50 protein-coding genes and 1 tRNA gene (2 of these 51 running past the window's edge) are annotated in these 57,671 nt (G+C 34.8%); 2 read left to right on the top strand and 49 right to left on the bottom strand.

The features are described from left to right. From B5D25_RS05230 to miaB, 23 genes are all read right to left on the bottom strand, one after another. Positions 1-204, bottom strand: partial view of an ABC transporter permease gene (locus B5D25_RS05230; RefSeq protein WP_078786893.1) — the beginning only. Its footprint begins 2,625 nt before the window's first position; only the first 204 of its 2,829 coding nucleotides appear in the window; its start codon is at positions 202-204; its stop codon lies beyond the left edge, outside the window. Between the two features lie 3 nt (positions 205-207). Beyond that, on the bottom strand, positions 208-2,751 hold the full coding sequence (locus B5D25_RS05235) for an efflux RND transporter periplasmic adaptor subunit (protein ID WP_143004526.1): 2,544 nt from the start codon (positions 2,749-2,751) through the stop codon (positions 208-210). 34 nt (positions 2,752-2,785) lie between these two features. Further along, positions 2,786-3,814 (bottom strand): efflux RND transporter periplasmic adaptor subunit, encoded by a 1,029-nt coding sequence (locus tag B5D25_RS05240; protein ID WP_078786895.1) that lies wholly within the window; start codon positions 3,812-3,814, stop codon positions 2,786-2,788. Between the two features lie 219 nt (positions 3,815-4,033). Further along, positions 4,034-4,465, bottom strand: coding sequence for a hypothetical protein (locus B5D25_RS05245; RefSeq protein WP_078786896.1), 432 nt, complete (start codon positions 4,463-4,465; stop codon positions 4,034-4,036). A gap of 69 nt (positions 4,466-4,534) precedes the next feature. Continuing rightward, positions 4,535-5,449 carry an RluA family pseudouridine synthase gene (locus tag B5D25_RS05250; RefSeq protein ID WP_078786976.1) on the bottom strand — a complete coding sequence of 305 codons (915 nt, stop codon included), beginning with the start codon at positions 5,447-5,449 and terminating at the stop codon, positions 4,535-4,537. 31 nt (positions 5,450-5,480) lie between these two features. Next, positions 5,481-6,206 (bottom strand): signal peptidase II, encoded by a 726-nt coding sequence (gene lspA / locus B5D25_RS05255; RefSeq protein ID WP_078786897.1) that lies wholly within the window; start codon positions 6,204-6,206, stop codon positions 5,481-5,483. Positions 6,207-6,230: 24 nt separating this feature from the next. Then, positions 6,231-7,328, bottom strand: coding sequence for a 3-dehydroquinate synthase (gene aroB / locus B5D25_RS05260; protein WP_078786898.1), 1,098 nt, complete (start codon positions 7,326-7,328; stop codon positions 6,231-6,233). A gap of 30 nt (positions 7,329-7,358) precedes the next feature. Continuing rightward, positions 7,359-8,504 carry a DivIVA domain-containing protein gene (locus B5D25_RS05265; protein WP_078786899.1) on the bottom strand — a complete coding sequence of 382 codons (1,146 nt, stop codon included), beginning with the start codon at positions 8,502-8,504 and terminating at the stop codon, positions 7,359-7,361. Positions 8,505-8,542: 38 nt separating this feature from the next. Then, positions 8,543-9,247 carry a cell division protein SepF gene (locus B5D25_RS05270; RefSeq protein WP_242870171.1) on the bottom strand — a complete coding sequence of 235 codons (705 nt, stop codon included), beginning with the start codon at positions 9,245-9,247 and terminating at the stop codon, positions 8,543-8,545. Positions 9,248-9,276: 29 nt separating this feature from the next. Then, the gene (locus tag B5D25_RS05275; RefSeq protein ID WP_078786900.1) at positions 9,277-9,972 is read right to left on the bottom strand and encodes a YggS family pyridoxal phosphate-dependent enzyme; all 696 of its coding nucleotides are present in this window, start codon (positions 9,970-9,972) and stop codon (positions 9,277-9,279) included. A gap of 19 nt (positions 9,973-9,991) precedes the next feature. Then, positions 9,992-11,392: a biotin/lipoyl attachment domain-containing protein gene (locus B5D25_RS05280; protein WP_078786901.1), complete on the bottom strand. Its 1,401-nt coding sequence runs from the start codon at positions 11,390-11,392 to the stop codon at positions 9,992-9,994. A gap of 4 nt (positions 11,393-11,396) precedes the next feature. Next, the gene (locus tag B5D25_RS05285) at positions 11,397-12,383 is read right to left on the bottom strand and encodes a D-alanyl-D-alanine carboxypeptidase family protein (protein WP_078786902.1); all 987 of its coding nucleotides are present in this window, start codon (positions 12,381-12,383) and stop codon (positions 11,397-11,399) included. Positions 12,384-12,421: 38 nt separating this feature from the next. Further along, the gene (locus tag B5D25_RS05290) at positions 12,422-12,820 is read right to left on the bottom strand and encodes a methylglyoxal synthase (protein WP_078786903.1); all 399 of its coding nucleotides are present in this window, start codon (positions 12,818-12,820) and stop codon (positions 12,422-12,424) included. A 37-nt stretch (positions 12,821-12,857) separates the two neighbouring features. Then, positions 12,858-13,970, bottom strand: a complete 1,113-nt coding sequence (locus B5D25_RS05295; protein WP_078786904.1) for an FtsW/RodA/SpoVE family cell cycle protein — start codon at positions 13,968-13,970, stop codon at positions 12,858-12,860. Positions 13,971-14,006: 36 nt separating this feature from the next. Next, positions 14,007-16,883 carry a penicillin-binding transpeptidase domain-containing protein gene (locus B5D25_RS05300; protein WP_078786905.1) on the bottom strand — a complete coding sequence of 959 codons (2,877 nt, stop codon included), beginning with the start codon at positions 16,881-16,883 and terminating at the stop codon, positions 14,007-14,009. Further along, entirely contained in the window at positions 16,880-17,389 is a 510-nt protein-coding gene (gene mreD, locus B5D25_RS05305) for a rod shape-determining protein MreD (protein ID WP_078786906.1), read from the bottom strand. Before mreD ends, B5D25_RS05300 begins: the two co-directional genes overlap by 4 nt. Continuing rightward, positions 17,389-18,243 carry a rod shape-determining protein MreC gene (gene mreC, locus B5D25_RS05310; protein ID WP_078786907.1) on the bottom strand — a complete coding sequence of 285 codons (855 nt, stop codon included), beginning with the start codon at positions 18,241-18,243 and terminating at the stop codon, positions 17,389-17,391. Before mreC ends, mreD begins: the two co-directional genes overlap by 1 nt. After that, on the bottom strand, positions 18,243-18,947 hold the full coding sequence (gene radC, locus B5D25_RS05315; protein WP_242870170.1) for a RadC family protein: 705 nt from the start codon (positions 18,945-18,947) through the stop codon (positions 18,243-18,245). Before radC ends, mreC begins: the two co-directional genes overlap by 1 nt. 66 nt (positions 18,948-19,013) lie before the next feature. After that, positions 19,014-20,297 (bottom strand): methionine gamma-lyase family protein, encoded by a 1,284-nt coding sequence (locus B5D25_RS05320; protein ID WP_078786908.1) that lies wholly within the window; start codon positions 20,295-20,297, stop codon positions 19,014-19,016. Positions 20,298-20,311: 14 nt separating this feature from the next. Next, complete coding sequence (gene miaA / locus B5D25_RS05325) at positions 20,312-21,283, bottom strand: tRNA (adenosine(37)-N6)-dimethylallyltransferase MiaA (RefSeq protein ID WP_078786909.1); 972 nt, start codon at positions 21,281-21,283, stop codon at positions 20,312-20,314. 154 nt (positions 21,284-21,437) lie between these two features. Further along, positions 21,438-23,462 carry a DNA mismatch repair endonuclease MutL gene (gene mutL, locus B5D25_RS05330; protein ID WP_090168464.1) on the bottom strand — a complete coding sequence of 675 codons (2,025 nt, stop codon included), beginning with the start codon at positions 23,460-23,462 and terminating at the stop codon, positions 21,438-21,440. Between the two features lie 43 nt (positions 23,463-23,505). Further along, positions 23,506-26,154, bottom strand: a complete 2,649-nt coding sequence (gene mutS, locus B5D25_RS05335; protein ID WP_078786911.1) for a DNA mismatch repair protein MutS — start codon at positions 26,152-26,154, stop codon at positions 23,506-23,508. Positions 26,155-26,200: 46 nt separating this feature from the next. Then, complete coding sequence (miaB, locus tag B5D25_RS05340) at positions 26,201-27,679, bottom strand: tRNA (N6-isopentenyl adenosine(37)-C2)-methylthiotransferase MiaB (RefSeq protein WP_078786912.1); 1,479 nt, start codon at positions 27,677-27,679, stop codon at positions 26,201-26,203. A 116-nt stretch (positions 27,680-27,795) separates the two neighbouring features. On the opposite strand from miaB, the gene yneA reads away from it, so the two are divergent. Further along, a complete protein-coding gene (gene yneA / locus B5D25_RS05345; protein ID WP_078786913.1) occupies positions 27,796-28,086 on the top strand; it encodes a cell division suppressor protein YneA in 291 nt (96 codons plus the stop codon). A 3-nt stretch (positions 28,087-28,089) separates the two neighbouring features. Here the strand turns inward: yneA and B5D25_RS05350 are convergent, their stop codons facing one another. The 7 genes from B5D25_RS05350 to galE are packed head-to-tail and all read right to left on the bottom strand — an operon-like array spanning position 28,090 to position 35,996. Further along, positions 28,090-30,042, bottom strand: coding sequence for an NAD(+) synthase (locus B5D25_RS05350; protein WP_078786914.1), 1,953 nt, complete (start codon positions 30,040-30,042; stop codon positions 28,090-28,092). 12 nt (positions 30,043-30,054) lie between these two features. Continuing rightward, positions 30,055-30,585, bottom strand: coding sequence for a Holliday junction resolvase RecU (locus B5D25_RS05355; protein ID WP_078786915.1), 531 nt, complete (start codon positions 30,583-30,585; stop codon positions 30,055-30,057). A 58-nt stretch (positions 30,586-30,643) separates the two neighbouring features. Then, positions 30,644-31,729 carry an RluA family pseudouridine synthase gene (locus B5D25_RS05360; RefSeq protein ID WP_078786916.1) on the bottom strand — a complete coding sequence of 362 codons (1,086 nt, stop codon included), beginning with the start codon at positions 31,727-31,729 and terminating at the stop codon, positions 30,644-30,646. Between the two features lie 4 nt (positions 31,730-31,733). Next, positions 31,734-32,651 carry a hypothetical protein gene (locus B5D25_RS05365; protein ID WP_078786917.1) on the bottom strand — a complete coding sequence of 306 codons (918 nt, stop codon included), beginning with the start codon at positions 32,649-32,651 and terminating at the stop codon, positions 31,734-31,736. Then, on the bottom strand, positions 32,648-34,054 hold the full coding sequence (locus B5D25_RS05370) for an RsmF rRNA methyltransferase first C-terminal domain-containing protein (protein ID WP_078786918.1): 1,407 nt from the start codon (positions 34,052-34,054) through the stop codon (positions 32,648-32,650). Before B5D25_RS05370 ends, B5D25_RS05365 begins: the two co-directional genes overlap by 4 nt. Continuing rightward, a complete protein-coding gene (locus B5D25_RS05375) occupies positions 34,054-34,932 on the bottom strand; it encodes a tetratricopeptide repeat protein (protein ID WP_078786919.1) in 879 nt (292 codons plus the stop codon). The genes B5D25_RS05370 and B5D25_RS05375 overlap by 1 nt, the downstream gene beginning before the upstream one ends. 53 nt (positions 34,933-34,985) lie before the next feature. Further along, a complete protein-coding gene (gene galE / locus B5D25_RS05380; protein WP_078786920.1) occupies positions 34,986-35,996 on the bottom strand; it encodes a UDP-glucose 4-epimerase GalE in 1,011 nt (336 codons plus the stop codon). Between the two features lie 78 nt (positions 35,997-36,074). On the opposite strand from galE, the gene B5D25_RS05385 reads away from it, so the two are divergent. Further along, positions 36,075-36,157: transfer RNA gene (locus B5D25_RS05385), tRNA-Leu, on the top strand. An 85-nt stretch (positions 36,158-36,242) separates the two neighbouring features. Here B5D25_RS05385 and B5D25_RS05390 read toward each other — a convergent pair. The 19 genes from B5D25_RS05390 to rsfS form a co-directional block, all read right to left on the bottom strand. Then, positions 36,243-37,352, bottom strand: a complete 1,110-nt coding sequence (locus B5D25_RS05390; protein WP_078786921.1) for a class B sortase — start codon at positions 37,350-37,352, stop codon at positions 36,243-36,245. Positions 37,353-37,408: 56 nt separating this feature from the next. After that, a complete protein-coding gene (locus B5D25_RS05395; protein WP_078786922.1) occupies positions 37,409-37,861 on the bottom strand; it encodes an NUDIX hydrolase in 453 nt (150 codons plus the stop codon). 116 nt (positions 37,862-37,977) lie between these two features. After that, positions 37,978-39,495 carry a peptidoglycan D,D-transpeptidase FtsI family protein gene (locus B5D25_RS05400; RefSeq protein WP_242870169.1) on the bottom strand — a complete coding sequence of 506 codons (1,518 nt, stop codon included), beginning with the start codon at positions 39,493-39,495 and terminating at the stop codon, positions 37,978-37,980. Next, the gene (locus B5D25_RS05405; protein WP_078786923.1) at positions 39,443-40,825 is read right to left on the bottom strand and encodes an FtsW/RodA/SpoVE family cell cycle protein; all 1,383 of its coding nucleotides are present in this window, start codon (positions 40,823-40,825) and stop codon (positions 39,443-39,445) included. The genes B5D25_RS05400 and B5D25_RS05405 overlap by 53 nt, the downstream gene beginning before the upstream one ends. A gap of 82 nt (positions 40,826-40,907) precedes the next feature. Further along, entirely contained in the window at positions 40,908-43,277 is a 2,370-nt protein-coding gene (locus B5D25_RS05410; protein WP_078786924.1) for a peptidase U32 family protein, read from the bottom strand. Further along, entirely contained in the window at positions 43,270-43,677 is a 408-nt protein-coding gene (locus tag B5D25_RS05415) for a cell division protein ZapA (RefSeq protein WP_078786925.1), read from the bottom strand. Before B5D25_RS05415 ends, B5D25_RS05410 begins: the two co-directional genes overlap by 8 nt. 33 nt (positions 43,678-43,710) lie before the next feature. Continuing rightward, complete coding sequence (ruvB, locus tag B5D25_RS05420) at positions 43,711-44,718, bottom strand: Holliday junction branch migration DNA helicase RuvB (RefSeq protein WP_078786926.1); 1,008 nt, start codon at positions 44,716-44,718, stop codon at positions 43,711-43,713. Between the two features lie 15 nt (positions 44,719-44,733). Beyond that, positions 44,734-45,330 carry a Holliday junction branch migration protein RuvA gene (gene ruvA / locus B5D25_RS05425; RefSeq protein WP_078786927.1) on the bottom strand — a complete coding sequence of 199 codons (597 nt, stop codon included), beginning with the start codon at positions 45,328-45,330 and terminating at the stop codon, positions 44,734-44,736. Between the two features lie 84 nt (positions 45,331-45,414). Beyond that, positions 45,415-45,993, bottom strand: coding sequence for a DivIVA domain-containing protein (locus B5D25_RS05430; RefSeq protein ID WP_159444089.1), 579 nt, complete (start codon positions 45,991-45,993; stop codon positions 45,415-45,417). Between the two features lie 97 nt (positions 45,994-46,090). After that, a complete protein-coding gene (locus tag B5D25_RS05435) occupies positions 46,091-46,939 on the bottom strand; it encodes a chorismate mutase (protein ID WP_078786929.1) in 849 nt (282 codons plus the stop codon). A 41-nt stretch (positions 46,940-46,980) separates the two neighbouring features. Continuing rightward, the gene (locus B5D25_RS05440) at positions 46,981-48,102 is read right to left on the bottom strand and encodes a DHHW family protein (protein WP_078786930.1); all 1,122 of its coding nucleotides are present in this window, start codon (positions 48,100-48,102) and stop codon (positions 46,981-46,983) included. A 14-nt stretch (positions 48,103-48,116) separates the two neighbouring features. Further along, positions 48,117-49,373, bottom strand: a complete 1,257-nt coding sequence (locus B5D25_RS05445; RefSeq protein WP_341443606.1) for an MBOAT family O-acyltransferase — start codon at positions 49,371-49,373, stop codon at positions 48,117-48,119. A 151-nt stretch (positions 49,374-49,524) separates the two neighbouring features. Continuing rightward, positions 49,525-51,378, bottom strand: a complete 1,854-nt coding sequence (locus B5D25_RS05450) for an ATP-dependent helicase (protein WP_078786932.1) — start codon at positions 51,376-51,378, stop codon at positions 49,525-49,527. A 68-nt stretch (positions 51,379-51,446) separates the two neighbouring features. After that, positions 51,447-51,953, bottom strand: a complete 507-nt coding sequence (locus B5D25_RS05455) for an SEC-C metal-binding domain-containing protein (RefSeq protein WP_078786933.1) — start codon at positions 51,951-51,953, stop codon at positions 51,447-51,449. A 111-nt stretch (positions 51,954-52,064) separates the two neighbouring features. After that, positions 52,065-53,366 carry an ABC transporter permease gene (locus B5D25_RS05460; RefSeq protein WP_078786934.1) on the bottom strand — a complete coding sequence of 434 codons (1,302 nt, stop codon included), beginning with the start codon at positions 53,364-53,366 and terminating at the stop codon, positions 52,065-52,067. A gap of 13 nt (positions 53,367-53,379) precedes the next feature. Continuing rightward, on the bottom strand, positions 53,380-54,885 hold the full coding sequence (locus tag B5D25_RS05465) for an HlyD family efflux transporter periplasmic adaptor subunit (protein ID WP_078786935.1): 1,506 nt from the start codon (positions 54,883-54,885) through the stop codon (positions 53,380-53,382). Next, entirely contained in the window at positions 54,885-55,835 is a 951-nt protein-coding gene (locus tag B5D25_RS05470) for an ABC transporter ATP-binding protein (RefSeq protein WP_078786936.1), read from the bottom strand. The genes B5D25_RS05465 and B5D25_RS05470 overlap by 1 nt, the downstream gene beginning before the upstream one ends. A gap of 14 nt (positions 55,836-55,849) precedes the next feature. Continuing rightward, a complete protein-coding gene (locus B5D25_RS05475) occupies positions 55,850-57,316 on the bottom strand; it encodes an efflux RND transporter periplasmic adaptor subunit (RefSeq protein WP_078786937.1) in 1,467 nt (488 codons plus the stop codon). Between the two features lie 218 nt (positions 57,317-57,534). Further along, positions 57,535-57,671, bottom strand: the 3' end of a protein-coding gene (rsfS, locus tag B5D25_RS05480; RefSeq protein WP_078786938.1) for a ribosome silencing factor. The gene runs 199 nt beyond the window's last position; 137 of the gene's 336 nt are visible here — the last part of the coding sequence; its start codon lies off the right edge, out of view — the gene reads right to left on this strand; it ends in the stop codon at positions 57,535-57,537.

Here is a 57,671-nt window from a genome sequence, read left to right on the forward strand (position 1 = left end):
AGTATCCCATCTTGAAATAGTTGATGGGAAATTTGAATTTTCCTCTGAATAATCTTCGAATTTATATTCAATAACATTATCCAAAGCACCGCTTTCAAACATCGGAATAACAGAGAATACAGCAATAAGAATAACTATTCCGAAAAACAAGCAACCATTTAAAAGCTTTTTACTTCTTAATTTTTTACGTATTATCTGAAGCATCGGTTATTCCTCCGTATTTATTTCTGTTTCTGATGTCTGTGTATCTGCTTCCGGATTTGTACCGGAAGAACTATCATCACTTATCTCTCTGATAACAACGTCTCCTACTTCGATTCCGTCAAGTATCATATATTTGGAAAGATTATTGCCTTTCTCATCCTTTATAGGTGCAAGTTTGACATATTCTTTCACAACTTCATCACCTACTTTTTTCCAAACATAAGTAAGTTCCGTTTTGTGAAACATTTCAGTATAGACAACACCGGCATCGATAAGCGGAATGTCATAAAATTCGTTGAAATTAAAATGTATCATGAGGTCCCCGTCTGCTCTGGACTGGAATGCTTCCTCATAATTGAAATCCTCTTTAAATTTTTCAATATGGAACTGGTCATCAAATCCTTCGTTAGGAGTACAACTTACAATAAATACTTTTCCGTCCTGCTCGACAGGATATATAGCACGTCCATAAACACCATTTTGGTTAACAACCCCGCTAAATCCAATTGACTTGGTTTTATAGATCTTTCCGTTAAATTCAACAGATATCTCTCTACCCAGTTCAGCCTGTTTCATTGGATATTCAGGTACTTCACCCACATAACTCGTGTTCTCATTCTTTTTCCTGATCTTTCTCATTTCAACGACAACTTCATTATAACTATCATCTCCTATAGAAACGACATGCTGTTTCTCTGAGTAGAATTTACCTAAATGTATATATGGATTAATGAGTTTTACGATGCCGTCTCTATCCGAATAAACACTGATAATACCATTTCCATCATTATTCTCTTTCATAAGATCAAGATTTTTCTGTAATGATTTAAGCATTGAATCGTAAATGAGATTTTCCAGCGAAATATCATAATCTAAACTCTGTAATGAAAGATCTTTACGTTCTTCAGCATATAAAACTTTGCGTTCGGGAATTACAGGTTTCTGTATTTCATCCTTGTTTTTTTCGTCTTTATTATTTTCAGTTGATTCCTCATTATGTTTTTTAGCATCACTGGATGTTGCATCATTTGGCGTAGCAAGTTTTTTATCATCAGGTACAATATCCGAATCTATCGAAGGTGACGCATTTTGATCATTACTGTTATTTAAAGGATTGCTTTGTGAATCATCAGTATTATAAATACCTGGTACATTTTCTTCCTTGATCGGAGGGTTTTCGATATTCTCTCTTAACTGACTATACATTTCCAAAGCATCTTCATGATTCTGCTGGAGAGAACGTATCCTCTGCTCACATTCTTTTATAGTTGCTGCAGTAATATCAGTTTTATAAGTAAAAAGAAGATCTCCCTTTTTAACTTCCTGACCGAATTCAACATCTATTGATTCAAAAACAACATTATTATGTTTGTTATAGAATCCGTAAATATTAGTATTTTTAGTATTAATGTTTTTGCTCTTTACTTCTGAGATAAAATCTTCAGTTGTAATAGTATAGTCTTTATAAGTTGAAGGCTTTACATTTGAGAGTTCCGTATGAACTTCATCATCCAGATCAAGGCCGTATTTAACTTCAACATACTGTCCGTCATTTTCTCCAAGCTCTATATCTCGTCTCTCAACGCTTTCGTTGTTCTTAACATAAACATATGCAATGGTTCCTTCGTATTTGATACAGTTCATGCATATGGATAATGCATCTTTAGCTAAAGTCTCTTTAAGAATAATGAAGACATTTTGTCCCATTTTGTATTTCTTTATATCTTTTGTAGTGAATTTAAGCGGAAGGCCGGAATTGTTTATACTTGCCAAAGATTTAACATTCTGAGAATACTTTATTTCTTTTGCCTCAACCTTCTTACCGTCTACATATGTATATATTTCATCATAATCATCACAATCAGTATTGATGATATTACTGTCACGGCAGATGATATATGGATCATCATAATCACTTATAACAGCAACAACTTCATTCGGAAGTGCAACACTTGAAGTTGCAAGTTCCTTTACATATGTTACATATCCCGAATGTGTTGCAACTATATATGATTTATCAATCTTATCTTTGAGCTCGTCATAATTCTTTGTCTTTTCATTAATAGTTCTGTCATAAAGCTCATTTTCGTATCTTCTGTCTTCTTCGCAAAGTTCTATTTCCATTTCAGCTTTTTCCATGGCATCATAGTCACCATTTACTTCAGCTTCATCATAATCATATCGTTTACCCTGAATATCGAGGTCAGTCTTATCGTTTGAAATAGATTTCTGACTTCTTTCATTATTAATACTTTCAGCAATATCATTCAGTTTTTCTTCTTCACTTAACATTAATCCCTCGGCGATAATGTCACCTTTTTTAACATAATCACCGACTTTTACTTTCATATTGCTGATTGAAATATTCTCTGTTGTAAAAACAGGATATTCTTTCGGAACTACTGTTCCTACTAAATAATCAATCTTTTTCAGTTCCCTAAGAGCCGGTTTTTCGAAAGTAACCATAGCATTCTTTGGTTCAAGAAGTTCAGGCTCATCATATGACTTTTTGCCGCATCCCGAAATCGAAAAAGTTGATATAGTCATAATGAAAGCCATTAAGAGGCATTTTATGTTGATTTTATTTCGCAATAACTTTTTCACCTTCGCTCAGTCCTTCCTTGATAATTATATTTTCACCGACTACTTCGCCGACCTGTATTTCTTTGGCTACCCTTATCCCTTCATCATTCAAGGTAAATACATAGTATTTATCATCTTTATTCTTAACGCATACAGAAGGTAAATAAATAACATCTTTCTTAATTTCCTTGGCAATATGGGCAGATAAACCTTTAACAATTATTTTCTTCTCAAGATTATTTTTGATCTTTATATATAAAACAGTTCCTGCAGCACTTTTTTCTACTTTAGTTACCGTTGCATCCAGTTTCATATATGCACTGGTTGCCACTATATCCTGTCCCTCTTTAATCTTTACAGGAACCTGTGTTTCAACTTTATATGTATCATCACCGCTTTGGACAACCACATAGTCCGAAACAAAATCTATATTTTTACTGTAAGCTGCATCCGATACTTTCATGACTACGCCATCTTCTTCTGCTTTAAATATAAGTTTATCTTTAAAAGCATTTAATTCTTCAAGATAAGCTTCAGCTATAATGATGGAGTCATTGCAGGAATTAACTTCCTTCTTTATATCTTCATCCGGATTGATACTTTTTCTGTTTTCCAGATGTCTTATTTTTGCTTCTGCTAATTCTTTCTGATCAACATATTGTTTGATCTCATCATCGAGGGATTTTGACTTGAATTTTACAAGCACATCACCTTTTTTAACGCTGTCACCTATATCAACCATAAGTTCATCAAATTCGACATCAGCATATCCGGATGACATAATCTCATCTTCTTTGAGACGGTATCCACGTTCTTTATAATTATCAAGAACCATCTCTTCTTCGATATCATAAATTAGATCACCTTTTTGAACATAGGCCATAGGATATTCCATCCCTTCATATGGCTTCGGCGGTATTTCTACTAAATCATTTTTTCTTTCCATTGAACATCCCGTCAGGCCTGACAGAACTAAGATCATCGCCGAACATGTAAATACTTTTTTTAACCTTTTAAACCGTCTCATAATGTACACTCCAAAAATAAGCTTATTTTCGTTTTACAATACTGATTATTACAGATAAATGTTTCAAACTTGTATCAATTTGTATCAATTTGCATCATTTTTTATAAAAATCATAAATCCGTTCATTTCACTTCATATAAAACCGTATTAATTTGTTTCAGAAATAAAAAAATCTGAATGCCGTCAAATACGACATTCAGATTTAATAGTTTAATCTTATTAATCTTTTTTATTGAGTACCTCTGTTGATTCATTATCACTGTTGTCTTCTTCATCTTCATCAAAATCATCAACATCATCAAGATCTTCAACCACAGGTGCATCAATATGAATCTTATTCTCACTCTTACGATTAAGAGTTTCTTCTTTAAGTTTTTTAAGTGCATCCTTATCGATCTCGCCGCTAGCTACTTTGCTTTCATATTCAGCACGGAGTTCTTTAAGATGCTTTCTATCATAAACCATATCCACAATAAATATTGGGAAATAGAATAATGCACCGACAAAAAGGAATAATCCCATCTTGTCATACATATAATCATTTACATTATATTCATCATGTCCAACACGGAATTTTTTGAAATCCAGTGCAACATAAATATTTATAATAATATATGCTGCGATAGCTACTGCTAAAACAATCCACCACATTATATTATATCCTCCTAAATTCAAGTATTAATCCATAATCAATGATTATTATACAACATAGCCATATTATTATTCAAGTCTTGATAATACCTTATTGAAGTACTCAGGAAGTTCTGAATTAAACTCAATATACTCCTTAGTTGATGGATGAATAAAACCGAGTTTTCCTGCATGAAGCATCTGTCCCGCAAGATTAAAAGGACATTTCTTAGGCCCATATACATCATCTCCCAAAAGAGGATGATTGATACTTGTCATATGTACTCTAATCTGGTGAGTACGTCCTGTTTCAAGTCTTAACTGAACCAAAGAAAAATCATTTTTGAGTTTTCTCAGAACCGTATAATGTGTAACAGCTCTTCTTCCATCAGGAACTATAGCCATCTTCTTTCTGTCATTCTTACTTCTACCTATAGGTTTATCCACTGTTCCTTCAGTTTCCGAAAATGAATTATAAACAATGGCTGTATATTCTCTGGTAATAGAATGAACGCTGAACTGCTCACTTAAACTCTTATGAGCCATATCATTTTTACAGATAACCAAGAGCCCTGATGTGTTCATATCAATTCTATGAACTATGCCGGGACGCATTATTCCGTTGATTCCGGAAAGCTGATTACCAAAATGATACATAAGAGCATTTACCAAAGTTCCGCTATAATGGCCTACTGCCGGATGAACAACCATCCCTTGAGGCTTATTGATTATGACAATATCATTATCATCATAGACAATATCCAGAGGAATATTCTCAGGTTCAATGGATAATTCCTCAGGTTCGGGAATGGCAAGAGTAATCTTATCGCCCTTCCTTATCTTATAACTTGCCTTGGCTTTTTTATCATTAACACTTATATTTCCTGCATCTATAAGCTGCTGAATATATGAACGTGACATATCTTCTCTTTCATCAGAAAGAAATTTATCAAGTCTCATTCCTACAAGGAAATCATCAGGAAATAAATTCACAGTTTCTAACATAGCTGATTCATTATCATTTAATGAAGACATATTATTCACCCTTTGCCTTCTCAATTATCTTCCCATCTTTATCAATTACAGAACCTCCGAGAATAACATCAATATCTTTCATTCCATAACGGAATATCAAAAGGAAAATAATAACTACTATACTTAAAGTTACATATATATCTGCGACATTAAAAACCGGAAAATCAATCAATTTGAAATATAAAAAGTCAGTTACAGATCCAAGTCGGATTCTGTCTATGATATTCCCAACTGCTCCTGATAATAAAAATACTACGCAAATACGAAGGGATCTATATCTTTTATATTTCAGAAGATTAATATAAACATAAATAATCAAACCTATCATTATTACGGCGATTGTTATCGGTACAGCAGGAGTTTTATCAAACATTCCCCAGGCTGAACCTTTATTTCTAATATGCTGAAATTCAAATACGTCTTTAATAACGCTTTTACCTTCGCCGACTTTATAATTTTCGGTGATCAATAATTTTGTGATCTGATCTAATGCAATAAGTATGATTGCTCCAAATATAGTCCAAAGATAAATCCTGCCTCTGTAACTTGCATCAGTTCTTTCATTAGAAAGCTTTTTACCTTTACTTGTCTCTTTTGTATTACGATCTTTTTCTTCTTTTTCTGAAATTTTACTTTCTATTTCTTCTTGGAGTTTTTTATATTTCTCTTCTATTGATTTAATATCTTTTAGTTTTATGTTTTTTAAATTTTCTTCTTCTTTTCCCATCAATAAAACCTATCCATCTGTTATTTAAATATTCAAAGAGATATAATAATCAAGAGCCATTCTCATATCATCATCTATAACTTCTCTGGTTATAAACGCTTCTCCAATGCCCTTTAATAAAATGAATTTAATGCTTCCTCCATCGACCTTTTTGTCATTCTTTGTAAAATCAATAATCTTTTCTATATCAATATTCTTTGGTAAAGAAGGAAGGCCAAATGATTTACAAAGATTAATGATCCTGTTATGATCTTCCTCGGAAATATATCCTTTTTTCATTGAAATGTATGAAGCCATAACGGTTCCCGAATGAACACACTGTCCATGAAGAAGTTTTAAATTCATATATTTTTCAACTGCATGTCCGATAGTATGACCGAGATTAAGAAGAGCTCTGTCACCTTTCTCTGTAGGATCCTTTTCCACAACATTTTTCTTAACAATGTTGCTGCATTTGATCAAATGGATCAAAGCATCTTTATCACGTGCATTTATCAAATCAATGTTTTCTTCAAGCCATTCGAAGAATTCTTTATCCTTTATAAGTGCGGACTTAACTACCTCACCCATACCACTATAAAACTGATCTTCATCAAGTGTTTTGATCGTTTCATAATTTATATAAACAAGCTTTGGCATATGGAAGGCTCCAACCATATTCTTGTATGAATCAAAATCAACACCGGTCTTTCCGCCTATACTTGAATCAACGTCGGCAAGGAGTGTTGTAGGAACCTGAATAAAATCTATTCCTCTCAAGTATGTTGCAGCTGTAAATCCGGACATATCTCCTGTAACGCCGCCACCTAAAGCAAGTATAAAATCATGTCTGTCAAACTTCTCAAGGATAAGCTTCTCATAAATATCTCTGACCACATTCAGATTCTTACTGCTTTCTCCTTCAGGAAATATAAAATATGATAAAAACTTACATTTAGGCTTGGTAACACGCAAAATAGCATCCAGATATAAGGATGCTACTTTGGAATCTGTAACCACAAGACACTTTTTATCAGATGCATTAAAACCATCCAGAAAAGTTCCGAGGTCATCAAATGTATTATTGTAAGTAATATCATAAACAGGAACATCATTTAAATTTATAATCAATCTGTCACTCATAAAACACTCCTACTTATGTATTATTGTTATTTATAAAAATGTAAAACCATCTTCATCAGCAACCGGGAAAATATCATCATTACCGCTTACCTTGAGATTCTGCTCAAGTCCACTTCCGAGACTTCCCGAAGCTTCTTCATCTTCAACATGATGTCTGAGATTATCTGAACTACTAACCCTTTCCGACATCATTGATTCTATATCATTATATTCACTTGCCGGACGAAATGATAAAGTCTTTGAAGCTGAAGAAAATGCATCACGCTTTGGCTTATAATCTTCTTCTTTCTCTTCTTTTATCGTGAATGTCGGCTTTGGTTTTTCTTCCTTACTGTTCTGCTTATTTGCAAAATTTAAAACCTTTTCATCGTTAGAATTCGCAGCAGAATCAGTTTTGGTTCTGCTGCTTAAATGGGGGGAGTTGTTGTCTCCGCTTTTAAACGGATCTATACCTGTCCCTCCAAGCATTGAACCATATACATCATTCGTGCTATTTGTATTATTTTTACTGCCTTTTAATTCAAGATTAGTTCTTCCAAGTTTGGAATTTGATCTTTTTTCAGGTAATGAATTATTTCCAAATACTTTTTCAAAATCATCGAAATCTTCTTTAATATCAAGATCATCCAGAGTCTCAAATCCTACACCTAAAGCGCGACCGAAATTTGTACCCTGCATATTCTTCTTATCATTTCTGTTTGAAGACGCAAAATTGGGATCAATCTTCGCATCAGGATCGATATCATGAAGATCGATTACTTCAAACATTTTTTTAACAAGAGTGGCAAACTCACTTTTGTACTCAGCATATCTTGTTTCAAGAGCTCTGAGTTTATTCTCCATACGCTCAAGATCTTTGTATGCCTGATTTACAATTTCATTTGCTCTATTCTTTGCTTCCAACTCAATATTCTTTGCTTCTTTAGCAGCATTTGTTACCGACTGCTGTGAATTTTTTTCAGCAAGCATAAGATTCTTCTGAAGCTGTTCCTCAGTCGTCTTATAATGCTGTAATCCATCATTAAGTGTGATGACTTTTTCCTTTAATTCCGCATTAGAACGATAGAGCTCTTCATAACTTCTTGAGACCTCTTCGAAAAATTTGGTTACGTCATCTTTGCTGTAGCCAAATCCGGTTTTGAACTTTTTCTGCTGTATATCAACCGGTGTTAACATTTACTTTTCCCTCCGCCCATATAACCTATAGCGTTTTATCAATATTTACCAAGTTGTGGTGATAATGTCGATTCATTAAGAATCTCATCTCTGAGATCCCCTGATACTTCGATATTATGTGGTGCCGCAATAAAAATATTTGCTGAAATAGCTTTAAGGTCGCCACCCAAGCCATAACATGCACCGCCAATAAAGTCGATGATTCTCTGTGCAGGATCAATCTGGACCCCCTCCATGTTAATTACGATTGTCTTGCCAGCCTTAAGGAAATCCGAAACTGTTTGAGCATCATCAAATTCAAGTGGTTTAATTACATAAACCTCACTGTTAGGTTTGTAATTCTGTCTTTTATCAAAAGAAACAACATTTTGTTCTTTCACTTCATTATTCATCTGCATATCTTCTCTCGTAAATCGATTGTATTTTCTATTTCCAAATGAAGTCTGTGACTGCTGGAAAGAAGATGCAGGCTTGGAATAAGTATTATATGTAGAAGCCTGTCCAAATCCTGTTCCTGTATATGCAGAATCGAAATTATCATAATCCGGCTCTGAATACATATTATCTAAACTAGTAGTCTTCTTTTCTTTTAACTTCTTAACTTTCTTAGGCTTTACATAAACTTCTTCTTCCTCATCATCGAAAAGATCTTCTTCCATTCCATCATATTCTTCTTCATAGTCATCCTCAGAATCCACTCTGAAATAGTCGAGAAAACTCTTCTTGCCTGATTTTTTAGCCATTAACTTTCTCCTTCTTCAGTACAACATTACTAGATATTATAGTTTCTTTCGCCAAAAATTGCTGTACCGACTCTTACTATGGTGGCACCCTCTTCGACGGCTACAATGTAGTCATTGGTCATACCCATCGATAATACCTCCATACTAACATTATCTATGTTTTTAGATTTTATGTCAAGTGATAATTGGCGCAGCTTACGGAACACAGGCCTGTTCTCCTCAGGGTCATCAACAAAAGGAGCAATGGTCATAAGCCCTTTAATTTTCACGTGTGGACACTTATTTGCAATGTCTGAAATAAGTGCTGTGACCTCCTCAAGCTTAAGTCCAAACTTGGTATCTTCCTCAGCTACATTTACTTCAATAAGTACATCTACAGTGGTGTCAAGTTTAGCCGCCTCAACCTCAATCTTCTCTGCAAGATGGAATGAATCCACCGAATGAATAAGACATGTTTTACCTATAACCTGCTTAACCTTATTGGTCTGTAAATGACCTATTAAATGAAAATTAACAGGCTTTGAAACTTCAGCATATTTCTTACTGAGCTCCTGAACCTTATTCTCACCAAAATCATTAACACCTATTGTTATAAGTTCTTCTATGTCAGAAAGAGGCTTTGTCTTACTTACAGCAATAAGAAGGACCTCTTCCTTTTTTCTGCCGCATTTTTCACATGCTTCATCTATTGCTGCCCTAACCTTCTTGTAATTCTCTTTAAGCATTAATTACTCACCTTCATTCCTAATAAATAATTTGATTTTCTTTTACTTTATTTGAATTTAAAATGATATTATCATACTTTCTCAGCGATCCATTTCTACTGACAATAACGAATTCATCGCCTTCTCTAAGGATTTCTACCTGATGAAAGTCTGCAATACCTTCATTTGCCTGATAAACTCCGTAGATATCATCGGATTTTAAAAGCGATACACTGATAACGTCATTTGTATCCATCTGAACTATTACATCTGTTGATTCAAACGAATCCGGATTCACCCAAACATTATCGTCATCTTCTTTATAAATTTCAAGTGTTAATTGTTTGATAGTTGAAGAACCATCTTCATTAACTGCTTGTTTATAAACTTTATTTTTTCTGCTGGAATTTCCGCCTGCTGTAATAAACTTCTTAGGAAGAACATATGCTTTCTTAGTTGCAAGGCTTGTTTTAGGAATCTTTAATCCTTCAAAATCATCCTTTATAATCTCAATATTTAAATATCTCTCATTAGCGAAAAGTGACATATATTTTGTTAACTTGATGTCGACTTTATATTTATCTCCTTCCTGCGTAGCGGTATAAGGAGTATAAACAGTAAAGTTTGAATTATTGATATTTATCTCAACATAATCATCATCTTCGAGTTTCTTCGCTTCCTCTTCATTAAGGTAGCAAACAATATGCCATTCTTCATTTTCAATCATTTTGAAGATAGGTGAACCGGAATTCACAATATCTCCGGTTGCAAATGTTGTTCTCTTATATGCTGCTTTATCCATATCTTCTGCTTTGATACTCTCAGCAGTTCTATTCTCAAAACCATCTGTATAAAAGCAAAGGATACCACTTAAAGGTGCATATGTGTAATTAAGAGAATTGCCCAAGTTTTTATCAGCTTTCATTCTTGCAAGTATAAGCTTATTTGCAGCATCAAGAACTCTACCTTGAACCTCACCCTTAAAATTGTAGACACTATTAAAAGATACATCCGAATAATTGCTCTTATAATTCGAGATTGTATCTCTTACCTGCTGATAATCCTTACCTGAAAGTTCGATATTGATCCCGTTTTCTTCATCACTAAAAAGTTTGGAAAAATCACCGGAATTATCTATACTGCAGACCGGATTACTCTTTTTTATTTTTTCATTGTCTCTTGCGAAATATGCTATATATCCTGAAGCGGATGAATTTACAACGAGTTCACTTCTTACAGCAATACCTGTGCAATTGATATTATTATTGACCTTACTTTCACCAACTCTGTAAAGTGTTACAGGTTTCTTCCTGAGAGAAATGATGACACTGAGTGTCACATAAAGAAGAATTGCCGCAAAGACAACCATAGCGGCATTAAATTTGGAAATATTATTAAATTTTACAACATTACTCTTCTTTTTTGATTTAATAGTCTTCATAGTATTATTTTATAAGACTGATAAGATATTCAATAGTTTCATAGAGATCCGAGCTGCTTACCTTATCAGTAACCACTATAGTATATTTTTTTTCTTTTATTGTAAGATTCATGGCAAGACAATAACCTGCCATGCCTGTTGTTCCTGTTTTCCATTCATGGATAGAAACTCCCTCAGGGATATTTCTCCATCCGTTAAGGAAACCATTTGTCGGATATATATCTGATATTTCCTGTTCTCCTTTTGCATTCTTATAGAAAAAAGGATATGTATTATGGCTGTCAATTTCGGTTATTAACTGATGCTTTGACGCCTCATTGATTATTAGATACATATCATAAGCTGTTATATAATGATCATTATCATGAAGTCCATGGGTATTTACAAAATGACAATTTGTAGCACCAATCTGATAAGCTTTATCATTCATAAGTTTGCAGAATTCAGATTCCGAACCTGCAACCAGCTCTCCGAGTTTAACTCCGAAATCATTATATGAGCACATAAGATATCCGTATAAAAGATTACGAAGCGATACAGAATAGCCTTTTTCAAAGCCGCTATGCATCGCATCCGGATATCTCTCAAATATTATATCATTTGACCATTTGACTTCCTGATCAAGATCAAAATCGCCACGTTCTATCGCTTCACATACAACAATAGCTGTCATAAGCTTTGTCATACTTGCAGGATAAATCCTCTTTAAAGCATTATGTGCCACTATAACTTCTTTATCGGTATCATTTACAAAAAGGACGGAAATGGTATTATCACGGAAGAAATCCGCATTTACTTCCTCATCCGGCCCAAGAACAGCATGTTCTTTATGATATCCCTTTAAATCATATTGCGGAAGTTCCTTATCATAATAAACTTCCACTACATCATCATTATATGCATTTTTATATTTATTATTATCGACAGCAAGATATGTTATTATCCCGCCAATCAATATAAAAAGCAGAAGATAAAAAAATACCGCCTTCATGCTTCTACTTCTCCTACATTAACAATTCTGATATAAAATCAGTGCTTATATAAAGATCTCCAATCCAGATCTCCTCTTTCAAGTGCCTTGATCATAAGTTCTGCCGAAGCAAGATTTGTTGCAATTGGAATATTATGATTATCACAAGTTATAAAAACATTATAATATGCATTATCATGCAATCTTGGTATCATAGGATCATGCATAAATATAACCATATCCATCTCATTACTGTCTATACGTGTAATAAGCTGTTCAACGCCTCCAAGGTGTCCTGCATGGACCTTATGTACATTAAGTCCGGATGCATCTTCTACTAACCTTCCGGTTGTTTCTGTTGCAAAAATCTCATGTTTGCTAAGGATAGCTCTATATGCAATACAAAGGTTTTGCATAAGCTTTTTCTTTGAATCGTGTGCTATCAATACAATATTCATTGAAACCCTCCGTCCATCCTGATATAGGATTAATTGATCAGTAAAATCTTTTATGCTGCATACTTATATTCATAGTCATACCGAGACCAAGCGATAAACTGACAAGGGAACTCAGTCCATAACTAATAAACGGCAAAGGGATTCCGGTATTAGGGAGCAATGCCGTTGCAACACCGATATTTATAAATGACTGATAGCCTATAAGACATGCAACTCCGGCCGCAAGTAACATACCGAGTTTGTCCTTGGCTCGTCTCGCCACTCTAATACATTGTAGCACTATAATAAGTATTAATGCAATTAAAAATATACATCCTGAGAATCCCAGTTCCTCTCCTACGATTGAAAAAATAAAGTCTGTCTGCTGCTCTGAAATGAGCTTGGTTGCTTTAACCGTAGCATCACTTGTATTGTTAAGTCCTTTACCTGTAAGCTTACCCGAACCTATGGCCATTACCGAGTTATCCTGCTGCTGATTGTCATCATCATATTCAGAAGGATAAATGAATGACATGATTCTGTTTACCTGATGTTCATAAAGAAGCTTCTGGTCCGGTCTTTGAATATACCAAAGGAATCCACTTACCAAAGGAATAAATATAAGAAGTATTATTCCTATGGCTTTATAGCTTAAACCTGCAAGATAATACATAGTTATCATAACCATGATTATACAGATTGAAGTTGAAAGGTCAGGCTGCATAAAGATAAAAAGAATCGGGATTCCGAGGAATATACCAAATTTAATTATAGTCCTAAAATGACTGAGTTTTTCTTTTTCATCTGCCCTACATAAAAACTTCGCCATGAAAATGATCATAAATATCTTGGTAAGCTCTGAAGGCTGGAATGTGATTCCGGCAAATGTGAACCATCTTGTAGCATTATTAACATTCTCTCCGAAAAGAAGAACTGCCGCAAGAAATACAAGATTTAAAGCATAGATGATCATATAAAATTTACATATAAAATGATAATCAATAAGTGCTGTAACTATAAGTATTGTAAGTCCAAGAACAACTCCGATTATCTGTTTTGATGTATAGTTGCTGTTGGCACTGTTGATTATGACAACACCGATGATCATAGCTGATATGATCAACAGAAGCAGAAAATAGTTATAGCTTTTTAATTTAATCTTTCCAAACATATTAATTCCTCTTTTGCCGGAAACAATCAGTATAGCTTAGTCTGATGTATCTGTTTTACTTTGTCCAAATGAAGCATCTTTTAAGGCTTCCTTATCATACATATAAGCATATATAAATGATGCAAGCTCTGCTGCATTTGCAGAAGCATATCCATTCTGGATTACGCAAGTAACGGATACTTCCGGTTTTTCATAAGGTGCATATGATATAAACAGAGCATGTGGAGGTCTTGAAGTATCTTCCTGGGCTGTACCTGTCTTACCTGCAACCTTAACTTTAAGATTATTAAGCAGTTCATTATGATCAAGGTCGTCAGTAACAACCATTCTCATACCATTATGAATCTTATCCCAAAGTGCGTTATCAATATCAACTGTAGAATGAACTTTAGGCTGTGATGTCTTTTTGATATTTCCTTCATAATCCGCAACCTTATCGAGTAATGTCAGATCATAACATGTTCCGCCATTTGCAATGGTTGTAATGTATTTTGACATCTGAACCGGGGTATAACTGTTTGTACCCTGACCAATGGCAGAAACAACGGCATCCCGGTCGGACATATGAGGTTCCGTTTCATCTATCTCAATTCCCGAATATCCGTCAAATCCGAATTTGGCTGCGTATTTATTTAGCCTTGTAAGTCCTAAATTATCATTATAATAGCCATCATCATTTGCCAGTCTGTAACCGACTTCATAATAGAAATAGTTACATGAAATGTCGATAGCTTTTGATATATCGATTGTTCCGTGTGTTGTATTGAAATCCCTATATACCCAACATGCCGGTTTTGTATAAACCTTATCGAAGACACCCATGTCGGTTATATATTCATCAATGCCAAGAACACCCTCTTCAACACCTGCAACTGTTGAAATGATCTTAAATGTTGAACCCGGTGCAGTACGCATCATACTTGCTCTACTGTATAAAGGTGTTGTCTTGTCCGTCAGAAGCTTGTTGTAATAATCTCCGTCAACACTGTTGGTAAGATAATTATTATCATAACTTGGATAACTTACAAATGCTCTTAATTCACCTGTATAAATATCTGTTATTATTACAGCTCCGGAACATGGATCAAGTGCCAGCATAGCAGGCGTAATCTCAAGATTTTTAATCTTTCTTGTCATGAATTCATAAGGTCCGAATGCTCCATTTTTAAATGCAGCATAGTCCTCATCATTTTCTTCATTAAGAACTTTCTGAATATAGATAAGATCAATCACATCACTTCCGCTTATATATCCCTGCTGGATCATGGAATGAACTATCATATTCTTAAATTCTTTGTTACCGTTTAATTCTTTGATTATGTAATTTACAAGCTCATTATATATCTCTTCAGAATCATAATATTTATCTTCTTCAATGATCAAAGAAGTATCAATATAATAATTCTCAAGACAGAATCTAAGATAATCAGAAATAGGTTTATTACCGTTGATATAGCTGTTAAATTCTTTGCTGTCTCTGTCCACTTCAGATGAAAGATAAACACCTTTATCTCCAAGCATTTTGAAAATAAATTCAAGATACTCCTGATATTCTTTCGAAAGATCGTTATTATTTACAGGATTTTCCTTAAGAAGACTTCGGATATAAAGGATTATCTCCTTTTTCCTTGATTCAAGATTATTGTAAATCCCCTGTTCAAACTCTGTTGAAGACTTCTTCGACATTTCTTCTATATCAATATAGTTATTATTAAATAAAGCAAAATAAACATCCGTTATAGGAATCTCATTATCTTTATTATTTTCCGGTGCATATGCATTCGGTGTGATATGACTTAAAAGAATTGATGTTATCTCCTTCTCAAGCATATCATAGCAATACTTCTGAAGATCACTGTCTATAGAAAGATATACATCAGACCCTGCAGTTGCGGGAGTTTCCTTGACAACGTCAATAACCTTTCCGAGATTATCAACATACATTATCTGCTCACCGTCTGTTCCGCGAAGATACTCTTCGCAATGTCGTTCTATACCGATTTTTCCTACAACATCATCACTTGTATATGGAACCTTGCTGTTCTTATTGAAATATTCAAGATCCTCTTCACTGGCTTTTCCAACATAACCAATGATCTGAGCAAAATATTTTGCATCATTATATACTCTTTCCGATCTTACGATAATGTCCATTCCTGTAAGATCATCCTTATGTTCAAGTATCATTGAACGGCTCTTCTCGGAAATATCGGAAGCTATTGTTACAGGAACATATTGCTGATATCTGTTTAGCCATAAAGCATATCTGCAGGCAAGAATTACCATTGCATCTTCATTTGTATAATCGGTTGAAATATCAAAATTCGGAACATCCGAACCACCGAATCTCATATGATAAACGATATCTTCAGCTTTAGTAGCAAGTTCTTCATCTGTAAGTTCATCAATAGAATTCTTTGAATAAGCATCACGAAGGAAATTCTTGAGTGTGATACCTGAAACTGTATATTTATAATTTCCGTTCTTAAATTCAATAGGAAATTCTGCAGTTATCTTATCATTATTCTGCGCAAGAACCTGCATGGTATTATAAACTATTTTATTTTTTAATTGGTTCTCTGAAATACCAAGATCTTCGGCTCGATTCGTGAGATAGTTATTATTTCCAAAGGTCAGATCATACGTTAATTTGTTATATGCAAGAAGTTTGCCGTTTACATCATAAATATTGCCCCTAACCGAATCAACCTTAAGTTTCTTTTCGGTACGGACAGTAAAATCGACCTGATAATTATCACCGTTTTTTATTTGAAGTATAAAAAGTCTTCTTCCAAGCAGAAAGAATAATATTATCATAAGGACAGTAACCGGAAAAATCCTGCTCTTCAAATAATCAAGAAGAATATTTTTAAGGTTTTCCAGAAATTCCTTTATCATTTTTAACGGATTCATTTTTTAGCTTCACTTACCTTTTTCTTTAAATATTTGTTTATTCTAACGTAAACCCTGTAAACGATAACCGTAATAAGAACTGTATAAACCGTTCTCGGAAGTATTATATGAATAAGATAATATCCGACAGAAAGTCTATTTCTAAGAAGAAATGCAAATATATAAATCATAAACTGAATAAGCATTTCATCTACCATGGAAATGATAACCGGAAGCATTACATCTTCCATCATATAATTTCTGTGGAAAAATCCATTTACATATCCAATGACCATATAAAGGAACATGAACGGTCCAAGGAGGGTTCCGTAAAATACATCATAGAGTAAACCGCAGAAAAAGCCTGTTAAAAGGCCTTCTCTTCGTCCACGCATTATTCCAAAAGACATAGTTATAACCAGTAAAAGATCAGGTGCGACCCCTACAACATCATGGTAATTAAACAATGTTGTCTGAAGCACAAAAGATATGATTATAAGTACTGCTATAACTATAACTCTTCTCATCAGTAATCTACTACTCTCTTTCTGTCGATGATAACAAACACATCCTTAACATCCGAAAAATCTACTGCCGGTGAGATCTTAGCAGTTTTTGTAAGGTTGTTTGAATCATACGAAATCTCTGTAACATAACCTATTGTAAGTCCGAAGAAATATCTGTCCGAAACATTTGAGGTTATGACTCTGTCGCCAATTTCCACCTTGGCGTCTTTATTGATATCTTTAACAAGAAGATATCCCTGCTCCATAGTTTTAAGACTGCCTTCAACATTACAAAGTGCATTATCTCTACCTACTTCAGCGGTTATATTGGATCTGTCATCGATGATTGCTCTAACTTTGGCATAATCATCATAAGACTCAACTACTATACCTAAAAGTCCATTATCACAAAGGACATTACATCCTTCATATACACCGTCATTCAGACCTTTATCTATATAAAGTTCATTGAACCATGTACTCGAATCGGTTGAAAATACCCTGGCTGCTGTTTTATTGTATTCAGGATATTTTTCATCAAGTTCATATAAACTTCTTAATTCCTGAAGTTCAGACAGTTCAGCCTGATATTTAGCAGCTTCATTTTGATAGCTTTTTAATTCTTCTTTGAGTTCTTCATTTTCTTTACGAAGGGATTTAACATCACCAAAATAGTCGAGGCCTTTCGAAATCTTACCGCCTAACTTGTCTGCTCCTTCCTGAACAGGGACAATGAACTCCGCAAAGAATCCTTTGATTCTCTTTGTCTGATCTTTAAAGAAAATAGAGAAAACCAAAAAGATCACACATATAATTGTCAGCGCCAGGAATAAATATCTTGGGCTGATATCGCTTTTATTCTTCTTACTTTTCATTATATTAATCCTCTTTCATGGAGACTTACGTAACATCTGTCTCCGATGATAATATGATCAAGAACTCCTATACCAAGGTATTTTCCTGCCTCTATCACTCGTTTCGTAATGACTATATCCGCATCACTGGGATCCGGATCACCGGATGGATGATTATGAACCAGGACTATATTTACAGCATCACATTTAAGTGCTTCTATAAAAATCTCTCTTGGCGAAAGCAGCGACCGATTGACGGTGCCCTCTGAAAGAGTATTCCATCTTATTAATTCATTTGATGCCGAAAGAAATATAACTATAACCTTTTCTCTGGTAAGGAATCTACAATATTCCATATAATAATCAGCAATTTCAGCCGGAGATGAAAGATTTACATCTCGACTTTTTTTACTCATGGAAATGCGTCTCGATAATTCTGAGACAGCCATTACCTGACAGGCCTTGACACGACCGATTCCGGATATTTTGATCAGGTCATGATAAGACATATAATTTAGACCCACAAGCCCTTTTTGAACCGGATGAGTATTTAAAACTCTTTGGGCAAGATGGATAACATTTTCATCTTTATTGCCACTTCCAAGAATAAGACTAAGGAGTTCCGCATCCGAAAGGCTTTCGATTCCTTTATGAAGAGCCTTTTCTCTGGGCCTTTCATTGGTATCCATATTGCTGATCTTCATCAGATTATTTTTTTCACTCAACTTATACCTCCTTCTCGCCTCTCCAAGTGCAAAAAGAAGTCAAGTCAAAACAAACTATACTAGAGTTTACAATATTGCCAATTTTTTTTCTACAATTTTCTGAACCGACATCATAATACCGAATTTAGCATGCGGATATGTAAGTCCACCCTGGAAATATACGGCATATGGTTCTTTCATAGGTGCATCTGCAGATAATTCTATTGATGAACCGGAAACAAAAGTACCGGCAGCCATTATAACATCACTGTCATATCCCGGCATAGCCCATGGTACAGGCTTAACAAAACTATCGACCGGTGCTGCAGCTTGGATACCTTCACAGAATGCTTTAACTGCTTCAGGATTTCCGAGTGTTACTGCCTGAATGATATCAGCTCTTTCTTCAACACTGTTAGGAATCGCTGTAAAACCAAGTTTTTCATATATATTTGCAGCAAAAATTGCTCCTTTAAGAGCACTGGCTGTAACAGTAGGTGCAAAGAAAAGTCCCTGAAGGAAATCTCTTGTTGCTCCCATACTAGCTCCCACTTCTTTACCGAGTCCCGGAGTTGTAAGTCGTATTGCTGCATTTTCAACACATTCTTTAGTACCGCAGATATATCCGCCGCACTTAGCAAGTCCTCCTCCCGGATTCTTGATAAGAGAGCCGACAACCATATCAGCTCCAAATTCAGAAGGCTCAACTGTTTCCACGAATTCACCGTAACAATTATCAACCATAACTATCACATCAGGTTTTATGCTTTTAACAAATTGTATAGCCTCAGCTATTTCTGAAACAGTAAGACTCTTTCTTGTATCGTAACCTTTGGAACGCTGAATCTCTATAAGTTTTGTTTCAGGTTTAATTGCATTTTTAATATTTTCAAAATCAAATCGTCCATCAGGTAAAAGATCAACCTGGTCATATCCTATACCAAACTCGGCAAGGGAACCCTTTTCAGGTCTTACACCTATAACTCCCTGAAGAGTATCATATACCTTGCCTGCTATAGATAACATCCTGTCTCCGGGTCTAAGATTACCTGAAAGCGCAAGTGTCAGCGCATGTGTACCGCATGTTATCTGACTTCTTACAAGAGCATCTTCTGTTCTAAATACATTTGCATATATTTTTTCAAGAGTATCTCTTCCTGTATCCGTATAACCGTATCCGGTTGCTCCGTACAGATGGCTCTCCTCAAGTTTTGCTTCCTGCATCGCCCTTATTACTTTAACACTATTTTGCTCTGCAACAAGGTCGATTTTATTAAATCTTTCCTTAAGACTCTCTTCTGTTTCTGCAGCAAAATCATAAATCTTACTGTCTATACCAAGAGATATATAATATTCTTTTAACTTATCCATTTTCAAATCCTCTGTTACTTTTTATTTCCAATGTTCTTATCATATATTTCAAGTATATATTTAAGCATCATTTCTTCATTTTCAAATTCATCTTTATTGATCCAGATTACATCTTTTTCTCTTCTGTACCATGTAAGCTGTCTTTTGGCAAAATGCCTTGTATTTATCTTAATATTGTAAATGCATTCGTCCTTCGTGCAGTTACCGTTAAGATAATCAATGATTTCCTTATATCCGATGCCCTGCATTGATGTAAGGGATTTATCATATCCCATATCAAGAAGCATTTTCACTTCTTCTATGAGACCGTTTTCTATCATAATATCAACTCTTTGATTAATCCTGTCATAAAGCCTTTCCCTGTCCATAGTCAGAACAAAATAAAGGAAATTATATGGGGATTTTTTACTTTTCTGAGTCTCATTATGTTCTGAGATCTTCATTGAAGTCTTATGATAAAAATCAAGAGCTCTGATAACTCTTTTTACATTATTTTTATGAATGATCTCTGCTGACTCCGGATCTATCTCCTGAAGCTTTTTATATAATTTATCAGGCCCGTCCGGCATTTCGGAAATTCTTTGAAGTTCTTCCTTATAACCGTCCTCTTCTTCAGGATCAAAACTTATATCATTAAGAAGAGCCTGAATATAAAATGCAGTTCCACCGGCTATTATCGGAATATTTCCTCTATTATAAATTTCTTCTGTAATCTTCTTGGATATATTCTTAAACTCGGAAACGTTGAAACTATGATCCGGCATAAAAATGTCTATCATATGGTGTTTTATCCCGTTCATTTCCTGAGGCATTATCTTGGCTGTTCCAATATCCATCTTCTTATAAACTTGCATAGAATCAGCGGAAATGATTTCTCCTCCGACCTTTTTTGCAAATTTAACAGACAGATCTGTTTTACCCACAGCCGTGGGACCTGTGATTATCACGAGAGGTATTCTGTTGTTATATAAAACCGTTTCACTCATATCCTGATATATCCTGACTATTTTCTAATCTTCTATATATTTAATATACCGGCTGTTAATTATAGATACTTTTAACATCCCGACTGTTGATTATAGATACTTTTAACATCCCGACTATTTTATTACAGATAAAATAAAATTTCCTGATATTTTTTTAATTAACTATACGTTTAAATTTTTTCTCAAGATCCTGCTTTGTCAGCTTTATAATTGTAGGTCTTCCGTGCGGACATGTATATGGATTTTCAAGAGTAAGTAAGTCTTCGATAAGATGCTGTGCTTCTTCGAAACTTATTTTCTGATTACCCTTTACTGCCGCTTTACATCCCATAGTTGCCAGTCTATGGACAAATATATCTTCATTTATTCCTGAAATATTTTGAGTCAGATATGATACAAATTCAAGGAAAACATCCCTTCCCGAAATGTCAATAAAATTAACCGGCATGGCGCTTAATTTAACTTCATTTCCACCAAATTCATCAATCTCAAAACCTGATTTCAAAAAATATTCTCTGTTCTTCATGACAGCATCCATTTCAACAGCCGAAAGCGATATTACTTCAGGCGGAAATATCTTCTGCGAAACAATACTTCTTTCCTTAAATGCTTTGAGGAATCTTTCATAATTTACTTTCTCGTGTGCCGCATGCTGATCCATGAGATACAAAGTATCATTATACTGTGTTATCCAATAAGTATCAAATACAAGTCCGATAATTTTATGATGAGAAATAGCTTCTTTCGAAATATAGTCATCATCAAAAAGATTCTTTTGGACTGTTTCTATCTCTTTTTGTTCATGTGTTTCATTAAAGATCTTTGCTGATTCATCTTTATAATCTTCTGTTTTATTTTGAGCAGAATCTTTTTCTTCGCCGTAAATCTTACTCTTTTCGTTTACTTCCGCCAGATATTCTTTAGGAAGCAGTTTTTCAAGAATTGAGTAAGACCCCATTGAAGGCTTTTTAATATTCGGTTTTAATGTATTATTGTTGCTGCTGTGCTTACTGAAATTTGAAACAGTACTGCTTGATGTACTTGCTGAATCACTTACAGTATTACTCTTACTTTCTGCAGTATTTTCTAAATTACGTATATTATTATTTATACCGCCATCTGACGTATTCGAATTATTTACAACTTTTTTCTCGGCCTCGGTTTTATTTTCACTGATATTAAAACCTGGCATATATTCTCTTTCGGAAAGAGCATCAGAAACAGCATGAAAAGTGGCTGAAAACAGAGCTTTTTCATTATAATATTTAAATTCCTTTTTGGTCGGATGGATATTTACATCGCACATTGTTGGATCCATCTGGAAGAAAAGTGCTGTAAAAGGAAATTTATGCTGCATGATTCTTGTTTTATACGCTTCTTCTATAGCCTTTGCGATAACAACATTTGTTATATATCGGCCATTTACGAAGTAATTTTCAAAACTTCTGTTACCTTTCGAAATGAAAGGCTTTCCGATATATCCGGATATCTTGATTCCATCCGAAGTATGATCTACAGGAAGAAGGTTATTACTGATATCTCGTCCATATATACCATAAATAGTATCTTTTACCTTACCATTTCCCGATGTACTGAGAACAGTTTTACCATTTGATATCAGTCTGAAACTGATTGAAGGATGCGATAAAGAAATTCTGATCATAAGATCATTTATATATGAACCCTCTGTTACTGATGTTTTCAAAAACTTAAGGCGGGCCGGAGTATTAAAGAAAATATTTTTCGAAATGATAGTTGTTCCGTCAGGTGCACCGGCTTCAGAAAACTCTATTTCCTTGCCGCCGTTGATCATATATCTAACACCTGTCAGACTGTCTCTTTTCTTTGTTACCATTTCAGTTTCTGTTACTGCAGCTATTGTTGAAAGAGCCTCGCCTCTAAAACCAAGAGTCATAATACCTTCAAGATCTTCCGAAGTAAGAAGTTTACTTGTTGCATGACGCATATAAGCCTTTCTAACTTCGTCTTTATCAATGCCATCGCCATTATCCGTAACTCTTATATAAGAAATGCCGCCGTTCTTTATCTCAACAGTGATATTTGTGGCATTGGCGTCCAAAGAGTTTTCCACAAGCTCTTTGACGATAGACATAGGTCGTTCTATAACTTCACCTGCTGCTATTTTATTTATAGTATTTTGATCAAGTATATTTATCACTTTATCTCTCCCATAAATCAAAGGCTCTTAATCGAAAAATTTATTATGAATTAAGCCTTTTCTTAAGCTCCTGAAGATACAGCATCGCTTTCATCGGCGTCATATTATCAAGATCCATATCCTTTAATTCGGCAGCAATGCTTATCTCTTCACTGCTTCCGAAAAATGAAAGCTGACCCGGTTCTTCATTTTTAACCGTCTTTTTATTTTTTACTTTATTTTCAATAGAATTATTTACTTTAAGGTCTCTGACTTTTCCTGTGAGATCCTCTTCAGCAAGAAAATCCGAAATCTCCCTTGCTCTGTCAATTACAGCATCAGGAACTCCTGCAAGTTTTGCGACTTCGACACCGTAGGACCTGTCTGTCCCGCCCTTAATAATCTTTCTTATAAATACAATTGAGTCGCCCTGCTGCTTAATGGCAATGCAGTAATTATTTACAGATGAAAGCTTGCCTTCAAGTTCGGTAAGTTCATGATAATGCGTTGCAAATAAAGTTTTTGCACCAAGAATATTACTGTCTGCGATATATTCAACCACAGACCATGCTATAGCAAGCCCGTCAAATGTAGATGTTCCTCTTCCGATCTCATCAAGGATTATAAGTGAATTTCTTGTAGCATTTCTAAGAATATTAGCCACTTCACTCATTTCAACCATAAATGTTGATTGTCCGGATGCAAGGTCATCGCTTGCTCCGACTCTTGTAAATATTCTGTCGCAGAGACATATTTTAGCAGATTCACAAGGTACAAATGAACCCATCTGTGCCATGAGAACTATTATGGCACTCTGTCTCATGTAAGTTGATTTACCTGCCATATTCGGACCTGTTATGATCGCAATCCTGTTCTCTGTGTTATCAAGGAAGGTATCATTCGGAACAAATGAATCATTACCAAGCATATTTTCAACCACAGGATGTCTTCCGTTTTTGATATCTATAACACCGTCTTCATTTATATCAGGTCTGACATAATTATTTCTGACTGCAACAAATGAAAGTGAACTAAGAGCATCAGTTAAAGCTATATCATCCGCTGTTTCTTGAACTCTCTTGGTTTCAGCTGCCAGCTTTTCTCTTAATTCCACATATTCATCATATTCAAGGGCATATAATTTATCTTCAGCACCGAGAATTTTATCAGAAAGTTCATTTAACTCATCAGTTGTATATCTTTCGGCATTTGCAAGGGTCTGCTTTCTTATAAAGTAGTCCGGAACCTTATCTTTAAATGAATTAGTAACCTCAAGATAATATCCGAATACTTTATTATATTTAACTTTAAGATTCTTGATGCCTGTAGCTTCTCTTTCTTTATCTTCCAATGCAGCAAGGAGGTCTTTGGCATTTTTTCTTATCATCTTAAATTCATCAATGGCCGCAGAATATCCCGGCTTAAAAATGCCGCCTTCTTTAATAGTTATAGGTGCATCTTCATCGATGGATTCTTCAAGAATTTCATATATATCTTCCAATGGATCAAATGATTCATACATTGATTTGAAAATCTTACAATCGAATTCATTTATAAGATTTTTTATAAAAGGAAGAAGTTTCAGAGAATTTTTGAAACTGAGAAGATCCCTTGGATTTGCTGTTCTTATGGATATTCTTGTCATAAGCCTTTCAAGATCGTAAATAGAGCTGAGATATTCTCTCATTTCATCACGGCTTATGAGATTATCATTAAGCGCTTCTATCGCATCAAGTCTTGCATTTATATCATCTTTACGAAGAAGAGGCTGTTCAACGAATGTACGAAGTTTTCTGGCACCCATTGCAGTCTTTGTCTTATCAAGCACCCATAAAAGAGAACCTGTTCTCTTCTTATCACGTAAAGTTTCAGTGAGTTCAAGATTTCTTCTTGTTGAAGAATCAATAAGCATATACTGATCTGAAAAATATAAATTCACATTATTGATCTGCTCCAAAGCATTCATCTGTGTATCATAAAGATATCTGATAAGTGCACCGGAACTTATTATACATGCAGGAAAATCCTTAAGTCCAAGACCTTCCACCGAAGAAACCTTGAACTGTCTGTTGATCATTCCTACAGAATCATCATAATTAAAATAGTGCTGAGGAGCTACGCTGCTTATTGTATTATTCTTCTCCGAAACGAACTGAATATCGACTCCTGACATTTCGAAAGCCTCCTGATATATGATCTCACGAGGCTCGAATTTATTAATCTCATCAACAACTTTTGATGCTTCATTTACAGTTGTAGTCATAAATACACCGGTCGAGATATCGGTAACTGCTATACCGAAATCTTCACCGGAGTATGAAATGCACATAAGATAATTATTTTTATCATCATCAAGGGTTTCGGCAGCCATATTGGTTCCGGGAGTAACAATCTTAATGACCTTTCTTTCAACCAGACCTTTGGCGAGTTTCGGATCCTGAACCTGCTCACATATAGCTACTTTATATCCTTTATCAACCAGTTTTGTTATATAAAGATCTGCGGCATGAAACGGTATTCCGCACATAGGAGCTCTTTCACTAAGTCCGCAATCCTTACCTGTTAAAGTAAGCTCAAGCTCCTTTGATACAAGTATTGCATCATCGAAGAACATTTCATAAAAGTCTCCGAGTCTGTAAAAAAGTATCATGTCTTTATATTCTTCTTTTGTCTTTAAGTAATGCTCCATCATTGGAGAAAGTTTGTCTGCCATTTTTTTACCTTTTAGTTTATTTTATAATGCAGGGAAATACTGATATTTATACCATTTCACCGATATAATAAAAACCTTTTTCCTCAGTAAGTTTTACATTAACATATTTACCTATAAGATCCTTGCATCCTTTAAAATGAACAATAGTATTGTTACTCATTCTTCCTGTAACCATATTTTCATCATGGCTGTCTACATCTTCAACAAGGACTTCATTTATGGTATTTTTAAATCTTCCGACTCTTTCAGCCGCTCTTTCACTTACTTTTTTCAGAAGTCTGTTAAATCTTTCCTTAACAACGTCTTCCGGAACCTGCTCCCACTCTGCAGCAGGCGTACCACTTCTTCTTGAATAGATAAATGTAAACACCTGATCGTATCCAACCTTATCTACAACATCAACTGTTTCAAGGAAATCTTCTTCAGTCTCACCCGGAAATCCAACCATTATATCAGTTGTAAGCGAAACATCCGGAAGTTCCTTCTTTATCTTATCAACAAGTAAAAGATAATCTTCTTTTGTATATTTCCTGTTCATAAGCTTAAGGATTCTGTTGGAACCCGCCTGAATAGGTAAATGAATATGTCTGCAAACCTTAGGATTATCTCTGATAACTTCAATAAGTTTATCCGAAAGATCCTTCGGATGACTTGTCATAAAACGAACTCGTCTGATTCCGTCAACTTTACAAACATCTCTAAGAAGATCAGGGAAATCATAATCCGGATTATTTTTGATCATCTCACTGTCTTCCATATAATTTACGCCGTAAGAATTAACATTCTGCCCAAGAAGCATAACTTCCGTTACATCATCCTTCGCAAAACGTTCAGCTTCTTCTATTATATCTTCCGGAATTCGGCTTCTTTCCCTTCCTCTTACATGAGGAACAATACAATATGTACAGAAATTATTGCATCCGTACATTATATTTATACCTGTTTTAAATGGATATTTTCTCTTTTCAGGAAGGTTATTTTCAAAATTCTTAATAGGCTCTTTAAGCACTTCAATAACCTGCTTACCATCCGAATATCTTCTGCAAAGAAGCTCAGCAAGCATAAATACATTGAAAGTACCGAATACTATGTCAACGAACTTGAATTTATCCCTAATATAGTCAACAATATCAGGCTGCTGCATCATACATCCACAGAGACCGATTATCATTTCCTGATTTTTCTTTTTCTTTGCTTTCAACTGGCCGAGGTGTCCATAAAGCTTTTGATTGGCATTTTCTCTTACAGTACAAGTATTATAAATAACAATATCAGCTGTATCCTCATCAGAAGCTGTAAGGCCTGTTAAACTCAGTATACCTTCAAGTTTTTCCGAATCATGTGCATTCATCTGACAACCAAATGTTATAACCGCATAAGTTAAAGGTCTTCCTATAAGATTTTGTCTTTCTTCAAAAGTTTTCTTTAATAAAGCCATATAATATGACTGTCTGGCCGGTTCATCAGTAGGAATAAAAGAAAATGCTGAAATATCCGGTAAATTGCTGTTATCAAGTATATCCATTAAATTACTCCTGTTTCAAAAAATAGAACATATTTTCGATTTTCTTATTGACAATCGAACATGCGTACTGTATTATAATCACATATAGAACAGTTGTTCGGATTGGAGGATTCAATATGAAAAGTAATAGATTTGTTTTAGTATTAGTTATGTTCTCTGTTTTATCATGTGTTGTACTCTTTGGTATCAATGGAAAAAACTCAAAAGTTGAAGCCTCTTCAACCAAAGAGAAATATTATACAAGTATTCGAATTGAGGATGGTGATTCATTATGGTCCATCGCTGAAGAATATGCTGCTCCGGGAATCGATTACAAAGATTTCATTATGGAAGTTAAGCAGATCAACTCCCTTTCAAGCGATACCATCAATTATGGTGAATCACTGGTTATTCCTCAATTCAAATAAATTCTAATTAAGTTTTTCAATCTCATTAAGCCAGATAGCTGAAGTTGCATCACTTGGCATACGTAAATCTCCCCTCGGTGATAAAGCAACACTACCAACCTTTACGGAGTCAGGCATGCAGCTTCTCTTGTACTGCTGAGAGAAAAATCTCCTGTAGAATAATTTCATCCATTTTAAGATTTCTTCTTTAGAGTAATCACCATCGAATGCCCTTCCTGCAAGTAAGAAAATCTTTGATGGAGAATATCCAAAACGCATCATGTAATACAGGAAGAAATCATGTAACTCATAAGGTCCTACACTTTCTTCCGTCTTCTGGGCAATATTGCCATTCTCATCAGGCGGAAGTAATTCAGGACTGATTGGTGTATCTATTATATCCTTAAGAACTTCTGTGCACTCAGGGAATATATCATTTTCAACTACACTATCTATCATCCATTTAACCAGAGTCTTTGGTATACTTCCATTTACACCATACATACTTATCTGATCACCATTATATGTGCACCATCCAAGAGCAAGTTCAGATAAATCTCCTGTACCTACCACAAGACCATTTACCATATTTGCATAATCCATAAGGATCTGTGTTCTTTCTCTTGCCTGGGTATTCTCATATGTAATATCTTTTAATTCATTATCATGCCCAAGATCTCTGAGATGTATTGTACAAGCCTCTTTAATATCAATAATTATCGGCTCTGTTCCCAGATTCTTAATAAGAGAAAGTGAATTATTATATGTTCTTCCTGTTGTACCAAATGCAGGCATTGTTATTGCAACAAGGTCACTTGCAGGTTTACCCATAACCTGAAGAGCTTTAGCAGCTACAAGAAGAGCAAGTGTGGAATCCATACCACCGGATACACCTACAACAGGCTTACATCCGGTAACTTCAAGTCTTTTAACAAGACCACCAACCTGCATATCAAATATTTCATTACATCTCTTAAGTCTCTTAGTCTTTGTTGAAGGAACGAAAGGATGCTTATTGATTATATAATATTTACCGTCAGCTTCAGGAAGTTTAATCTTTCTTCCGCCCATAACATCAGTCACTCTGTAACTATTAGTTACTGAACTGCACATTACAGCAGCATCTTTAAATGTCTTATTCTTAACTCTATCACTTCTGATCTTTCCAAGATCTATATCAGCAATCATAAGATAATCATTTGCAATGAAATCTGCATTTTCATTTAACATGCTTCCGTTTTCAGCAAGCATACTATGTCCTGAGAAGATAAGATCCTGAGTTGATTCAGATGAACCTGCTGAAACATAAAGATAATTGCAAAGCCCTCTCGCTGAAGCATTTAAAACAAGACTTCTTCTATATTCTCTCTTAGCAATAACTTCATTACTTGCAGATATATTTACTATAAATTCTGCTCCTGCCAGGCAGTAATATGTACCCGGATTAATAGGTGACCAAAGGTCTTCACAGATTTCAACTCCAAATTTCAAACCGTTAAGATCATAAACTATATCATTTCCGTAAGGTACTTTATAACCTTTGTAATATATGTATTTCTCACCCGGAATACTTATATCATTTGCAGAATCAAACCACCTCTTCTCATAAAATTCATTATAATTCGGAATATAAGTTTTAATTGTTATTCCGCAAATTCTTCCGGCAAATATAACATAAGCTGCATTGAAAAGATGATTATCAATCTTGAAAGGTGCTCCAACAATGATAACCTGTCTTATAGTTTCAGATCTACGTAAGATCTTTTCAATTCCTTCATTTGACTTATTGATCAAAGTAGTGTTAAAGAAAAGATCCTGACATGAATATCCGGTAACCGCAAGTTCAGGAAAAGCAATGATCTGAGCTTCATAGCGATCAGCTTTTTCAATCTTATCAATAATTTTATCAGTATTGTAGTCAGTATCCCCAACTCTGACATCAGGTACAGCAGCACTTACTCTGTAAAAATCGTACATATTACCTTCCTCCTAACGACTATTTAAATCAATTTCCAGTCCTTTAAGATAATGAACCAAAGCACCACCTTCGGACTTTAAAAAATAATCATCATTTAACTCATTATATTTAAAATTCTTTGCATGCCCTTCTTTAGTTCTTTCAATGAAATACTTTAATTCTTTAAAAGGCATATAATATAAATCATTTCTTACACTGAATAAGATGATCAGAAATGAAACGCCACCCTGTTCTTCAAATTCTTTCATAAAATTGTACTGATGCTCATGAATATTTTGAAGCGAAAAAGTATCCGAATTACATTCTTTTGCATCAAAACATACAGGAACCTCCTGTACAACACCTATATAATCGACTGTAGAATCTTTCTCAAAGAATGCCTTTGTGATCCTTTTGGTTGAAGAATCAAATTCAACAGGTGTAATTGGTGTCGGAATCTTCTGAACCAACGCCAACTTTTTCTTTCTATAAAATTCATTTGTATTATTTATAAGCTCTTCAAGGGTTGAACCTCTCAGGCCTCTCGAATTCCATGTTGACATAATATTTTTATATTAAACCATTTGACTTTTATGTTTTAATTTATATTATTTGATACATTTATATACTTAAACCAAGCTCTTTTGCTATACTGATAAATCTTTCAGGAAATGGCGCCTTAAAGATTTTATTACTATAATTTTCACAAGCCATGGAAAAATGTATCTCTCTGGCATGAAGAAGCTGGCTGTTTAAACCGAATTTCTGCTTGATTATATCATTTGTCTTTCTACTGCCATATTTATAATCACCTATAACAGGATATCCCATTTCAGCGAGCTGTGCTCTGATCTGATGAGTTTTTCCTGTAATCAGTTTAACTTTAATAAGTGTATATTCACCATTACTCTTCACAGGTGTGAATACTGTATGGATATGATCAAAATCCTTAGGTGAACCTTTTTTCTTATAAAGAGTTGTATTGATTATCTCAACAGTATTGTTCTGATGATTCTTTTTAAGAAAAGATTCAATATCATACTCTTTATCCATTTTGCCATTCACTATTGTATAGTAATATTTGTCTATACTTTTATCTTTTATATGCTTTGATAAGAATTGCAATCCTTTCATGGACTTTCCGGCAAGTATAATTCCCGTTGTATTTCTGTCCAACCGGTTACAAACAGAAGGTTTATACGTTTGATCATTCTTATCATATTTACCATTTTTAATAAGATATTCAACAAATAATTCATTTATCGAAATATCATCAACTCCGGCTTTCTGAGATAAAATACCATAGCCTTTATTTAATATAGCTATATCGTTATCCTCATATAAAATATCCAAACTATCACTCAAACTATAATCTTCGGAGCTTACTTGATCACCGAAATATCCTCGATTCTCAGAATCACGTTGATTCATTACATTAGCACTTTGTCTATTATCAGAAACTGTTTGGTTTGAAGCTATCTTATAATCAGGTGAAAATTTGGAAAATGTTTCATCTGAAAGAAAAAATTTAATGCTATCTCCGTTTTTCAGCACTTCTTCTCCCGTTGCCTTTTTACCATTCAGAGTGATATTTTTCTTTCTGAGCATTTTGTAAGTAAAAGACTGTGGAGCTTCTTTTAATATTCTAAAACAGATCTTTTTAAGTTTTTGTCCTTCATTCGAACTATTAATAATTATTTCCTGCAATCTTCTACACTCCAATAACAAGAAGTTTATTCTTTATTTTCTTTTCATCTTTCTTCTTAGCATCTGATTTTTCATGATTTTCTGAAGAAAGACGTTTCATAGCATTTTTAAATTCTCCAATGTTCGAAACAATATTTATCTGAACTTTGTTCTTTTCGTTATCATTTATCTGCGAAAGACATTTCTCATACTTTTTATAAAATTCCATATGAGCGCCATCTTTTCTTGCTGCATTCTTTGAACCTGATTCTTCAGATATTGATTCACCCTTCATAGGATTAATCAATGCAGTTACATTATTTCCGGCAATTGCAACACATGGATAGAAAAGCATTTTCTGCGAATCCGAAGCAGAAATATCATAACACATCGTGATTTTTTTCTCATCCGCAAATGTCTTAACTTTTTCATAATCACTCTTTGAAAGAGGCTTAAATCCAACAACCATTAAATATCCAATTAAATTCTTGGCAAATGGTAATGACATTACGCAGGCCACAACAGTAAATAATGTCTTTCTTGACTGAAAAGCTATAAGCCCTATCAGAATATCTGCCATGATACATGCAAAACAAAGCAGTGTTATTATGATTCTTTTATTTTTGTATTTTCTTGCATAACCATAATCACCTTTTTCTATTTTCTTTTTGCCACCGGATTCACTATTGTTATCACCGTCTGTGCTTCCACTGTAACCACTGTTATCATCACTACTACTGCTTGTGTTCCTGTTGTTATTATCTTTGTTTCTTTTGATATTCCCAGTGTTGTTATCGTTACCTAATTCAATATTTTCAGTATTGTTATTGTCATCAATATTCTCTGTATTAATATCGTTATATATTTGACTATTTTTGATTATATTGCTTATGCTATTATTTCTTATACTTTTATTGTTGCTAGTACTGCCGTTACTACTCATGACATCATTCTCCATCCCGGAAGGTATTTATTTTTAATGCTTCCATTCGAAAGTTTTCCGAATCCAAGCGAAAATCCGTCAACACATATAAGCACATATCTGTTTGTATTTTTCTGCTTTCCTGTTACTTTTAATTCGGTATCATCATAATCGATAGTCTCGCCTCGTAAGTATTTTGATACACGAATATCATCATTTTTAAGATCAAGAACAGTATCAAATGTGTCAGGAGTAAGCATTATTGAAAAAGCCTGACTCGGTTCGAATCTCTTTTTCTTAATCTCGCCAAGGAACATACCTCTTCGAAGTATTCTTAATCCTTTACAATTCGGACAGCCATCAGGAATATAAAATAATTTATCACCCAGCTGTTCAAATCTTCTTGTATCAAAGTCCATTTTTACATGAGACATAAATTCAGCAGTTTCTTCATTTATCTTTGTCTTTTCCGGCATGTAAAGAGAAACCGAAGGTTTATAATCATCATTTGATTCTCTTTTGAGAAGTGCAACGTAATGACCTTCTCCTTCAACTTTATGAGGGAAAAGATGCATAGTTCTATCTATGCCATCTGTTTCATATACAGACCAGTCATTATTACCCGGCACAAATCCATCATGCTTTTCAATCGGTACAAGCGAAAGTTCACTGCATAATGAAAGCAGATATCCGACACTGTCTTCATCTTCAAGAGGCGAAAATGTACATGTTGAATAAAGTAACATCCCTCCCGGTTTAAGCATCTTAACAGCTTCTTTAAGGATACTTCTTTGGATGGCAGCAAACTCAGCCGGACGTTCTTCCGACCAGGCAGTAATCATGCTATTCTTTTTACGGAACATTCCTTCACCTGAACATGGAGCATCGATAAGTATTTTATCAAAATATTCTGTAAAATATTCGGCTAATCTGTCAGGTGTTTCGCATGTAATAAGAATATTTTTACCGCCAAATACCTCAATATTTTTTACCAGAGCTTTTGCTCTTGAAGCACTGATATCATTTGTAACCAGGAATCCTTTATTATTTATCTTCTGCAATAATTCAGTTGATTTTCCACCCGGAGCCGCGCATATATCAAGGACCTTATCTCCCTCATCCACAGGTAATGTGGCTGCAGGAAGCATGGCGCTTGGTTCCTGAAGGTAATATAAACCGGCATAATAATATGGATGTTTAGAAGCCTGAAATACATTCTCATCATAATAAAATCCATTTTTGCACCAAGGAACAGGAGTTAACTCCGCAGGACAGATTTTTATAAAATCTTCTACGGAAATCTTACCGGTATTTACTCTTAATGCATGCCTTACCGTTTTGGCGAGAGCTTCTTTATATAATTCGAAATCCTCTTCGCCTATCATTTTTATCATATTATTTTCAAATGCTGATGGCAGTTTCATCAATCAACGTCCTCTTTTATCACAGGTTCCGGATCCATATTGATCCTGGTGAACAGATAATTATATTCATTCTCAAATTCTTTATTGTTCGGCTCACTTTCATAGATTGAAGTCATCAGTGAAAGTGCCTTCTCGTAATCCTTAAAGGATTCATAATATACAACTTTGTTATATAAAAGTTTGGACTTCATGACATTATCATCATCCTTTATCTTAAGTCCATCCTCTATATATTTATTTGCAGTTTCATAATCACCGGCCTCGATGTAATAAGACGAAAGCTGGTAGGCAACATAGTAGCTGAGCCCCTCATCCTTTATATAATCATTATAAATAGACAGCATTTCATCATAATAACCGGCTTTATAATAACTTCCTGCCAGAAGAAGCCTTACTGACATATTTCCTTCTTTTAAACTTTTTTCCAATGCCGGAATATTAAGTTCCGCATCCCTTGAATCATATCCATCCATCGCAATCGAAAGCTGAAGATATTCCTCAATCTTGTTGGAATTTATGCTCCCGTCATTATTTTCCTTTAGCTTATTGAAATTGAAAATAGCATCTTTATATCTCCCGGTCTTAATATCAGCCGATCCAAGATACATTCTTGTATCAAGATCCATCTTTTTGGAAAAAAGCTGCTTTTCATTTAATGACTTATCAAAATATCTGATAGCTTCTTCGTAATCGCCAACTTGATAAGCTTTTATTCCTTTTTCACGATACTCACCTTTTTTCGATGTGATCAGTGAAATAAAAAGCAGAGCAATTATGATAAGTACTATCGAAGACATAACATGAATCAAGATAAATGAAGCTTTGCTTTGTTTTATCTTTGTTTCTTTAATTACCTCTGTATCTTCATCGTTTATCATAATTACTCCGCACTAATAAATCGCATTCAAATCAAAATATATTGCCCAAAGAGTTAGTCTTCAGAATAATATTTCTGAGCAAAATTCCATGAATCCTTACACATTCTTGTAAGATCAAATTCAGCCTTCCATCCGAGCTCTTTGTAAGCCTTTGCAGGATTTGCATAACACATAGCAATATCTCCTGCTCTTCTTGGCTTTATACTGTATGGAATCTTTATATCATTTACCTTTTCGAAAGTCTTAACGATATCAAGAACACTATATCCGATACCTGTACCAAGATTATAGATATTTACTCCTGTTCCTGACATAACCTTATCTACTGAATTAACATGTCCTTTAGCAAGATCAACTACATGGATATAATCTCTTACACCTGTTCCGTCAGGAGTATCATAATCATTTCCGAACACACCAAGTTCAGGAAGTTTTCCTGATGCAACCTGCATGATGTATGGCATAAGATTATTTGGAATGCCGTTTGGAACTTCACCAAGGAGTCCGCTTTCGTGAGCTCCGATAGGATTGAAATATCTGAGAAGTATTACGCTCCACTCATTATCAGCTGTGTAAAAGTCTGTAAGAATCTGCTCGATCATATGCTTTGTCCAGCCATATGGATTTGTGCAGATACCCTTTGGACACTCTTCTGTTATAGGAATGAAGGCAGGGTCTCCATATACTGTAGCTGAAGAAGAGAATATGATTCTCTTACATCCATATTCATTCATGAGTTTGCAGAGATTAAGTGTTCCGGCAATATTATTTTCATAATACATAAGCGGCTTTTTGACTGACTCGCCTACAGCCTTAAGTCCTGCAAAATGAATAACAGCATCGAATTTATTTTCTTCAAATATAACCTTCATGCTTTCAGGTTTAAGCATATCTGCTTCATAAAACTTTACAGATTTACCTGTTATCTCCTGAATCTTGTCCAATACTTCAATTTTTGAATTATATAAATTATCAAAAATTACAACTTCATGACCGTTATTAATTAACTCTACTACTGTATGAGAACCAATGTAACCGGTTCCTCCTGAAACAAGAATTTTCATTTAAATGACCTCCATCTAAGTAATAATTAAATTGACATAACCACTATGGCTATGTTAAGATTCCATTGTTGCAAACAAGCCGGCATGTCGGAATGGCAGACGATGCAGACTCAAAATCTGTTGCGGGTAACCGCGTGTGGGTTCAAGTCCCACTGCCGGCACTTCAAATACCTAACACAGTGTATCATATATGATGCCAATTAACAAGAAAAAACACGTTTTTACGTGTTTTTTTTCTTGCTTTTATCAGTCTTCTATCCTCTTTGCAACAACCACAAATCTACCGTCATCTGTGTGATATGAACATGTAGATAAAGTAATAAGTTTATCACCATATTCGGCTGTCACAGGAATATTATAAGGTGTAAGGCTCTTTACATTTGATACATATTCATCAAACTCTTCTTTACTCGCAGCATTGAAAAACTTGTAATACTTAAAGCTTGTATCATCTTTAGCTTTAATATTTGTTTTAAATGCAGCTATGACCTCATATTTGTTATCACTGAAAATAGTATTAAAATTTATATATTTGTGGGATTTGTAAAAATCCTCATCTTCATAATCAACCAACTCACGGAACATTGTCTTGGTCTTCATATGATGTCCGTAAATGATTATATTGTCTGAAGGATTTTCAACCGTACTATGGGCTGAAACGAATAATGTTCCGGCTATACTGTAATCCTTATTGAAGTCCCTTCTGAGATAATATTCTTCATCTTCCGGAGTATACATTACCGGATAGTCGATATTGGTTCCCGGAATCTTAAGCCATCCAATGAAATCATTATTCTTATCAAAGATATTTTTATATTTATACTGGACTTTCACACCATTTACGAAAGCAAAAAGCTTTTTCTCAGCCTTTTCCTTATCTTCTTCCACAATTGCATCCTCCGGCAGATCCGAATCATTTACATCAACGACCATACCACGTACTTTTGCAAATCTTTTTTCATTTTTATATGTTCTGTAATAATATAAACCGATATATCCAGCTGAGAAAAGAAATACAGCAGCAAAGAGTGCGATAAGTATATTATAAATCTTATTCTTACTCTTCTTCTTGGATAATTTAGCTTCTTTAGCCATCTTTTCGGCAAGCTTTTTATTCTTCTCTGTCGATGTTTCTGTCGGTTGTGACATATCATTCAGAATCTTATCGATTTCCGAATCAAGTTTCATTCTCTCATCTGTTCTCTTATCACCTGTTAGCTTCTCAGTTTCAAAATTCTTTTTATTACTGAGATAACTGTCAAGTTCGTCATTATTTATAGCTCTTGATGACCTTTCAGAAACCTTCTTCATGATTTCTTCAGCCATCTTCTCCCTACTGTTCTTATTCTTACTCATAAATACTCATAACTCCAACTATAATAAAAATGGACCTGAATAATCAGGTCATTTTTTTAAAAATATTTTTTACTTCCCCAAAGATTAGCCTGCTTCATAACAGTATATTCATTGTATGCCTGTTCAAGAATCTGCTTCTCATTAGGAAACTTTAATAAATGATACGCCTCATGATACTTGTAATAACCTGAGTCCAAAAAATATTCTTCCCTCTGTGGCTTACTATAGTAGCTGTCAGCCTGCATCAGATACCAGTGAACATCCTTATTCACCACATCATATGAAGTATTAAATGTATAATTGCTCTTTCCTACATACTTAATTATCTGGGCTGTAACACCTGTTTCTTCCTTAACTTCTCTCAGAGCGGTCTCACTATACTCTTCGTCCTTCTCAACCGTTCCCTTTGGAAGTACCCAACCTTCATATTTGTTTCTGTAATTCTTGTAAAGTAATAATATTTTTCCTCTATAGATTACCACACCACCACAGCTTGTTGCTTCTATCATTGCAAAACCTCCTGTTTCGGACTTTTAATCCGATGAGTGTGTTTCAAAACATGAATAAAGTATAGCAGTATAAATGGCAATTTTCAAGGAATTTATTAACTTTGCGGTGTCTTTATTTATTTTTCATGATATTCATAATAAGCATCAAAAATCTGCTTTGCTACATATGAACCTGAAGTCTGATTGGTTGTATAATCTTCAACAATGACACTTACAACAATATCAGGTCTCTCAATATTCGAATATCCCACAAACCAGGAATTGCAATTACCTTCATTATCATATTCGGCTGTACCGGTCTTACCTGCTACAGTATAATCGGAATATTCAAAATATGATGAAGCAGTTCCGTATTCACATACACCTTTAAGCATTTCGGTAAGGTTTTTAGCCTCGTCTGAAGACATGATCTTAACAGAATCCTTACTTTTATATTTCTTAACCTGGATTCCGCTGACATTTTTTATAGAATCCACCACATATGGTTTCTTAACAAGTCCACCATTGGCAATACCACACATGATCATCGCATTATGAAGCGGAGTAATATTTGTATCGCCCTGTCCTATGGCTGTCTGTGGAATCGAAGAAGAACTCGACTGCTCATTTATAATAAATGATGATTTTTCATAACTACCATCATATGGAAGTTCTTTATTGAATAAAAGCTCTTCAGCGGTTTTTCTGTATGAACCCTTATCCAGCTTAGAGCCAATATTACTGAAACTTGTATTACATGAATAAGCAATTGAATCCGCAAGAGTAACTGTGCCATGTACATTATCATTTGCACAACTTATCTCAACACCGTTTACAACAGTTGTTCCCTCGCATTCAAATTCATAATCCTCATAATTCGGGTTTTCACGCATATATTCAAGCGCTGTTACGATCTTAAATGTTGAACCCGGAGCATAAAGTCCATTGGTTACACGGTTCAGCATTATGGTACTGTCCTTACCCTCATCAGAATGAATATAATCCCAAACCTCATTAATCTCATTTGGATCAAACGAAGGTTTTGAAATCATAGCAAGAATCTTTCCTGTGTCAGGTTCAATTACAATAGCTGCACCCGAACAATCTCCCAATGCATAATAAGCTGCATCCTGAAGTCTTGAATCTATTGTCAGTACAACTGTATCTCCCGGATTTTTCTTTTCTTTAAAATCCTGCTGAAGCTTACTTACAATATTGTCGTTAGATGTAAGAAGTTCGAAATTATAATCAAGTTCAACTCCCGATCTTCCGTACTCATTATATCCTACAACATGAGCATATTCGCTACCTTCCGGATAATATCTGGATTCATTTCCATCTTCATCAACATCGGTTCTGGCAAGTACAGTTCCGTCTATAGATTCTATATTTCCTCTAATAACATATTTTGAAAGATAATCCTGCCTTTTATTATTGGCATTTGCAATTACTTTCTTTGAATCATGTATCATATAGAAGATGATATGGCCGAAAAGCGCCAAGAAAAGAACTGCCATTATATATGTCATGACCACTATAGGACGATTTTTTCTCTTAAGTTTTGCTTTTACATCCTCTTCATGCTTCATGAAGGAATCAATACTAATTTCCTTCTTCGGCTGATTCAAGGATTCGTTGTTTTTCTTTTTCGACATGATCTGCCTCTTCATAAACTAAAATATTAGTATATTGTACTAATGCAAACATTATAAGCGTACTGAATACTGAACTCATTCCGTTACTTATAAGCGGCAATGTTACACCTGTTGAAGGAACAAACTTCGTTACTCCTCCGATATTTAAAAATACCTGTAATACCATACAAATAGCAAATCCGAATGACATATATTTATGGAACGGACTTCTGCATTTCATGGAAATATTACACATTGCAATAAATGAACTGAGATAAATAAGTATAAGCGCAAGACCGAATACTACACCAAGCTCTTCACAAATAGCTGAGAAAATGAAGTCACTTTCAACAACAGGAATATATCCCGGAAGTCCATCACCCAGTCCGGATCCGATAAATCCTCCTGTACCGATGGCAAAAAGTGATTCACTCATCTGATATCCGCCGCCATAGATGTCCTTAAACGGATTTTTCCAGGCATTATATCTTATCATTACATGATCAAAAAGAGATGTATTTTTAAAGAGAACATATCCAATGATCACGGCTGCAACAGCAAGTATAATACCGCCGTATAAAAATCTTGACCTTGAGGTTGCAAGATAAACCATGGATATATAGCAAAGATAGAAAATAATCATTGCACCAAAGTCTTTTTCTAAAATAAGAATAAGCATGAAGACGACTGAGATTATACCATTTATTATAATCTCCTTCATTGTCTTTGCCTTATAAAGACTGCTGGCAACAAAGAATACAAATAGAATTTTAACGAATTCCATCGGCTGAGCCGTGAATCTACCGATATGTATCCAGTTTCTCGAACCATAGATACTAAGTCCAAGCCCCGGAATAAATACAGTCATAAGAAGGAAAATACCTGCGACACCAAAAAATACTGTCCAATTCTTCATTTCCTTCATTTTTCTCATTATTGCAGGTATAAATGAAGTAAATACCAGTGCAATCGTTCCCATAATAAGCTGTTTTATCGCCATCGATACTTCTATTCTCGTAAGCATTATATATCCTATCAAAAGCAGGAAAAGCATATTATTGATAAGAAGTCTCGAAACGTTTTTATAAACCTTAGCAAATATCAGCATATATAAAATGCTGGAAACAATAGAAACGCCATAAATTATCAGGAATTTTACATTTTGTCTCCAAATGAAAAGCTTGGCATAACACATAAGGTGTATCGCAAATATATAAAATACCTGTCTGTTAACAATAGAATTCCTTTTCTTTGTAGTTTTGGCTACAAAATATGAAAAGCATTTCATCGTATATAATGCCATAAATATGAGAGTCAAGTATTTAGTTACGATTGAAAATATTCTACTCATCTTTGTTGTCCCACACAAATGCTGTATTCCGAAGTCAGTTATAATATTCTCAGTAAAATCTTATATATGTACAGGTATATAATTATAATATAGAACTATTATAATGTCCTTCGGTTAAAATAAGTTTTTTTCTATTTTTTACAAGAAGTTCATTTCCGTTATCAGGATTCACAATTTGATCTATGATAGAATTTATCTCAGCGATGGATTCATCCAGAAGATCCACCTTAAGATATGCATATCTTTTATCAGTTATAAATCCCGATAAAGCACTGTCTAAAACAGTCAACCTATTATCAAGAATCCTATTATAACATAAATTATTATTTTTTATAAATTTAAATATTCCATTACGTTCATCTTTTAAAAGATAATTTCGGCCTCCCGGATCCTGAGCCGTAAGCATAAGGGTTTCATGGCCATAAGCATAAATCTCACCGGAAATATTTTCTGCAAGCGAAATATCATTATTCTCATCAATACTAAGCTCATGAGACATTTCAATTATCTTATCTTTATCACTGCCCCCGATCAGCTTATTAAAAAAGCCAACAGCTTTATCATTATAACAATATAATGATGATGCGAGTATGATTTTTTTGTTAAATGTTCGCAGTAATGAAATATCATCTATATTCCTTACGTAAAATGTATCAAATAAATCATCAAAAGATTTATCATTTAACAATTCATCATAAAAGTTGTTATCCTGTTCTCTATGAATGTAAGGAAATGCAGCGGCAACCTGCGAAAAAAATGAAAAATCTTTTGCTAGTTCACATAATCTATTTATGGTAAAGCAATCAACATCCAAACTGACAAGATATTTTACTTTATCATTTTTTGAAATACTTAAAACCTCAAGAAGCTTAGATGCAATATCTTCATTCTCTACCGAAAAATGAATATATTTCTCTTTAATCTCATTTTTTTCATGATTATCTTTTTTGATATTATCAAAATTTCTCTGCCTTGCAGTTCTTCTGTGATCACTAAGAACTCTTTCTTCAAGAAGACTTATAAGTTTTCTTCGAAGACTTTTCAGTTCCGAAAAGCTGACAAAACTTTTATTATCATTAAAAATACCGACTTCTTCCGGATAATATCCTGAATCACCGAGAGCTGTTATCTTATCTCTTATGATCTCAGTATCCACAGGAATTGATTTAGCCTCTTCCACTACTCCGCCGATAGCTGTGGCTGTAATATTATCTAAAACTATCTCCATTCGCAGTTTTTCACCGGCTTTAATAAATGCATTGATCTTAATAGGCATAAGCTTATCATTGTTCAGTATGTCATTTTTAAGATCAGTCATTATCTTATTATTTATCTTTCGATATACTTCCGAATCAAGAAGAATGGTTCCGGACTTCGGACTGTTTAATTCTATATTTTTATATGCATCAACAGCCTTATCAGATGTTAATTCGATAGCAATCTTATCCTTGGTCTTTATAAGGAGAACATCTTTCTTATTGATGCTTTTTGAAGTCTTTATATTAACTTTTCCATGACCGGCTGATGTCACTTTACCCACAAGTACACCTTTATGGCCCGGACTTTCAGTATCGATCATATCATCACTCGGATAATAATATCCGCTGACAAAACCACCTCTGTTAAATACATCAGCAAGCCTTTCGGTGAGTCTCATGCATTTCTTTTCGCTGAAGCAGCCGTTATAATAATCATTTGCTACTTCCTTATAAGCCGAAACAACGGCAGCGGTATAATATTCACCCTTCATCCTACCTTCAATCTTAAGGGAATCAACCCCTGCTTTAATTATCTCAGGTACAAGATTTAAAGTGCACATATCCTTCATGGACATAAGATATTTGCCATTATATTTCTTTCTGCACGGCTGAGCACATCGTCCTCTATTTCCGCTTCTGTCACCGATCATACTGCTGAGAAGGCATCTTCCACTATATGAATAACACATAGCACCATGAACAAAGGTCTCTATCTCCACATCAACCTTTTCTTTAATACTTCTTATCTCATCGAGAGTAAGTTCCCTGGCAGGAATAACTCTTGAAGCCCCAAGTTCTTTAAGAAGAGCCGCTCCGTTAGATGAGCAGATATTCATTTGTGTACTGGCATGTATAGGGAGTTCCGGAAAAAGTTCCTTAACAACAGAAAAAGCACCCATATCCTGAAGAATGACTGCATCAAGTCCTGCTTCATACATAGGCTTCAAATAACAATATAAACTGTTTATTTCTACATTTTTTAAAAGGGTGTTAACAGTCATATAAACTTTAACACCCTTTAAATGAGCTTTATCTATTACATAGCAGAGTTCATTCTGATCGAAATTATCTGCATAAGCTCTTGCTCCAAATCTTCTTCCTGCAAGATAGCAAGCATCAGCACCGGCATTTATTGCCGCTTTAAATGCTTCCATGGATCCGCACGGAGCAAGAATCTCAACTTTATTATTCATATATTCTATCCTTTTCAGCCTCAAGCTGAACGATCTTACGCTGTAAAGCTGTTATCTGTTCTTTATATTCTTCAACAAGTTTAAGACTTGCCTCATGTTTGATCTGAGCTTCAATAACCTCATGTCTTAAATCATAAAGCTGCTTTTCTTTCTCTGAATCATCTTTAACAACTTCATCAGCAATTTTCTTTGCTTTAAAATAATCATCTGCTATGTTCAGAGCAAGAAGTATACCCTGATATTCAGTATTCATTCTACGATACTGTTCAGAAGTTTTGCATTCTGATATTTTACCATTTATATAGCTGGCAACATTCTGAAGATAATCCTCACCTTCAAATCCGCTAAGTGTATATACCTTACCGTTGATAACAACTGGAATATCAATTTTCTGTGCCATTCCCTTCTCCTTTTCATATAAGCTTTATAAATATCACTGCGCAGCCGGATTGACAAGCCCAAAATGATCATAGCATAAATCAGTCACAACTCTTCCGCGACCGGTTCGATTAATGAAACCATTTTTTATGAGGTATGGTTCATAAACCTCTTCGATAGTACCAGAATCTTCACCTATGGCAGCTGCCAAAGTATCCACGCCAACCGGTCCGCCACCGAACTTTTCAATAATCGTAGTAATAATATTACGATCTGTATCATCAAGCCCTGCTGAATCAACATCAAGTTTATCAAGGGCATCCTTCGCCATATTATAATCTATATTATTCTTTCTTTCAACCTCTGCAAAATCTCTTACTCTTCTGAGAAGTCTGTTAGCAATTCTTGGTGTTCCTCTGGATCTTCTTGCAAGTTCAAATGCACCTTCTTCATCGATTTCTATGCCAAGAACTTTTGCCGATCTGATTATGATCTGCATAAGCTCACTTACATTATAGAATTCGAGTCTGCTTACAACTCCGAATCTGTCACGGAGAGGCGCAGAAAGCATACCCGCTCTTGTAGTTGCACCAATAAGAGTAAATTTAGGAAGATCAAGTCTTATGGACCTTGCTCCCTGACCTTTACCAATTACTATATCTATAGCAAAATCCTCCATCGCCGGATATAAAACTTCTTCAACCTGACGATTCAGTCTATGAATCTCATCAATAAATAAAACATCATTTTCTGAGAGATTATTGAGTATAGCAGCTAATTCACCCGGTTTTTCTATAGCCGGACCTGATGTGATCTTGATACTTACACCCATTTCCTCTGCAACAATATTTGCAAGAGTTGTTTTTCCAAGTCCCGGAGGTCCATATAACAGAACGTGATCAAGATTTTCTTTTCTTTTTTTTGCAGCCTCAATAAAAACCTTCAGATTCTGCTTAACTTTTTCCTGTCCGATATATTCTCTTAAACTCTTAGGACGAAGTCCTTTTTCAACATAATCCTCTTCAGGTATTATTTCAGTTGTGATAATTCTCTTCTTTTCCATTATACAGATATCCTGTTAAAACAAATATTTTAATGCCGCTTTAATAAGCTTATCGGCTGACATATTTTCCTTACCTTCAATTCTATTGATTGCTTTCATAGCATCAAATTTTGAATATCCAAGTGAAGTAAGTGCCGAAGCCGCATCAGAAATTTCATTATGAACATTATCTTCATCCATAAATGAAACATCCCCTGCAGACATATCCTCAATATTAACCTTATCTCTAAGATCTATAATTACTCTTTCCGCAGTTTTAGCCCCTATACCGCTAGCCTTACTAATAGCCTTAGTATCCTTTGAAAGAATAGCCATATATAATTCATCAACAGTAAGTTCTGAAAGTATAGAGATTGCTCCCTTCGGACCGATACCGCTAATACCGATAAGACTAATAAATGCGTCTTTCTCACGAATATCATTGAATCCGAACAGAGTCATTGCATCCTCACGAACGTGAAGATATGTATAGATTTTTACCTCATTCCCGATATCAGGTAATCTTTTTATAACATTGGAAGATACTGTTATCTCATAACCGATTCCATTTTGATCAATGATGATCGATGAACTGTCAACAGTATCGAGTCTTCCTTTTACAAAAGCTATCATAGTAAAACCTTTCAGGCAAAATATATAGATTCAGATTATATAAAAAAGGTGCTACAACTAGCAGCACCTTTACCGCGATATTTTTTACAGGAATTCGAAATCTGCATCTTCCTCTTCTTCGCCATCGCCTATCATGACCTTTGAAGGCTTTCTGTTGTCTTCAATCTCACCAACGAATACTTCATCATCATCAGCTCCGAAAAGATCTGCCATCTTATCTTTCTCTTCTTCAAAGAACTTAGATGCAGCTGATCTCTTATCTTCACTGCTCTGATCAGGCTTTACTTCTGTCTTAGGAGCCTCAGCCTTAGCAGCTGTACCTGCAGCACCACCTGCTGCGCTAACAATTCTATCTCCTTCAGCTTTAGCTCTTGCGAGTATCTCTGCAGCTGACTTCTGAGCTTCTTCAATAATCTTCTTTGCTTTAGCTTCGTCAGCGCCACTTCCACTATTTGCTTTCTTCTCTAAATCGAAAATCTTAAGTCTCGAGTCTTCAACTGTTTTCTTAAGCTTTTCAACCTCCTCAGAAAGTTTAGTATTTTCTTTAATTGCATCTTCGTAGGCTTTATATACTGTATCCTTGAATGAATCAACATCCACCTTATTATATCCAAAAAGGCCTTTTTTAAATGTTTGTGATCTTATGTCGACTGGTTGAATCATGGCTGTATACCCTCCATACATAAATTTCTAATAAAATTATATCATATTTTTAAATAGTTTCAATATTAAAATTTCAACAAAAATTGCGTAAAATCTACTAACATTTGTAACTTCCGAGCAATCTGAAAGCTTCTGTTTCATTCATAAGCTGGTATATCAAAGCCTTAGTAGACTCTTCTGTAAACGCCGCATCGAGCTCAATCATGAAGAAATAATTCCAAATTTCGCTCCTGTCAGGAACCGAATGAATCTCTGTCAGATTGATATCATAATCAGCAATCATTGATAAGATTGATGCAAGACTTCCGCTTCTGTTAGGACACACAAACATGAGTTTAAGTCTGTTATCTCCCTCCGTCACAATAAGGTCTTTTGAGAAAGTTACGACCTTCTTACGAACATTATTGTCAACCACTATCTTGCATGAATTAATATAAATATCATTATTTATCAGCATCGTATGTAATCTATCCGACACACCGATTCCCAGATCTTCCATTACTCCGATACCGGCAGTATTAGGGTTATTTAAGATAACTTTTGCAATATCATCAAAGCTTTCTTCCGAAATCATTTCGTAGTCATATGCTTTCCTGCAAATATCTTTTTCTTCGCCAATAACATGATATTCACTTCTTTCAACAGGTCCTGTCTTAAAATCAATTTTCAAAGGATCCGTCATTGTAAGTGTTTTACCGTACTGATATTTACGGCTTACTTCCATTATCTTTTTAATGAAAGCTGTATATTCTTTTTCAATCTGAGGCTCTATATCCCTAGTAAGTTTATTTATTATCTCAACTTCTCTTTCAGGTTTAAATATAGAATCTCCGGTTTCGGCTTTTACTCTGGCGACATTGTCAGCCAGTATCATTCTTTTTTCAAAGAGTCTTTTGATCTCATTATCAACTTTATCAATCTCAACTCTTACTTCTTTAAGATCCATAAATATAGCCTTTCTGGTATAAAATAATACTTTATATATTTCTAATAAAACATCTTGTAATATTTTTCGGTAGTAAGAAAATCAATATTATTTATTAGAATTACTTTCTTGATTTCTTTTTCTTCCATGAGCATTGAAACACTGTCATGATAATATCTGAGATCAACTACATAAATATCACCGTAATTGTCAGCAAGATATGGAAGAAGCGAATGCGCATATGAATCCTTTACAACAATTATAGGTTCTTTATCCGGCGCATTACTAGTTATCCTTATAAGTGCATGATTACCATCAAGATAAACTGTATATTTATCCTTTATTGAAAGATTGCTTACATGGAAAAGTGAATTTTCTGACCATCCCTCATCGAGATATTCAACATTATATTCTCCACCATCATGCATGAATATAGTTACTGTGTCGCCTTCCGCAAAATGATTTGGCGCTTTCGAATAAAGCGTACCAAAGAATTCCTTGCCGGCGTTTTTATATGAATATTCAGATCTGTCATGAACTTTAAGTCCAAGTTTCTCAGCAAGGCATTTATATCCAAGATATGCACCGTATTCAGTCCAGTGGTGATCTGTTTTATAGAAAATATATTCATCTTTAGCCTTCTGAAGTTCTTCTGTTACGTCAGCAATCCTAATATCTTTATCAAGATTGTCATGAACAAACTTAAGAGCTTGTCCCTGATCGTCTACAGGACAATTAGCCGGAAGTTTATCTTTCAGTATATAAGCTGCTGTCGGAATAACGAGCATTGTTATATCAACATTTTTATATTCTTCTTTAAACTGATTGATGAATTTTATATTCTGTCCAAGAACTTCTTCATCATATACATAATCCTGAATTATATATCCGTCTTTTCCGAAAAAGATTCCGTGTTCGAATTTCTGTCCTGACATTCTCACCATGTCATTATGGAGCTTTACATAGTCATCTTTTAAAATAATCTGATCGGCCATGTAATCCTCGAAATCTTTCATGTACTGTCCGCTCACAATATTTTCTGCGCTTGCATCCGGATATTGCTTTAAAACTCTATTTTCATTATCGGAATAATCTCTGTCTTTAACAATTATGGTCCCTATGAGTATGAATAAAATATAAAACAGAAACGTAACAATTATCAGTATATTTTTACCTTTCTTCATTCTAACTCCTTCTATCAGAATCTAAAATACATAAACGGATTAAATGCATCACTTGCAAGTCCCGCCGTCGAAAGTGTCATCACGATCAAAATAAAAATAACCGCCCCTATTGCTCCGGCCTTACTATCATCAATTTTCTTACCAATCTTCTTTGGAATTTCCGTCGATCCTATAGCAGCTAAAATGATCATTACAATGAATGATAAAAGATAAAATGCCGTAGTTTTATTATATAAATCAATATTGCCTATTCCAAACATGCAGCGAAGTGTTTTCCCGAGTTTATCCAGGTTATCATTTGAAAAGATAACCCACCCCATATTTATCAGGAAAAGACTGTAAATATGCTGCAGTACAGCCGGAAGTTTCTTAAGTACCCTTAACAGGAAGCTTTTTTCAAGCATGAGGATTATGAAATAATAGAGACCCCATATAATGAAGTTCCATTCTGCCCCATGCCAGAATCCTGTTAATAACCATACAATAAATATATTAAAGAACATTCTGGATTTTTTGCATCTGTTACCACCCAGCGGAATATATACATAATCCTTAAACCAGCTTGATAACGATATATGCCATCTTCTCCAGAATTCCGTAATACTTTTTGAAATATACGGATGTTCAAAATTTTCCAAAAATTCAAATCCAAATAAACGTCCAAGACCTATAGCCATATCTGAATATCCGGAAAAATCAAAATAAATCTGAAACGAGAAAAGCAATGATGCTACCCAGTAAAGAGCAACCGAGCTCTTTTCATCCGGTAAAGCCTTTATGGTTTCATACATGGAAGCCACAGAATTGGCGATAATTACTTTCTTACCAAGCCCGATTACGAATCTCATGACTCCCGAAGCAAAAAGATCAATACTTTCTTTTCTTTCCTTAAGCTGTTTCTCAATGGTCTGATATCTTACGATAGGACCGGCGATAAGCTGCGGAAATAAGGTTATATAAGCAGCAAGATCAATAATATTCTTCTGCGGCTCAACTTCACCCCTGTATACATCTATACTGTATGAAAGTATCTGAAATGTATAGAATGATATACCAAGTGGTAATGCCAGGTCAAGTAATTTTATTCCGAAACCACCAACCTTATTAATATTACTGATAAAAAAGTCTGTATATTTGAAAAATATCAATATGCCTAAATTAACAATCGTAGATAGAACAACACATAATTTTGCCGTCTTATCCTTCGACTTTTTCTTAAAACTTCCTGTCAATCGACCGAATATATAACCAACTATGATCGAGACGACCATTACAATTATATATTTAGGTTCTCCCCACCCATAAAAGATAAGGCTTGTCATAAGAAGTATTAAATTTCTGATCTTACGGGGTGCTATAAAATACAGGAGCAGCACCGCCGGTAGAAATACATACAAAAATGTTATGCTGGAAAATAGCATACTATTCACCCTTTACAATTTCATCTATAAATCTGGAAATTTTCACGCTATGATCAGCCATATGTTTAGGAGAATAAATATAAAGCTTCTCTCTGGCTCTCGTCATAGCTACGTAGAACATACGTCTTTCTTCTTCCATCTCGTATTCTTTTCTGCTTTTTCTGTGAGGAATCTCACCCTCGACACAATTGATTATATGTACAGTATCAAACTCAAGTCCTTTTGCGCTATGCATGGTCATCAGCTGAACTGCATCATCATTTTGCAAAGTTTTATTTTTTTTATTTTCCGCTTCGATGAATCTTTTTTCGTCTTCTGCAAAACCCGCCAACTCCGGAAAGGTCTCAAAATTTCTTGTAAGGCTCTGAAATTCATCAAGCATATCGAATATCTCTGCACTATCAATATTTCTTTCTTTGCAATAATCCTTTATATAATCATCGAATCCTACTACTTTTCTAATATAATTAACAGCCGCAAAAGGATTATATCTTCCTATACTTTCCAAATGATTTCTAAGAAGCATAAGATTCGACTGTAAATAATCTTTCGCCGAAGTAATTTTTATTAGTTTATGTATATCAACTGTTTCTTCAGTAAGAATATTTCTCGGAACATATCTTACAGGTTTATTCATAAACCGCAAAAATCTGCTTCTTCTTGTATCACCCGAAGCAAAATACATATAATCCATTAAGGTAGAAACCATATTATTGCTGAAAATATTTGAAATACTGTCTCTTGCAACAAATGGTATATTGTATTCTTTTAATTTATATATAAGCCTTCTCGGACTAAGATTCGTCCTATATAGCACCGCTATATCTCCAGCCTTTTTTCCACCGTCAATCTCTTCTTTGATTCTCTTAACAATAAGATTATTCTCAGCTTCAACATTCGAAAGCTGCTGAACTTTTATTAGTCCGCTTTCATTACTTGATGACAAAAGTTCCTTATCATATCTATTCTTATTGTTTGAAATAAGCTTCGAAGAGAGTCTTGTAATATCCCTTTTACATCTATAATTCGTTCGTAAAGGGATTATCTCTGCATTATCATAATATTCTTTAAATGAAAGCATAATGTCCGGTCTGGCGCCTCTGAAGCTGTATATAGACTGATCATCATCACCGACAACAAAAAGATTGTTCTTCGGCGCAGCGAGCATTTTAAGTATCTCGTATTGTAATTTGTTGGTATCCTGAAATTCATCGACCATTATATATGGATATATCTCTCTGATCCTATCCAGGATATCAGGCCTTTCGGTAAGAAGTTCATAAGTCATGAGTAGCATATCGCCAAAGTCAAGCCTGCCTACATTTTTCTTATATTCTTTAAACTTACCATATACTGTTCTGAAATGATTTTCAGGAAGATCGTAACTGTAATAATTTTTAATATCCATCATTTCACAGTCAACAATTTCAATCTGTCGTAAAATGCTGTCGATTAGTTCATCGCCGTTTTCGTGCATCACTCCAACAGTCCTCAAGATATCCTCTATAATATTACGTCGTTCATCTTCTGTAAGAATGCTTTCATTTTGAAAACCATAAGCGGTTTTTAATATCCAAAAGAAAAATGAGTGAAAGGTGCCGAATCTGACTCTTCGTCCAGAAAAATCAGAATCAATTGACCTTTTTAAAAATCTATCCTGCATAGATTGTGCGGCCGCTCTTGTAAATGTTATAACAAGTATCTTGGATGGATCCACCTTATGCTCAAGAATAAGATTCCTTATCCTCTCAACGATAACAGTAGTTTTTCCGGATCCCGGAGTTCCTATTACAAGAACCGGTCCGTCATACCATTTTACTGCTTTTTTCTGATCCTCATTTAAAAACAAGTCCATAGCACCCTCTAACAAGATAAATCGAGCTGTGCTATCTGATTCTGATCTGACACCACAGCTCGTTATTATTATAAATTAGCTCCGCAACACTTTTTATATTTCTTTCCAGAACCACATGGACAAGGATCATTTCTTCCTATCTTCTGCGGCTTAACAACTGTATGTGAAGATTTCTCTGTCTTATACAGTTCGCTTCTCTTCTCTTCTGAAAGAAGATCATTCCACTGTGGAAGTTCATAAAGCCACTGAGCGTTGCATCCTACCATGTTCATGTAAAGCTTTTCTTTATCATATTCAAGAGATACAACCGAATCCTCTGTAATCTCTTCAAGATTATTGCTCTTTACAAGACTTTCATCGATTCCATCAAGGAAACCAACCATTGTCTCAATATCAAGTTCAAATCTTTCAGCAAGTTCTTTAACGGTTCCTGTTACTATATCATCAGGATTTCCAAGAATAATCTCGTAAATTGCTTTTTCTTTATTGAAATATTTGAACCAGAAATCCTTTCCTTCAGGAGTTCTATCATCAAGTCCATATGCATGATCACGCCAATCTTTAAGTAAACCCATTATATCCACCTCTTATCTTTAAAACTTTAATCCTATTTGTCGAAGCCGTTTAATCTCACCCAGAAATCAAACATTCAAATTATATCAGATGAAAAACAGCATCGCAACTATTTATTCATATCGAAGAGCATCGATAGGATTAAGGTTTGCAGCCTTAACTGATGGAAGAAGCCCGAATACGATACCGATTACCATTGAAAATCCTACCGAAACGATTATAGCAGGAACACTGATAGCAACAGGAACTGAAGCTACATTACTTATGAAATAAGATAATCCAATACCTGCACCTACTCCTATAATACCTCCGATACTTGTAAGAACCGCAGCTTCTGTAAGGAACTGCCCGAGAATAACTTTCTTTCTGGCACCAAGAGCCTTTTTCAGACCTATCTCCCTTGTTCTTTCTGTAACTGATACGAGCATGATATTCATAACACCAATACCACCTACAAGAAGAGATATACTGGCAACCCATATAAGCTGCTGGCTTGTTGAGTTACTGATATCCTGGAGAGCCTTTACTTTCTCAAGTGTATTTTCTCTCTTATATTTAACAGTTTCCTGTTCTTCACCCATATCATTTCCAAATGAAGATGAAGTATCAATCATCGAATTAAGATATTCCTCAACAACTTTACCCGCAGAAGAAATAGATTCTGTACTGTTAGCCTTAACGATAACCTGATATGGCTGATCATAAGCAAATACATCAGGCCAGCATTCATCAGGAATTATTACTTTTCCTGTTCCTGAATAAAAATCATCACCATAAATAGTCTGATATTCCTCAATAGAATTAATTACAGGTTCAGCCTCATCTTCAGGAGAAACAACACCTACTACAATAAAAGGCATTCCTTTGATGATTATTGTCTTATCAACCGGAGTTTCACCTTCAAATAATGAATCACTTGTATCTCTATCGATAATACAAACATTTCTATGTTTACTGAAATCGTCAGGAACAAAAAATCTTCCGGAATTCACCTGATAACTGTTGATTGTTAAATATGAATTATCAGAACCGATGACTTTTACACCTGTAAGTCCATTATCTTTATATGATACTCCTTCATATAAAACAGAATCGTGATAAGCACAGATATCTTTGACATCTTCAAGATCCTTCATTTCATTTATCATATCGCCATTAATGATAGGCAATTTACTCATTGTCTCTTCAGGCATTTCATTTACGGAAATATCATAACCACCGCTGGACAATTTAACATTTACAAGATTATTTCCTGCTCCTATAAGATTGTCTTTAATCTGATCATTCGTTCCCTTTATAGTTGAAACTATGGCTATAATAGCAGCAATACCTATAATGATACCAAGCATAGTAAGGAACGAACGCATTTTATGTCCAAATATACCCTGAAAGGATAATCTAATATTCTCAAACATTTATAAGTCCTCCTTAATATCCAAGCGCTGATAAATCTTCGGTATTTACAGCTTTCTTACCATCAACAACATCTTTTCCATATGGGAAACAAACAAAATCACTTGTACTGAGACCGGCTTTGATCTCTACAGCTCCCCACTGTGTCTTACCTGTTCTGATAAAACGCTTCTTTAATCTACCGTTTTCATTTACCATTACATAACTGTTTCCATGTTCTTTTCTAATAAAGAATTTAGGAATCATTAGGGTATCATTGGAGTTCTCCATGCCTTCATCCGGTCCATTCTGTCCTATGATCACACCGGCATATGAATTCATCTTTATTTCATCATCTGTCTCATCCAAAATAACAGTTACAGGATACATAGACACGTCTTGGCTATTATCCATTAAATATCTATCTCTTCCCTCCGCAGGGCTTGTAGCTATACTTGAAACTTTACCTGTGTATTCTCTACCGGTCTCATAATTTCTTATAATTGCAGAATCACCGATTTTAACTTTACCAAGAAGCCACTCATTTATAGCAGCATCAATCTTATAACCGTTATTCGATGAAATAAGAATGATAGGATTTCCGTTCTCGATATTATCATCAGATGTATCAATCTTACGGACTACACCATTTATAGTAGCTTTAATATCCTTATTGCCTATTTCTTTTTCTTTCATGGCAATATCAATGGCATACTTATCATTTCTCTGCTGTAATTTTTCGATTTTCAGCTTCTGTTTCTTTATAGCCTGTTCAAGCTCTTCTTCTGTATAAGAAATCTGGAAATCATCCTCATTATTAAATTCATCTGAAAAATCGTCAGAAAAGTCGTCAGAAAAATCGGCAGGAGAATTCTGATTAGCACTTTCAGGAGGCCCATAGCTTCCATCAGGATATAATATCCAGTCAGGATGTTCCTTAAGGATTTCCTTTTCCGTACTATCTTCAGAGTTATTATCAGAATTGTCCTCTTTATTTTCTTCTTTATTATCCTTATTCTCGGCCTTTTCAGCGTCAGTAGGTGTAGCTTTTCCCTTATTATCTTCTGTTGTACTCTCAGTAGTAGCTTCTGTCGTAGCTTCAGTAGTTGGCTCCTCCGTTGTAACTACTTCCTCAACAGGTTCCGTTTCATAAAGCTTATCAAGCCATTTTTCAGCTGTAGTAAGTTCATCTTTATATACTTCATACTGAGCTTTCATTTCCTCTAACTCAAGCTCTTTTGGGGTATCATCGAATGTAACTATTACATCACCTACAGAAACTTTGTCGCCTTCTTTAACTTTGATCTCTTCAATGTTTTGACCAATTGAACCATAAATCCTTTGATCGTCGGCTTCGGTTATGATTCCTGAGGAGTTATTTGCTCCTTCATATCCGTAATAACCACCTTCATTAATCATTTCTACCGGGTAACAACTTACAGGATTTGAATTGATCCTGTGCTTTTTATAAAAATACACACCAAGACCAATACCTACAATTACAAGAACTGTGACTATAAGTGAAATAATAACTTTTTTCATTATCTTTCACCTCCGTTCACGCCTGAAGCCGCAAATCCTTCAGCTTTTGCACCATCATTATCCCCCGATAAATTACCGTTATCATTTGAATAATCCTCAAATGATTCCTCGGCTTCAAATGAATTTTCATCCTCAAATTCATCATATATACTATCGGCATTAAGTATTTTTTCAATTATATTAGGCTCATTTGTTCCTTTTACAACTTCAGAATTCCCCTGTGCAGCATTAACTTCTGAAGTATTGTCAGAATGTTTGACAACGACCTTATTCTTATTAATCTCGTCACTTGTAATTCGTCCGTCAAATATTGTGATGATTCTATCCGCATACTCTGCTATTTCTCTCGCATGAGTGATCATAACAATAGTAACGCCCTCATTATGAAGCCTCTCAAAAAGCCCCATAACCTGGATACCTGATTTTGAATCAAGGGCACCGGTAGGCTCATCGGCAAGAAGTATCTTCGGAGAATTAACCATTGCTCTTGCTATAGCAACTCTCTGCTTCTGTCCACCTGAAAGCTGTGTAGGCTTAAATGACATTCTTTCCTCAAGCGCTACACTTGTAAGTGCCTCAACACATAAATTTTTACGGAGTCGTCTTGGAACATTTGCGTACTGCAGCGGTAATTCAACGTTCTGAAGTGCAGATTGTCTCGGAAGGAGGTTAAAGTTCTGGAATACAAATCCGATACACTTATTTCTGACAATAGAAAGTTCCTTATCTTTCATATTTGCAACTTCATTGCCATCAAGAACATAACTTCCCGATGTAGGTTTATCGAGACATCCTATAATATTCATAAGTGTTGACTTTCCGGATCCGGAAGGACCCATTATCGCAACATATTCACCTTCTTCAATATCCAGATTGATATCATGAAGTACAGGTACATCCATCTTTCCCTGTATATAGCTTTTATTAATATCTTCAAGATGTAGGAGCATTCTTAATTCACCTCCTACTCACTTTTTTCACCGGCCTGATCATCGGAAGACTCAGTGCCGTCTACAGGTTCATCCGGATTCCCGATAGTTCCATCCGGAAGAAGAACATCCCCATCAGGAATTTCATTGTCAGGTATCATCACGCCAGGTGCCTGTCTACCCGGCATAACATCGTCATTAGGCACTTCTTCATAAAAAGCATCTCCGTCGGTTGCTACTCCGTCAGGCATCATATCTCCGTCGCCACCCATATCATCAAGGGCTCCGTTTTCCATAGCTTCCATCATGTCTGTAGTTGTTTTACTTCCTTCAACTATATTATCTGATGGAAATGCTATATAATCTTCCTTTGTTAAACCACCGAGAATTTCATATGAATCATTATTTTCATCATATTCTCCGATGTTAAGTTTTCTTTTTTCAATCTTTTTATTCTTTCCTCTGGCCCATACATAGAAATCAGATCCATCTTGTACAAGGTAATATGAAGAAAGATATAATCCGTTCTTCTTTTCAGACTGACCGTAATCAGGCTCTATATAAAGGTGCTGTCCAAGAATAAGTCCTTCAGAAGTTTCAAGTTTTACATAAAATGAATACTTAGATGATCCTTCACCCGAATTCATCCCATAAAAATCATCGCCTTCACTTTTATTCGGCTCATAATCAAGCTTATCAATAACACCTGCCCAAGTCATTGTCTCATCTACTCTTGATCTTATAATTACCGGTGTGCCACTAACTATAGATGCAAGATTTGTTTCAGATACAGTGCCTTTTACATGGAATTCTCCATTTGCCATAATAGTAATGAATGCATCTTCGGTTCCACCACCCATATCTTCATCCATGTACATGCCTTCATTATTGGAATTACTATCGGCTTTACTCTTATCGATTTTCTTAACAACACCATTCATTGGTGACTTAACTACTGAATTCTTTATTGATTCTTTTTGTTTTTCTATCTCAAGCTCTTTCTGCTGTTTTTCATATTCATAAGATTTTATCTTCTGATAAGCAAGATTGATACTACTTGTATAACTGTATTTCATATCGTCAGGAACAGTTTCACGCTGCTTATCTGTCTCATCAATCTCGTTATAAAGTTCGGAAATATTACTTCCTATCTCATCAAGCTCAATTTCCTTCTTCTGAAGTTCAAGCTCCATATCGTCTGTGTCGTACGAAAATAAAGGATCTCCTTCTTTAACGGAATCCCCTTCTTTGACTTTAATTTCTTTGATCTTCTTGTCACTGTCTTTATTTACTTTTTTAACTTCCTGAGATTCAACAATTCCCATGTATCTGTTATGTAAGCCAACATATACTCCTGTTATGTCCTTTACAGACTGAACATAAACCAACTTCCCATTGTCTTTCTCAGTTTTCTTCATGAACTTTTTGGCGAATATTATGCCTGCCACTGCCAGAATAGCAACGACCAAAAGAACAATGCCCACCTTTACCTTTTTATTCATTGCGAACTCCTTTCATAATTCAAGTAATCATTTCGGTTTATCCGATTTTCCAGCTAGGAACTTCTCATATACCCCACTATTATAGCAAAATTTAATATAGCAAAATTATTGATTTGCTGAATATAGTATTAACATTTATTAACCAAGTGAAGATTTTTATTTACTTAATCACTGACATTATTATCGTTAATAACTAAAATCTTTAGATTTTTTAAAAATTATGCAATTATCGATGCATCTTTCCATGTATGATCAAGATTATAAAATTCTCTCATTTCACTTGAGAAAATATGAACAATAATATCACTGTAATCAAGAAGGATCCAGCCGCTTTCAGCTCTTCCTTCTCTTTCTT

The organism is Eubacterium ruminantium, from assembly GCF_900167085.1.
Lineage (GTDB): Bacteria > Bacillota > Clostridia > Lachnospirales > Lachnospiraceae > Eubacterium_Q > Eubacterium_Q ruminantium.

Coding starts and splice junctions, on each gene's coding strand:
- B5D25_RS05320 (WP_078786908.1), bottom strand. CDS start 20,297: ATGGATAAGTTAAAAGAATATTATATATCTCTTGGTATAGACAGTAAG.
- B5D25_RS05370 (WP_078786918.1), bottom strand. CDS start 34,054: ATGAAACTGCCATCAGCATTTGAAAATAATATGATAAAAATGATAGGC.
- miaB (WP_078786912.1), bottom strand. CDS start 27,679: ATGGATATACTTGATAACAGCAATTTACCGGATATTTCAGCATTTTCT.
- B5D25_RS05410 (WP_078786924.1), bottom strand. CDS start 43,277: ATGAATAATAAAGTTGAGATTCTTGCTCCGTGCGGATCCATGGAAGCA.
- B5D25_RS05390 (WP_078786921.1), bottom strand. CDS start 37,352: ATGAGTAAGAATAAGAACAGTAGGGAGAAGATGGCTGAAGAAATCATG.
- B5D25_RS05280 (WP_078786901.1), bottom strand. CDS start 11,392: ATGAAGACTATTAAATCAAAAAAGAAGAGTAATGTTGTAAAATTTAAT.
- B5D25_RS05245 (WP_078786896.1), bottom strand. CDS start 4,465: ATGTGGTGGATTGTTTTAGCAGTAGCTATCGCAGCATATATTATTATA.
- B5D25_RS05395 (WP_078786922.1), bottom strand. CDS start 37,861: ATGATAGAAGCAACAAGCTGTGGTGGTGTGGTAATCTATAGAGGAAAA.
- B5D25_RS05400 (WP_242870169.1), bottom strand. CDS start 39,495: ATGTCGAAAAAGAAAAACAACGAATCCTTGAATCAGCCGAAGAAGGAA.
- B5D25_RS05440 (WP_078786930.1), bottom strand. CDS start 48,102: ATGAAGAAAGGTAAAAATATACTGATAATTGTTACGTTTCTGTTTTAT.
- miaA (WP_078786909.1), bottom strand. CDS start 21,283: ATGAGTGAAACGGTTTTATATAACAACAGAATACCTCTCGTGATAATC.
- B5D25_RS05430 (WP_159444089.1), bottom strand. CDS start 45,993: ATGATTCAACCAGTCGACATAAGATCACAAACATTTAAAAAAGGCCTT.
- B5D25_RS05470 (WP_078786936.1), bottom strand. CDS start 55,835: ATGCTCCTACATCTTGAAGATATTAATAAAAGCTATATACAGGGAAAG.
- B5D25_RS05265 (WP_078786899.1), bottom strand. CDS start 8,504: ATGTTAACACCGGTTGATATACAGCAGAAAAAGTTCAAAACCGGATTT.
- aroB (WP_078786898.1), bottom strand. CDS start 7,328: ATGAGTGACAGATTGATTATAAATTTAAATGATGTTCCTGTTTATGAT.
- B5D25_RS05350 (WP_078786914.1), bottom strand. CDS start 30,042: ATGTACGATTTTTACAGAGTAAGTGCTGCTGTACCTGATGTCAGAGTT.
- B5D25_RS05290 (WP_078786903.1), bottom strand. CDS start 12,820: ATGAATATTGTATTGATAGCACACGATTCAAAGAAAAAGCTTATGCAA.
- B5D25_RS05355 (WP_078786915.1), bottom strand. CDS start 30,585: ATGTCAACATGGAATTCGAGAGGCCTGAGAGGTTCAACCCTTGAAGAG.
- B5D25_RS05405 (WP_078786923.1), bottom strand. CDS start 40,825: ATGAGTAGAATATTTTCAATCGTAACTAAATACTTGACTCTCATATTT.
- B5D25_RS05465 (WP_078786935.1), bottom strand. CDS start 54,885: ATGAAAAAAGTTATTATTTCACTTATAGTCACAGTTCTTGTAATTGTA.
- B5D25_RS05375 (WP_078786919.1), bottom strand. CDS start 34,932: ATGATAAACGATGAAGATACAGAGGTAATTAAAGAAACAAAGATAAAA.
- yneA (WP_078786913.1), top strand. CDS start 27,796: ATGAAAAGTAATAGATTTGTTTTAGTATTAGTTATGTTCTCTGTTTTA.
- B5D25_RS05455 (WP_078786933.1), bottom strand. CDS start 51,953: ATGGGTTTACTTAAAGATTGGCGTGATCATGCATATGGACTTGATGAT.
- galE (WP_078786920.1), bottom strand. CDS start 35,996: ATGAAAATTCTTGTTTCAGGAGGAACCGGTTACATTGGTTCTCATACA.
- lspA (WP_078786897.1), bottom strand. CDS start 6,206: ATGGGAAAAGAAGAAGAAAATTTAAAAAACATAAAACTAAAAGATATT.
- B5D25_RS05275 (WP_078786900.1), bottom strand. CDS start 9,972: ATGCTTAAAGAGAATTACAAGAAGGTTAGGGCAGCAATAGATGAAGCA.
- B5D25_RS05240 (WP_078786895.1), bottom strand. CDS start 3,814: ATGAGACGGTTTAAAAGGTTAAAAAAAGTATTTACATGTTCGGCGATG.
- B5D25_RS05285 (WP_078786902.1), bottom strand. CDS start 12,383: ATGAAGGCGGTATTTTTTTATCTTCTGCTTTTTATATTGATTGGCGGG.
- B5D25_RS05475 (WP_078786937.1), bottom strand. CDS start 57,316: ATGAATAAAAAGGTAAAGGTGGGCATTGTTCTTTTGGTCGTTGCTATT.
- ruvB (WP_078786926.1), bottom strand. CDS start 44,718: ATGGAAAAGAAGAGAATTATCACAACTGAAATAATACCTGAAGAGGAT.
- B5D25_RS05450 (WP_078786932.1), bottom strand. CDS start 51,378: ATGGACTTGTTTTTAAATGAGGATCAGAAAAAAGCAGTAAAATGGTAT.
- B5D25_RS05445 (WP_341443606.1), bottom strand. CDS start 49,373: ATGGTCGTCTCGATCATAGTTGGTTATATATTCGGTCGATTGACAGGA.
- mreD (WP_078786906.1), bottom strand. CDS start 17,389: ATGAGAAGAGTTATAGTTATAGCAGTACTTATAATCATATCTTTTGTG.
- mutS (WP_078786911.1), bottom strand. CDS start 26,154: ATGGCAGACAAACTTTCTCCAATGATGGAGCATTACTTAAAGACAAAA.
- mreC (WP_078786907.1), bottom strand. CDS start 18,243: ATGAAAAGTAAGAAGAATAAAAGCGATATCAGCCCAAGATATTTATTC.
- B5D25_RS05295 (WP_078786904.1), bottom strand. CDS start 13,970: ATGTTTGGAAAGATTAAATTAAAAAGCTATAACTATTTTCTGCTTCTG.
- B5D25_RS05300 (WP_078786905.1), bottom strand. CDS start 16,883: ATGAATCCGTTAAAAATGATAAAGGAATTTCTGGAAAACCTTAAAAAT.
- B5D25_RS05250 (WP_078786976.1), bottom strand. CDS start 5,449: ATGTTAGAAACTGTGAATTTATTTCCTGATGATTTCCTTGTAGGAATG.
- B5D25_RS05365 (WP_078786917.1), bottom strand. CDS start 32,651: ATGAGTAGTAACGGCAGTACTAGCAACAATAAAAGTATAAGAAATAAT.
- ruvA (WP_078786927.1), bottom strand. CDS start 45,330: ATGATAGCTTTTGTAAAAGGAAGACTCGATACTGTTGACAGTTCATCG.
- B5D25_RS05460 (WP_078786934.1), bottom strand. CDS start 53,366: ATGTTTGAGAATATTAGATTATCCTTTCAGGGTATATTTGGACATAAA.
- B5D25_RS05415 (WP_078786925.1), bottom strand. CDS start 43,677: ATGGCACAGAAAATTGATATTCCAGTTGTTATCAACGGTAAGGTATAT.
- B5D25_RS05235 (WP_143004526.1), bottom strand. CDS start 2,751: ATGACTATATCAACTTTTTCGATTTCGGGATGCGGCAAAAAGTCATAT.
- B5D25_RS05270 (WP_242870171.1), bottom strand. CDS start 9,247: ATGGCTAAAAAATCAGGCAAGAAGAGTTTTCTCGACTATTTCAGAGTG.
- B5D25_RS05435 (WP_078786929.1), bottom strand. CDS start 46,939: ATGGATCTTAAAGAAGTAAGAGTTGAGATTGATAAAGTTGATAATGAG.